At 62.8% G+C, this 56,511-nt stretch carries 55 protein-coding genes (2 of these 55 running past the window's edge); 19 read left to right on the top strand and 36 right to left on the bottom strand.

Going from position 1 to position 56,511, the window contains the following annotated elements:
• A protein-coding gene (locus ROSMUC_RS10410; RefSeq protein ID WP_037272687.1) for a Hint domain-containing protein crosses the window boundary here: on the top strand, positions 1 to 4,928 show its 3' portion. The gene continues 727 nt to the left of window position 1, outside the view; 4,928 of the gene's 5,655 nt are visible here — the last part of the coding sequence; its start codon lies off the left edge, out of view; the stop codon is at positions 4,926 to 4,928.
• Between the two features lie 6 nt (positions 4,929 to 4,934).
• Here the strand turns inward: ROSMUC_RS10410 and ROSMUC_RS10405 are convergent, their stop codons facing one another.
• The 3 genes from ROSMUC_RS10405 to ROSMUC_RS10395 all read right to left on the bottom strand — a co-directional run bounded on the left by ROSMUC_RS10405 (position 4,935) and on the right by ROSMUC_RS10395 (position 7,673).
• On the bottom strand, positions 4,935 to 5,711 hold the full coding sequence (locus tag ROSMUC_RS10405; RefSeq protein WP_037272685.1) for a gamma-glutamyl-gamma-aminobutyrate hydrolase family protein: 777 nt from the start codon (positions 5,709 to 5,711) through the stop codon (positions 4,935 to 4,937).
• A gap of 179 nt (positions 5,712 to 5,890) precedes the next feature.
• Positions 5,891 to 6,085: a DUF2256 domain-containing protein gene (locus tag ROSMUC_RS10400; RefSeq protein ID WP_037272683.1), complete on the bottom strand. Its 195-nt coding sequence runs from the start codon at positions 6,083 to 6,085 to the stop codon at positions 5,891 to 5,893.
• Position 6,086: 1 nt separating this feature from the next.
• Positions 6,087 to 7,673, bottom strand: coding sequence for an FAD-binding domain-containing protein (locus ROSMUC_RS10395; RefSeq protein ID WP_102105930.1), 1,587 nt, complete (start codon positions 7,671 to 7,673; stop codon positions 6,087 to 6,089).
• On the opposite strand from ROSMUC_RS10395, the gene pepN reads away from it, so the two are divergent.
• The gene (gene pepN / locus ROSMUC_RS10390) at positions 7,672 to 10,224 is read left to right on the top strand and encodes an aminopeptidase N (RefSeq protein ID WP_037272677.1); all 2,553 of its coding nucleotides are present in this window, start codon (positions 7,672 to 7,674) and stop codon (positions 10,222 to 10,224) included. The genes ROSMUC_RS10395 and pepN overlap by 2 nt on opposite strands.
• 72 nt (positions 10,225 to 10,296) lie before the next feature.
• On the opposite strand, the gene ROSMUC_RS10385 is transcribed toward pepN, so the two are convergent.
• Positions 10,297 to 10,959 (bottom strand): transglycosylase SLT domain-containing protein, encoded by a 663-nt coding sequence (locus tag ROSMUC_RS10385; RefSeq protein WP_037272674.1) that lies wholly within the window; start codon positions 10,957 to 10,959, stop codon positions 10,297 to 10,299.
• Between the two features lie 141 nt (positions 10,960 to 11,100).
• Between ROSMUC_RS10385 and ROSMUC_RS10380 the strand changes: the two genes are divergently transcribed.
• Complete coding sequence (locus ROSMUC_RS10380; protein WP_037272671.1) at positions 11,101 to 12,384, top strand: hypothetical protein; 1,284 nt, start codon at positions 11,101 to 11,103, stop codon at positions 12,382 to 12,384.
• 6 nt (positions 12,385 to 12,390) lie between these two features.
• Here ROSMUC_RS10380 and ROSMUC_RS10375 read toward each other — a convergent pair whose 3' ends face one another.
• The gene (locus ROSMUC_RS10375) at positions 12,391 to 12,759 is read right to left on the bottom strand and encodes a hypothetical protein (RefSeq protein ID WP_037272669.1); all 369 of its coding nucleotides are present in this window, start codon (positions 12,757 to 12,759) and stop codon (positions 12,391 to 12,393) included.
• Positions 12,760 to 12,805: 46 nt separating this feature from the next.
• A complete protein-coding gene (locus tag ROSMUC_RS10370) occupies positions 12,806 to 13,120 on the bottom strand; it encodes an ArsC/Spx/MgsR family protein (protein ID WP_037273000.1) in 315 nt (104 codons plus the stop codon).
• A 207-nt stretch (positions 13,121 to 13,327) separates the two neighbouring features.
• Here ROSMUC_RS10370 and ROSMUC_RS10365 point away from each other — a divergent pair, with 207 nt between their 5' ends.
• The gene (locus ROSMUC_RS10365; protein ID WP_008280689.1) at positions 13,328 to 13,534 is read left to right on the top strand and encodes a cold-shock protein; all 207 of its coding nucleotides are present in this window, start codon (positions 13,328 to 13,330) and stop codon (positions 13,532 to 13,534) included.
• Positions 13,535 to 13,646: 112 nt separating this feature from the next.
• Here the strand turns inward: ROSMUC_RS10365 and ROSMUC_RS10360 are convergent, their stop codons facing one another.
• The 11 genes from ROSMUC_RS10360 to ROSMUC_RS10310 form a co-directional block, all read right to left on the bottom strand.
• Positions 13,647 to 13,931 carry a hypothetical protein gene (locus ROSMUC_RS10360; RefSeq protein ID WP_052115311.1) on the bottom strand — a complete coding sequence of 95 codons (285 nt, stop codon included), beginning with the start codon at positions 13,929 to 13,931 and terminating at the stop codon, positions 13,647 to 13,649.
• Between the two features lie 109 nt (positions 13,932 to 14,040).
• Positions 14,041 to 14,547 carry a hypothetical protein gene (locus ROSMUC_RS10355; RefSeq protein ID WP_037272666.1) on the bottom strand — a complete coding sequence of 169 codons (507 nt, stop codon included), beginning with the start codon at positions 14,545 to 14,547 and terminating at the stop codon, positions 14,041 to 14,043.
• A gap of 70 nt (positions 14,548 to 14,617) precedes the next feature.
• Positions 14,618 to 15,487: a sulfotransferase domain-containing protein gene (locus ROSMUC_RS10350; RefSeq protein ID WP_037272663.1), complete on the bottom strand. Its 870-nt coding sequence runs from the start codon at positions 15,485 to 15,487 to the stop codon at positions 14,618 to 14,620.
• A complete protein-coding gene (locus tag ROSMUC_RS10345; RefSeq protein ID WP_037272660.1) occupies positions 15,484 to 16,314 on the bottom strand; it encodes a sulfotransferase domain-containing protein in 831 nt (276 codons plus the stop codon). Before ROSMUC_RS10345 ends, ROSMUC_RS10350 begins: the two co-directional genes overlap by 4 nt.
• A gap of 96 nt (positions 16,315 to 16,410) precedes the next feature.
• Positions 16,411 to 17,586, bottom strand: coding sequence for a porin (locus tag ROSMUC_RS10340; RefSeq protein ID WP_245875156.1), 1,176 nt, complete (start codon positions 17,584 to 17,586; stop codon positions 16,411 to 16,413).
• A gap of 189 nt (positions 17,587 to 17,775) precedes the next feature.
• Positions 17,776 to 18,162, bottom strand: coding sequence for a carboxymuconolactone decarboxylase family protein (locus ROSMUC_RS10335; protein ID WP_037272994.1), 387 nt, complete (start codon positions 18,160 to 18,162; stop codon positions 17,776 to 17,778).
• Positions 18,163 to 18,285: 123 nt separating this feature from the next.
• Positions 18,286 to 19,473, bottom strand: coding sequence for a porin (locus ROSMUC_RS10330; protein ID WP_037272658.1), 1,188 nt, complete (start codon positions 19,471 to 19,473; stop codon positions 18,286 to 18,288).
• A gap of 207 nt (positions 19,474 to 19,680) precedes the next feature.
• Positions 19,681 to 21,030, bottom strand: a complete 1,350-nt coding sequence (locus ROSMUC_RS10325; RefSeq protein WP_281256602.1) for an NAD(P)/FAD-dependent oxidoreductase — start codon at positions 21,028 to 21,030, stop codon at positions 19,681 to 19,683.
• 52 nt (positions 21,031 to 21,082) lie between these two features.
• Positions 21,083 to 21,868 (bottom strand): dimethylarginine dimethylaminohydrolase family protein, encoded by a 786-nt coding sequence (locus ROSMUC_RS10320; RefSeq protein ID WP_037272651.1) that lies wholly within the window; start codon positions 21,866 to 21,868, stop codon positions 21,083 to 21,085.
• Between the two features lie 24 nt (positions 21,869 to 21,892).
• Positions 21,893 to 23,080 carry a pyridoxal phosphate-dependent aminotransferase gene (locus tag ROSMUC_RS10315; RefSeq protein ID WP_037272649.1) on the bottom strand — a complete coding sequence of 396 codons (1,188 nt, stop codon included), beginning with the start codon at positions 23,078 to 23,080 and terminating at the stop codon, positions 21,893 to 21,895.
• Positions 23,077 to 23,718: a TetR/AcrR family transcriptional regulator gene (locus tag ROSMUC_RS10310; protein ID WP_037272992.1), complete on the bottom strand. Its 642-nt coding sequence runs from the start codon at positions 23,716 to 23,718 to the stop codon at positions 23,077 to 23,079. Before ROSMUC_RS10310 ends, ROSMUC_RS10315 begins: the two co-directional genes overlap by 4 nt.
• A 93-nt stretch (positions 23,719 to 23,811) precedes the next feature.
• Between ROSMUC_RS10310 and ROSMUC_RS10305 the strand changes: the two genes are divergently transcribed.
• The 5 genes from ROSMUC_RS10305 (at position 23,812) to ROSMUC_RS10285 (ending at position 27,932) form a co-directional block, all read left to right on the top strand.
• The gene (locus ROSMUC_RS10305) at positions 23,812 to 24,609 is read left to right on the top strand and encodes an ABC transporter ATP-binding protein (protein ID WP_037272646.1); all 798 of its coding nucleotides are present in this window, start codon (positions 23,812 to 23,814) and stop codon (positions 24,607 to 24,609) included.
• A gap of 38 nt (positions 24,610 to 24,647) precedes the next feature.
• Complete coding sequence (locus ROSMUC_RS10300; protein WP_037272643.1) at positions 24,648 to 25,409, top strand: transporter substrate-binding domain-containing protein; 762 nt, start codon at positions 24,648 to 24,650, stop codon at positions 25,407 to 25,409.
• Between the two features lie 5 nt (positions 25,410 to 25,414).
• Complete coding sequence (locus ROSMUC_RS10295) at positions 25,415 to 26,167, top strand: ABC transporter permease (protein WP_037272640.1); 753 nt, start codon at positions 25,415 to 25,417, stop codon at positions 26,165 to 26,167.
• On the top strand, positions 26,164 to 26,949 hold the full coding sequence (locus tag ROSMUC_RS10290; protein WP_037272638.1) for an ABC transporter permease: 786 nt from the start codon (positions 26,164 to 26,166) through the stop codon (positions 26,947 to 26,949). The genes ROSMUC_RS10295 and ROSMUC_RS10290 overlap by 4 nt, the downstream gene beginning before the upstream one ends.
• Before the next feature lie 119 nt (positions 26,950 to 27,068).
• Complete coding sequence (locus tag ROSMUC_RS10285; protein ID WP_037272636.1) at positions 27,069 to 27,932, top strand: DUF2189 domain-containing protein; 864 nt, start codon at positions 27,069 to 27,071, stop codon at positions 27,930 to 27,932.
• Here the strand turns inward: ROSMUC_RS10285 and ROSMUC_RS10280 are convergent.
• Positions 27,929 to 28,516, bottom strand: a complete 588-nt coding sequence (locus ROSMUC_RS10280; RefSeq protein WP_037272632.1) for a riboflavin synthase — start codon at positions 28,514 to 28,516, stop codon at positions 27,929 to 27,931. The genes ROSMUC_RS10285 and ROSMUC_RS10280 overlap by 4 nt on opposite strands.
• Positions 28,517 to 28,655: 139 nt before the next feature.
• Between ROSMUC_RS10280 and ROSMUC_RS10275 the strand changes: the two genes are divergently transcribed.
• From ROSMUC_RS10275 to ROSMUC_RS10265, 3 genes are all read left to right on the top strand, one after another.
• Entirely contained in the window at positions 28,656 to 29,948 is a 1,293-nt protein-coding gene (locus ROSMUC_RS10275) for a capsule biosynthesis protein (protein WP_037272629.1), read from the top strand.
• 97 nt (positions 29,949 to 30,045) lie between these two features.
• Complete coding sequence (locus ROSMUC_RS10270; protein WP_102105928.1) at positions 30,046 to 31,194, top strand: polysaccharide biosynthesis/export family protein; 1,149 nt, start codon at positions 30,046 to 30,048, stop codon at positions 31,192 to 31,194.
• Positions 31,191 to 33,212, top strand: a complete 2,022-nt coding sequence (locus tag ROSMUC_RS10265; RefSeq protein ID WP_037272627.1) for a capsular polysaccharide biosynthesis protein — start codon at positions 31,191 to 31,193, stop codon at positions 33,210 to 33,212. The genes ROSMUC_RS10270 and ROSMUC_RS10265 overlap by 4 nt, the downstream gene beginning before the upstream one ends.
• 17 nt (positions 33,213 to 33,229) lie before the next feature.
• Here the strand turns inward: ROSMUC_RS10265 and ROSMUC_RS10260 are convergent, their stop codons facing one another.
• From ROSMUC_RS10260 to ROSMUC_RS10245, 4 genes are read right to left on the bottom strand one after another with little or no spacing between them, the layout of a single operon-like run.
• The gene (locus ROSMUC_RS10260; protein WP_245875155.1) at positions 33,230 to 34,126 is read right to left on the bottom strand and encodes an OmpA family protein; all 897 of its coding nucleotides are present in this window, start codon (positions 34,124 to 34,126) and stop codon (positions 33,230 to 33,232) included.
• Between the two features lie 36 nt (positions 34,127 to 34,162).
• On the bottom strand, positions 34,163 to 34,735 hold the full coding sequence (locus ROSMUC_RS10255) for a peroxidase-related enzyme (protein ID WP_037272621.1): 573 nt from the start codon (positions 34,733 to 34,735) through the stop codon (positions 34,163 to 34,165).
• 3 nt (positions 34,736 to 34,738) lie between these two features.
• Positions 34,739 to 35,458 carry a GNAT family N-acetyltransferase gene (locus tag ROSMUC_RS10250; RefSeq protein WP_037272619.1) on the bottom strand — a complete coding sequence of 240 codons (720 nt, stop codon included), beginning with the start codon at positions 35,456 to 35,458 and terminating at the stop codon, positions 34,739 to 34,741.
• Positions 35,455 to 36,177 (bottom strand): competence/damage-inducible protein A, encoded by a 723-nt coding sequence (locus ROSMUC_RS10245; protein ID WP_037272617.1) that lies wholly within the window; start codon positions 36,175 to 36,177, stop codon positions 35,455 to 35,457. The genes ROSMUC_RS10250 and ROSMUC_RS10245 overlap by 4 nt, the downstream gene beginning before the upstream one ends.
• Before the next feature lie 45 nt (positions 36,178 to 36,222).
• Between ROSMUC_RS10245 and sfsA the strand changes: the two genes are divergently transcribed.
• Both sfsA and map read left to right on the top strand, forming a co-directional pair.
• The gene (gene sfsA, locus ROSMUC_RS10240; protein WP_037272614.1) at positions 36,223 to 36,954 is read left to right on the top strand and encodes a DNA/RNA nuclease SfsA; all 732 of its coding nucleotides are present in this window, start codon (positions 36,223 to 36,225) and stop codon (positions 36,952 to 36,954) included.
• Between the two features lie 40 nt (positions 36,955 to 36,994).
• A complete protein-coding gene (gene map, locus ROSMUC_RS10235) occupies positions 36,995 to 37,807 on the top strand; it encodes a type I methionyl aminopeptidase (RefSeq protein WP_037272611.1) in 813 nt (270 codons plus the stop codon).
• Positions 37,808 to 37,820: 13 nt separating this feature from the next.
• Here the strand turns inward: map and tsaA are convergent, their stop codons facing one another.
• The 10 genes from tsaA to ROSMUC_RS10185 form a co-directional block, all read right to left on the bottom strand.
• Positions 37,821 to 38,303, bottom strand: coding sequence for a tRNA (N6-threonylcarbamoyladenosine(37)-N6)-methyltransferase TrmO (gene tsaA, locus ROSMUC_RS10230; RefSeq protein ID WP_037272608.1), 483 nt, complete (start codon positions 38,301 to 38,303; stop codon positions 37,821 to 37,823).
• Positions 38,304 to 38,319: 16 nt separating this feature from the next.
• A complete protein-coding gene (locus tag ROSMUC_RS10225; RefSeq protein WP_037272605.1) occupies positions 38,320 to 38,673 on the bottom strand; it encodes an H-type lectin domain-containing protein in 354 nt (117 codons plus the stop codon).
• A 112-nt stretch (positions 38,674 to 38,785) separates the two neighbouring features.
• Positions 38,786 to 39,211, bottom strand: a complete 426-nt coding sequence (locus ROSMUC_RS10220) for a F0F1 ATP synthase subunit epsilon (protein WP_037272989.1) — start codon at positions 39,209 to 39,211, stop codon at positions 38,786 to 38,788.
• A 66-nt stretch (positions 39,212 to 39,277) separates the two neighbouring features.
• Positions 39,278 to 40,702: a F0F1 ATP synthase subunit beta gene (gene atpD, locus ROSMUC_RS10215; protein ID WP_037272602.1), complete on the bottom strand. Its 1,425-nt coding sequence runs from the start codon at positions 40,700 to 40,702 to the stop codon at positions 39,278 to 39,280.
• A gap of 18 nt (positions 40,703 to 40,720) precedes the next feature.
• The gene (locus ROSMUC_RS10210) at positions 40,721 to 41,599 is read right to left on the bottom strand and encodes a F0F1 ATP synthase subunit gamma (protein WP_037272599.1); all 879 of its coding nucleotides are present in this window, start codon (positions 41,597 to 41,599) and stop codon (positions 40,721 to 40,723) included.
• A 15-nt stretch (positions 41,600 to 41,614) separates the two neighbouring features.
• Complete coding sequence (gene atpA, locus ROSMUC_RS10205; RefSeq protein WP_037272596.1) at positions 41,615 to 43,153, bottom strand: F0F1 ATP synthase subunit alpha; 1,539 nt, start codon at positions 43,151 to 43,153, stop codon at positions 41,615 to 41,617.
• Positions 43,154 to 43,720, bottom strand: a complete 567-nt coding sequence (locus ROSMUC_RS10200) for a F0F1 ATP synthase subunit delta (RefSeq protein ID WP_075571725.1) — start codon at positions 43,718 to 43,720, stop codon at positions 43,154 to 43,156. It abuts the gene before it with no gap.
• Between the two features lie 369 nt (positions 43,721 to 44,089).
• Entirely contained in the window at positions 44,090 to 44,752 is a 663-nt protein-coding gene (locus ROSMUC_RS10195) for an NnrU family protein (protein WP_052115309.1), read from the bottom strand.
• Entirely contained in the window at positions 44,752 to 45,966 is a 1,215-nt protein-coding gene (locus ROSMUC_RS10190; RefSeq protein WP_037272588.1) for an NnrS family protein, read from the bottom strand. Before ROSMUC_RS10190 ends, ROSMUC_RS10195 begins: the two co-directional genes overlap by 1 nt.
• Positions 45,963 to 46,658 (bottom strand): 5-formyltetrahydrofolate cyclo-ligase, encoded by a 696-nt coding sequence (locus tag ROSMUC_RS10185; RefSeq protein WP_037272585.1) that lies wholly within the window; start codon positions 46,656 to 46,658, stop codon positions 45,963 to 45,965. Before ROSMUC_RS10185 ends, ROSMUC_RS10190 begins: the two co-directional genes overlap by 4 nt.
• Before the next feature lie 116 nt (positions 46,659 to 46,774).
• Here ROSMUC_RS10185 and ROSMUC_RS10180 point away from each other — a divergent pair, with 116 nt between their 5' ends.
• Positions 46,775 to 47,197, top strand: coding sequence for an Rrf2 family transcriptional regulator (locus ROSMUC_RS10180; RefSeq protein WP_037272582.1), 423 nt, complete (start codon positions 46,775 to 46,777; stop codon positions 47,195 to 47,197).
• A gap of 45 nt (positions 47,198 to 47,242) precedes the next feature.
• Here ROSMUC_RS10180 and ROSMUC_RS10175 read toward each other — a convergent pair whose 3' ends face one another.
• A complete protein-coding gene (locus ROSMUC_RS10175; protein WP_037272581.1) occupies positions 47,243 to 47,983 on the bottom strand; it encodes a class I SAM-dependent methyltransferase in 741 nt (246 codons plus the stop codon).
• Between the two features lie 63 nt (positions 47,984 to 48,046).
• Between ROSMUC_RS10175 and gloB the strand changes: the two genes are divergently transcribed.
• From gloB to ROSMUC_RS10160, 3 genes are all read left to right on the top strand, one after another.
• Positions 48,047 to 48,814, top strand: a complete 768-nt coding sequence (gene gloB / locus ROSMUC_RS10170; RefSeq protein ID WP_037272580.1) for a hydroxyacylglutathione hydrolase — start codon at positions 48,047 to 48,049, stop codon at positions 48,812 to 48,814.
• Between the two features lie 154 nt (positions 48,815 to 48,968).
• A complete protein-coding gene (clpA, locus tag ROSMUC_RS10165; protein WP_037272577.1) occupies positions 48,969 to 51,305 on the top strand; it encodes an ATP-dependent Clp protease ATP-binding subunit ClpA in 2,337 nt (778 codons plus the stop codon).
• Complete coding sequence (locus tag ROSMUC_RS10160) at positions 51,302 to 52,279, top strand: M23 family metallopeptidase (protein WP_037272575.1); 978 nt, start codon at positions 51,302 to 51,304, stop codon at positions 52,277 to 52,279. Before clpA ends, ROSMUC_RS10160 begins: the two co-directional genes overlap by 4 nt.
• Before the next feature lie 6 nt (positions 52,280 to 52,285).
• Here the strand turns inward: ROSMUC_RS10160 and ROSMUC_RS10155 are convergent, their stop codons facing one another.
• The 3 genes from ROSMUC_RS10155 to ROSMUC_RS10145 form a co-directional block, all read right to left on the bottom strand.
• Positions 52,286 to 54,046, bottom strand: a complete 1,761-nt coding sequence (locus tag ROSMUC_RS10155; protein WP_037272572.1) for a peptidoglycan -binding protein — start codon at positions 54,044 to 54,046, stop codon at positions 52,286 to 52,288.
• Positions 54,047 to 54,048: 2 nt separating this feature from the next.
• A complete protein-coding gene (locus ROSMUC_RS10150) occupies positions 54,049 to 55,275 on the bottom strand; it encodes a biopolymer transporter ExbB (protein WP_037272571.1) in 1,227 nt (408 codons plus the stop codon).
• A gap of 67 nt (positions 55,276 to 55,342) precedes the next feature.
• Entirely contained in the window at positions 55,343 to 55,867 is a 525-nt protein-coding gene (locus ROSMUC_RS10145; protein WP_037272570.1) for a gamma-glutamylcyclotransferase, read from the bottom strand.
• 72 nt (positions 55,868 to 55,939) lie between these two features.
• On the opposite strand from ROSMUC_RS10145, the gene ROSMUC_RS10140 reads away from it, so the two are divergent.
• On the top strand, positions 55,940 to 56,511 hold the 5' portion of the coding sequence (locus ROSMUC_RS10140) for a DUF2125 domain-containing protein (protein WP_245875154.1). The gene runs 430 nt beyond the window's last position; 572 of the gene's 1,002 nt are visible here — the first part of the coding sequence; the start codon lies at positions 55,940 to 55,942; its stop codon lies beyond the right edge, outside the window.

Below are 56,511 nucleotides of genomic sequence, written 5' to 3'. Positions count from 1 at the left end.
GTGGCACGGGCAACGATTCGCTCGATGGCGGCAATGGCAACGACACGCTGATCGGGGGGGCCGGGGCGGATACGCTGATTGGTGGTGCGGGGCTCGACATCGTCGATTACTCGGCCTCGGGCGAAGCGGTCAATGTCAATCTCTCGACCGGAACCACCTCGGGGGGGGACGCCGCCGGGGATGTGATCAGCAACGGTATCGACGGCTTTATCGGCTCAGCCTTTGACGACACGCTTGTGGGCTATGACGACATTTTCGACGGCGGCACCACCACCAACGTGATCGACGGCGGCGCGGGCAACGATTCCATCGACGGGCGCGACGGGGCCGACTCGCTGCTGGGCGGCAGCGGCGACGACACCATCCTCGGCGGTGGCGGAAACGACACGATCTTTTACGGCACCGGCAACGACTCGGTCGAAGGGGGCGCGGGCAACGACTTCATCGACGACGCCGGCGGCTTTGATGCGACCGCCGATGCCAGCACCGTTTCGGGCGGCGACGGCAATGACACGATCTTTGGCTCCTCGGCAGGTGACATCCTCAGCGGCGATGCGGGCAACGATTCCATCGGCGGCGAGAGCGGCAATGACCTGATCGACGGGGGCGCGGGGACCGACACCGTATTTGGCGAAGCGGGCAATGACACGATCATCAGTTCAGGTGGCAATGACAGTATTTTCGGCGGCGATGATGCTGACCTGATCGTTGCAACGGCGAATGATCCTTCCGGTGCCTACAATTTCTACGCCGATGGCGGCTCTGGCGGCACCGACAACGACACGCTCGACCTCTCGGGGCTGATCGCGGACGGCTGGACCGTCACCAGCATGACGCAAAACCCCGAGGCGAACGGCAATCCGGGGTTCAGCGGTCAGATTTCTCTCAGCCGCGGATTTGAATCGTTCAATATCAACTACGTCGACATCGAACGCTTCATCATCCCTGATTTCATCGTGGAAGGCACCGCCAGCGCCGATCTGATCGACGTCAACTATACCGGCGATCCCGATGGCGACAGGATCGACGCGCTTGACCATTCGGACGGCAGCAATGCGGATTCGGTGCTGGCCGGGGCTGGCGACGATACGATCCTCAGCGGAGCCGGCAACGACACCATCTTTGGCGGGACAGATGATGACCTGATCGCAGGCGGCACAGGGGCCGACCAGATGTTCGGCGAAGGCGGCGACGATACATTCCGGATCGAGGACGCCTTTGGCTCTGATACGATCACCGGTGGCGAAACCGGCGAAACCTCGGGCGATACGCTCGATCTGTCCGCGACAACCGGCCCGATCACCCTCGACCTGACCGCCACCAATGCCGAAACCGGCATCGTCAGCGATGGCACATCCACCGCCACTTTCTCCGAAATCGAGAATATCATCCTCGGCGCGGGCACCGACACGCTGGTCCTTGCCGATGGCTCCGGCCGCGATGCGGTCAGCGGCTTTGCCGCCCCCACCGACAATGGCAATGGCACCTACTCCAGCGGCGACCTGCTGGATGTCTCGGGCCTGACCTCGGATGGCACAACCCCTGTCACCACTGCGGATGTGACGGTCACCGACACCAATGGCGACGGCACGGGCGATGCGATCCTGACCTTCCCCGGCGGCGAGAGCCTGACACTTTGGGGCGTGTCACCGGCCCAGGTTTCCAATCCTGCCGCCCTCGTGGCCATGGGCATCCCCGATGGGCGCGATTTCGTGGTCGAAGGCACGGCAGGCGCCGATCTCATCAACCTAGGCTACACCGGCGACCCCGACGGCGACCTGGTAGACGCAAACGATGCCGCCAACGGGTCGAATGACGACGTGATCGACGCGGGTGCGGGCAATGACAGCATCGATTCGGGTCTCGGCAATGACCTCATCCTCGCAGGCGCGGGCGATGACGAGATTTTCCTCGATGGCAGCCTGCAAAACGACACGATCATCGGCGGCGAGACCGAAGAGACGGTCAGCGAAGGCGACCGCATCAACTTTTCCGCCATTTCCGACGGGCTGCTGATCAATTTCACCGCCGAGGGCACCGGCACGATCACCGACGGCACCGCCGTCACCGAATTCTCGGAAATCGAGCGTTTCCAGATGGGCACCGGGGCCGATACCGTCATCGGCTCGGACGGGGTCGAGGAAATCATCGGCAATTACGGCAATGACAGCATCCTCGCGGGTGGTGGCGACGATACGATCTTTTCCGGCTTTGACAGCGACTATGTCGATGGCGGGGACGGCAACGATTCGATCCTTTCCTCCTCGGGGTCCGATACGGTCGCGGGCGGCGCGGGCGACGACCAGATCGACCTTGGTCCAAGCGACGGCGAAACCGATCTTCTGATCCTCGCGGACGGGTCCGGCAATGATGTGGTCTCCAGCTTCGAGACCCCAACCGACAATGGCGACGGCACCTTTACCGGGCGCGACCAATTCGATGTGACCGGCCTTACCGACGCCAGCGGCAACCCGGTCTCGACCGAGGATGTCGTTGTGTCACAGGACGGGGTCGGCAACGCCGTCCTCACCTTCCCCGGCGGCGAGAGCGTGACACTCGTCGGCGTGCCGATCACGGCGGTCCAGAGCGTGGATCAGCTGATCGCCATGGGAATCCCTAGCTTCAAGGGCGATTTCATTGTCGAAGGCACCGGCGGCGCGGACCTGATCGACACCAGCTATACGGGCGATCCCCAAGGCGACAAGATCGACAACAACGACGCCGCCGACGGCGGCAACGATGACGTGGTCTTTGCCGGGCTGGGCGACGATACCGTGTTGGGCGGCGCCGGGAATGACGAAATTCACGGCGAGGCTGGCAATGACAGTCTCGACGGCGGCGCGGGCGATGACACGCTCTTTGGTGCCGACGGCAACGACACGCTCGCGGGCGGTGACGGCAATGACAGCATGGAGGGGTTCACCGGCTCCGACAGCCTCATTGGCGGCGCGGGTGACGACTATCTCGACGGCGGAACCGAGGCCGACACGCTGATCGGCGGCGATGGCAATGACACGCTGCTCGCGGGCAGCGACGTGGCCGATGATTATCTCGACGGCGGCGCAGGCAACGACAGCCTCAGCGCGGGCGGCGGCAATGACACGCTCCTGGGCGGCACCGGCGACGATGTGATCTTCGCCGCCGAAGGCGATGACCTTATCGTCATGGCCGATGATTTCGGCAATGACACCATCGACGGCTGGTCGAATGACGCAGGCGGCGACACGCTTGACGCAGGCGCAGTCACGCAGAACACCGTGCTCGACCTGACAGCGGGCGATCCGGGCAATCCCGAACAGGGCACGCTGTCGAACGGCACCCAGACGGCGCAATTCATCGAGATCGAGAATATCATCCTCGGCTCTGGCGACGACCTCGTGCTCGGCTCCAGCGGCAACGATAGCGTCAGCACCGGCGCGGGCGCCGATACCGTCGACGGCGGCGCGGGCGATGACAGCTTCGACATCGGCGCCGGCGATGGCGCGGTCGATACCGTCGTCTTTGCCGATGGCGACGGGGCAGATACCATCACCGGCTTTGCCGGTCCCATCGACAATGGCGACGGCACCTTTACCGGACAGGATCAGCTTGACCTGTCGGGTCTGACCGATGCCAATGGCGATCCGGTCAACGTGACCGATGTGACCGTCAGCGGCGATCTCGACGGCAACGCCGTTCTCAGCTTCCCGAATGGAGAGAGCCTCACGCTTGTGGGGGTCGATCCGGCCTCGATTTCCTCTCACAACGCGCTCGCGGCCATGGGCATCTTCCAGCCCGATTATGTGGTCGAAGGCACGGCGGGCGACGACACCATCGACAGCGCCTATACCGGCGACCCCGAAGGCGACCGGGTGGACAATGCCGACAGCCGCACCAATGGTGACGATGATGTCATCGACGCCGGTGCAGGCAATGACCTTGTCTCCGCTGGTCTTGGCGCTGATACGGTCATGGGCGGCGACGGCAATGACACGCTCTTCGGCCTCGACGGCGCCGACGTTCTCTATGGCGATGCGGGCAATGACAGCCTCGATGGCGGCATCGACGCCGATACGCTCTTTGGCGGCACCGGCGATGACACGATCAATGTCAGCCAGGGCGACAGCGTAGCAGGCGAGGAAGGCGATGATTTCTTCCGACTGACCGATCTGGGCGAGGCCGCAACCAATACCATCACCATCCTCGGTGGCGAGGGCGAAGAGACGCTGGGCGACACCCTCTGGCTGGGCGAGTTTGCCAATAAATCCGACATCACCTTCACCAACACAGATGACACGGCGGGCGGTCTCTCGGGCAGCGTCACCATGGCCGATGGCACGCTGGTCAACTTCTTCGAGATCGAGAACATCATCTGTTTCACCCCCGGCGCGCGTATTCTCACCCAATGGGGCGAACGCCCGGTCGAGAGCCTGCGCTTGGGCGATATGGTGGTGACACGCGATCACGGGCTGCAACCGATCCGTTGGATCGGCAAACGCACTGTTCCCGGTTTGGGCGATTTCGCCCCCGTTTCCATCGCCTCAAGCGTGATGGGCGGACAAGCGCCGCTCGTCGTGTCACCGCAGCACCGCCTGCTCTTCACCGGCTATCAGGCCGAGCTGCTCTTTGGCGAAAGCGAGGTGTTGATTGCCGCCAAGCATATGGTCAACGGCCGCGACGTGACCATCAGCCCGCGCGACGCCGTGACCTACATCCACATCATGTTCGACCGGCACGAGATCATCTATGCCGACGGAATCGGCACCGAGAGCTTTTATGCAGGTGACATGGCGCTTGGGGCCATCGACGCGGCAGCGCGCGAGGAACTCTTCACGATCTTCCCGGAACTGCGCACCGCACCCGGCCACCACCGCGACACCGCGCGCAGTTGTCTGCGCCGCCACGAGGCGCAACTCCTGTGTTCTCTCAACGAGAAAGAGGTGGCCTGACCGAGGTCAGGCCGAGCGGAGCAGCGGGGCCGCGCGCCCCGCGGCCCAGGCCCGCACCGCATCGCCAAAGGCGGCAAAGAGCGGACGGCTGACCGGGTCATGCGCGGCGTTATATTCCGGATGCCACTGCACCGAGAGCGTGAACCCCGGCGCGCCGTCGATATAGAGCGCCTCAGGCGTGCCATCCGTGGCCCATCCGTCGATCACGACACTGCGCCCAGCGCGCAGAATACCCTGCCCATGCAGCGTGTTGGTCATCACCTCTTCCGCCCCCATCAGCCGGTGAAACACGCCACCCGCCGTAAAGCGCACCTTGTGGCGCAGGGCGAATTGTTCTTCCATCGTGCCCTCGGGGGGCATGCGATGATTGTCCCGCCCCGGCAGGTCGCGGATTTCGGGGTGCAGCGTGCCGCCCATGGCGACATTCATCTCCTGAAAGCCCCGGCAAATGCCCAAAATCGGCTGCCCACGCTCGACACAGGCCCGCGCCAGCGGCAGGGTGATCGCATCGCGCGCGCGGTCGAACGCGCCATGCGCCTCGGTCGCCGCCTCGCCATATTCCTCGGGGTGCACATTAGGCCGTCCGCCGGTCAGCATAAAACCGTCGCAGGTGTCCAGCAATTCCGAAACCGACACATAGCGCGGATCGGCAGGGATGATCAGCGGCATACAGCCCGCGACATCGGCCACCGCCGAGGAATTGATGGTGCCCCCCGCATGGGTCGGGTAGCGGTTTTCGATCTGGTACTGGTTGGCAATCACACCAACAACCGGACGTTTCATTTTTGTCTTTCCGGGCTGCGCCTGACGTTTACATATTTGTCTTAAATATAACGCAGAATGGAATAACAAAACATCAATTCGCGCACATGTTTTCGTGCGATGATGCGAAATTGCCCGAATTTCTTGCGAGGTTCTTCACTTTTTGGCGCCACCCTGACGCCGTGGGCGGGGCGGCTTCGTCACCGGTCAAACGCATCCCGACCGGCCGGGCCATTCTCGTCCACACCAGCGGCCTTGCGGCTACGCCGACACCGCTCGCTGCAATGGCGCACCTCGTCCCAGACGCGCGCCCATTTGCGCCGCCATACCATCGGCCGCCCACAGGTGGCGCAGGTCTTGACCGGCAGATCGGATTTGCGGGGCGCGCGCGGCATATCAGAGGTCCAGACTCAATTGCGCCGAGACCGCCTTGGGCCTGGCCCGCCTTGGGCGTTTGCGGCTGGCATGGCGGCGCACGATCTGCGCCGTCCTTTCATCCCCACGATGCGCGCGCCGACAGGCCCAGACCGCCTCGCGCGCCGCTCGTGCCGCCGCGACCGGATCAACGATCGGTGCCGGATAGCCACGTCCCAACAGCCTATCGGCCTCCGGCCAGTCCCATGGGCGCTGCAAATACGCATCCGGCACCCCGTGCAATTCCGGCAACCAACGCCGCGTGAATTCCCCCGTCGGATCCTGATCCAGCCCCTGTTTCACCGGGTTGTAAATCCGGATCGTGTTCATCCCCGTGGTGCCCGATTGCATCTGCACCTGCGGCCAGTGAATCCCCGGCTCGTAATCGGTAAAGGCCCGCGCCAGCACCGGCCCGGTGCTGCGCCAATCCAGCCAGAGGTGATAGGACGCCACCGCCATCAGCATCGAGCGCATGCGGAAATTGAGCCATCCCGTCGCCAAGAGCGACCGCATGCAGGCATCGACAAAGGGCAATCCCGTTTCGCCCCGCGACCACGCCGCAAGCCGTGCCGCGTCCGCGTCGCGCGGGCGCAGCCCCTCATAGGCGGGATGCAGGCAGCGCCGCTCGATCTCCGGCTCATCCTCCAGCTTTTGCATGAAATGATCGCGCCAGGCCAAACGCGCCTGAAACGACCGCATGGCGCGTGCCCAATCCGGCCCGCGCCCGCCGGGCGCCGCCGCGCCCGCCTGCACCGCCTCGCGCAGCGACAGCGTGCCAAAGGCCAGATGCGGGCTGATCCGCGAACAGGCCCGCGCGCCGTCGAGGGGCGAAGACATGGCGCGCTGATAGCGCTCGCCGCGTGTCGTCAGGAACGACTCGAGCGCGCGCAGCGCCGCGCCACGCCCGCCCTTTTGCCGCAACGGGCAAAAATCGCTCAGCCCCAAACTCTCGTCGCTTGGCAGGTCATCAGTGGCCAGCACCAGCCCTCGCGCGCCCTCGGGCGGCCCCAGAACCGGCGTGCGCATGAACCCGTCGCGCGCGCCCTGCCAGACGTCGCGATTGCCCAGCCGCCGCACCACGCCCGATTGCGGCCTCTCGTGCCACCGCACCCCCTGCCCGCGCGCCCACGCTGCAACCCGCCGGTCGCGCGCATAACTCCAGAGATTGCCGGTTTCCTCATGGCTCACCAGATGCGCCACCTTGTGACGGGCGCGCAAATCCTCCAGAACCGCCACCGCATCCCCGACGCGCAGCACGAGTTCCAGACCCAGGCCTGCCAGATCCTCACGCAGGCTCTCCAGACAGTCGCGGACAAATGCATACTGCCGCCCCGAGGCATCCGGCTCGGCCCATAGATCCGGCTCCACGATATAGAGCGGGATGATCGGCCCCAACCGCGCGGCATGGTGCAGCGCCGGGTGATCCTGCACCCGCAAATCGCGCTTGAACCAGAGAATGACCGGGCGTTCCATAACCCCGGAAATAGAGGCGCACGCCCCAAAGGAAAGCCCATTGCAGCCCCCTTCCCCAACGCCTACCTTCGCGCCAAAGTCAAAGGAGAGCGCCATGAAAGATGCAGCCCCGCAGCCCGTTTATCTCGCAGATTACACGCCCCCCGCCTATCTCGTGGACGCGGTGCATCTGACCTTCCGGCTTGCGCCCAAATCCACCCGCGTTCTCAGCCGCATCGAATTCCGCCCCAACCCCGAGGCCGCATCGCGCGATTTTTTCCTGCATGGCGAGGCGCTTACGCTCATCTCGGCCCGTATCGACGGGGCCGAAATCACAGCCGAGGTGACGCCGCAGGGCCTCCGGGCCCAGGTCCCCGACGCGCCTTTCACGTTCGAGGCCGAAGTCGAGATTGATCCCGAAGGCAATACCGCCCTCGAAGGGCTCTATATGTCGAACGGCATGTATTGCACCCAATGCGAGGCCGAGGGCTTTCGCAAGATCACCTATTACCCCGACCGCCCCGATGTGATGGCCACCTTCACCGTGCGCATCGAGGGCGACATGCCGGTCCTGCTCTCCAACGGCAACCCCACGGGCAGCGGCGCGGGCTGGGCCGAGTGGCACGATCCCTGGCCGAAACCCGCCTATCTCTTTGCCCTCGTCGCGGGTGATCTGGTGGCGCATCCCGACACGTTCACCACCCGCTCGGGCCGTGAGGTCGCGCTCAACATCTGGGTGCGACCGGGGGATGAGGACAAATGCGCCTTTGGCATGGAGGCGCTCAAGAAATCCATGGCCTGGGACGAAGAGGTCTACGGGCGCGAATATGATCTCGATCTTTTCAATATCGTCGCCGTGGACGATTTCAACATGGGCGCGATGGAGAACAAAGGCTTGAACATTTTCAACTCTTCTTGCGTCTTATCCACAGCGGAGACCGCAACAGATGCCAATTTCGAACGTATCGAGGCGATTGTCGCGCATGAGTATTTCCACAACTGGACCGGCAACCGCATCACCTGCCGCGACTGGTTCCAGCTCTGCCTCAAGGAGGGGCTGACCGTCTATCGCGACAGCCAGTTCACCTCCGATCTGCGCTCCGCCCCGGTCAAGCGCATCTCGGATGTGATCGCCCTCCGTGCCCGCCAGTTCCGCGAGGATAACGGCCCGCTGGCGCATCCCGTCCGCCCCGAGAGCTTCATTGAAATCAACAACTTCTACACCGCTACGGTCTATGAAAAGGGGGCCGAGCTGATCGGCATGCTCAAGCGTCTGGTGGGCGATGCCGCCTATAAGCAGGCGCTCAATCTCTACTTCAACCGCCACGATGGGCAGGCCTGCACCATCGAGGATTGGCTCAAGGTTTTCGAGGATGTCACGGGCCGTGACCTCAGCCAGTTCAAACGCTGGTATTCCGACGCGGGCACGCCGCGCCTGCGCGTCACCGAAGAGTTCAACAATGGCCGCTATACGCTTCATTTCGAACAGAAAACCCCGCCCACACCCGGGCAGGAGAACAAACCGCCGCGCGTCATCCCGATTGCCGTGGGCCTGCTCAGCCCCAATGGCGACGAGGTGCTGCGAACCCGCGTGCTGGAAATGACCCAAGCACAGCAGAGCTTCAGCTTCGATGGGTTAGCATCGCGGCCCATCCCCTCGATCCTGCGCGATTTTTCCGCCCCCGTGATCCTCGAACGCGAGAGCAGCAATGCCGAGCGTGCTTTCCTGCTGGCGCATGACACCGACCCGTTCAACAAATGGGAGGCGGGGCGCGCACTGGCCCGTGCCGGCCTCATCGCGATGATCACCAAGGGCGCGGCACCCGATGCCGCCTATCTCGATGCGATCGCCCGCGTGGCGCGCGATGAAACGCTCGATCCCGCCTTTCGCGCGCTGGCGCTTGGCCTGCCTTCCGAGGATGATCTGGCGCAGGCACTCTTTGACGCGGGCCATACCCCCGACCCACAAGCAATATGGGAGGCGCTCGAAACCCTCCGCGACACCCGCGCAGAGGCGCTCGATAGCATCGCACAGGATCTCTACACCCGCCATCAGGTCACGGCCCCCTACCGCCCCGACCCCGATCAGGCGGGCGCGCGGGCGCTTGCCAATGCCGCATTGGCGATGCTCAGCCGTCGCGACGGCGGAACGCGCGCGCAGGCCCAATATGATTCTGCCGACAACATGACTCAGCAATTGACGGCCTGGTCCTGCCTCTTGCAGGCGGGCGTAGGCGAGGCCGCCACTCAGGCTTTCTATACCCAATGGCAACACGACCGGCTGGTGATCGACAAGTGGTTCAGCCTGCAGATCATGCACGCCGCGCCCGAACGGGCGGCTAAGGAGGCCGAGACATTGACACACCACCCCGATTTCACCCTGCGCAATCCCAACCGGTTCCGCGCCACGCTGGGCGCGCTCACCATGTCGCCCGCGGGCTTTCACCACGCGTCAGGGCGCGGCTATCGGCTGCTTGCGGATATGCTCATCCGGCTCGATCCGCTCAACCCGCAGACCACGGCGCGGATGTGCTCGGCCTTCGAGACATGGCGGCGTTACGATCCGGTGCGCCAAGGCATGATCGCGGCAGAACTGGACCGCATCCTTGCCACCCCGAACCTCAGCCGCGACACGACGGAAATGGTGGGCCGGATACGGGGGGCCTGAACGTGTTGCGCCCCATCGAAAACACTCCCGTCCCGGGCTCGCCCCGGGACCTCGCCTAGGTCGCGCAGCCCGCTACTCCGCCACTCGCGCGACCTGCACAGGGCGCGCCCTTGGCCGCACCGAGGACAGCGGCTTGCAATAGCTCTGCGCCCGCGTCCAGCGCTGCATGTCTTCCAGCTTGGCGGCACTCGACAAAGGCCCCCAATCGGCCGCCACCCCGCGCCGCCCCTCGGACACCACGCCGTCGCGCGGCACGGTATGGGCCATGATCCGGATCGCACAGGACAGATTGTCAGGCCCATGGCGCAAGGCCTCGCCGCTGCCCGCCCGGCATTTGTAGCCCCGCGCGGTGGCGGGTAGGATCTGCAATAGCCCGTGCCATTGCCCGCCGCCGCCGATAGCCCTCGGATTATAGGTGCTTTCATGCTTGGCCAGCGCCGACAGGAACCCAACCCAGAACGCGCGCCGTCGCGCCTCTCCTCCCGTGGCGTAAGAGGGGCACCAGCTCGCAATATCGCGCGGAACGCTCTGCACAAGCGGCGCGCCATGCGCCTTGAGCGCCGAGAGCGCGGCGCGCGTCCAGAGTGCGGATTCCGTGCGATGTTCCCACCGCGTGCGCGGAATATTGCCATCTCTGGCAGGGGGGCTAAGGCCAAAATCCCCGTTCTCCCCGTCCTGCGCCACCGCCGGAAGAGAAAAAAACAAAATAAAAACAATACCCAAAAATCTCCTCATCCGGCAATTCTGACGTAAGGCCCGGGGTATGGCAACGCCCCTGACGGTGCTGGGCATATTCCCTGCCTTCACCCAAGCATCGCCCTCTTTTGGTCGAAATCCGGCGGCACCTTGGGGGGCACCAGGATTGCCGGAGCCCCTATGCCGTTTGAACCGCTCGCCACACCCGAACCCACCGACCCGGCCGTGCGCAAGCGTCCGGCGCAGGCGACACGCCTTTGGCCCGATCTCTTGGGCCTCTTGCGGCGCAAGCCCGAAACGGATCTCGACAGCCTGTCCAAACGCATCCTGCTCCCCTCCCTGCCCGTCACGGACGAGGAAATGGCCCGCGCGATGCATCAGGACCGGGGTCAGAAACTTGCCCGCCAAGAGATGTGGGCTGAACTGGCGCAGGTGATCGAATACACCGATGCCGCACGGCTGCGCACACCGGGGGGCGAGAATGCGACCACCCTGCTGGCCGTGGGCGCGCGCGCCGATGTCGTGGCCGCCGCCGAAGACGCGCTGCATGACGGCGCAGAACCGGACCCCTCCGGCATCGACGCGCTGGAAGAGATGCAGGCGGAATACCCCGACAGCTACCCCTGCGCGCTGATCGTTGCATTGGCCCACATCGACATCGGCTGGGCGTGGCGTGCCACCGCCACCGACCGCACCCGCGCGGCGCATGAACTACGCTTTCTCGAACATTTCAAACGCGCCGAGGATATTCTTGCCCCCTTCGATGGCGTCGATCTTGATGCGCCGTCCTTGGCAGCCGCGCAATGCGCCCTCTTGGCGGCACGGCAACAGCCTCGGATGCGGGTGGCCGATGATTACGAACGGCTGATCGACCTTGATCCCGACAGCCCCCGACACATGCGCGCGCTCGGCGAGGCACTCTTGCCCGCGCGCTATGGCAGCTATGATATGCTCGATCTCGAGGCGCGCCGCACAGCCGCGCGTACCGGCGAAATCTGGGGGGCTGGCGCTTATGCTTGGGTCTATTTCGATGCGCTCGCCCTCGACCCCGGCGCAATAACGCGTTTGGATTCAGAGTTCTTCGTGGACGGGTTGCGCGATATCGTGTTCCGGCGCCGCGACCAGCATGTGATCAATCAGCTTTCGGCCTTTTGCGGCATCGTTATGGCCCCCAAGACCGGCAAAGACCGGCTTTCGTCGTCCCTCGACGCTGCCCGCCGCCGCATCCACGACTGTCTGGATTGGCTCTTGGAAAACCATTTGCAGGAACTCCACCCGCTCATCTGGTCGCAAACCCTGCTCAGTCCCGGCCTTACGCCCTCGCTGCCCTCGCGCCGCGCGCTGGTGGCCAAGGGGCGTCAAACCGCCCTGCGCGTCATCGCCCAACGCTTTGCCGAAGACATATCAGACGGCAGTTCCATCGCCTTTTCCAGCTCTGGCATGTATCGCCTGCCCGCGCTGTGACCGCCCTCAGAAATGCGCCTTTGGCTCGTCCGGCTTGCCCGCCGCGATGGCCAAAACCCCGGCCAGCCCGGTAAAGCCCAAGGGAAACATGGTAAAGACGTTGAAGCCAAAGGCATAGTACATCAGCCCCGCCGAGATCAGCAGCAAGACCCCGCCCCAGAGCGCGCGAATCTTGGCCATCGCTCCCCCGGCAATCGCCAGAAGCGGCGCGAGAAAGCTCGCGCTGCGGATCAACGCAGGGTCGCTCACCTGCATCAGCAGCCCGTCCACCTCACCCACCCGGTTGACCACCTCGGTATAGCCAAAGCTGAAAAACCCGACCAGCACCGCCAGACAGCCGCCGATCACTCCTAAAACCATTGCCGCGCTGCGCATTTGCCCGCCTCCTGAACCTCGGCCCGATATGGGGCCTCTTGCCCGCTTATCCAAGCAGCGCGTGTTGTGTGTCCTTGCCCCATCCCAGATAGAGCGTGCCACCCGCGTCAATCAGCGGGCGTTTCATCAGCGTCGGATGTGCCGCCAAGAGGGTCAGCGCCTCCTGCGCCCGCTCTTCCTCGCTCAGCCCGCGCCAGGTGGTAGACTGCCGATTCACCAGCGCTTCGCCAAACTGCGCCCACGCCGCCTGTGCCACTTCGCTAGGCAGCCCATCGGCCCGGACATCGTGAAACGTCACATTACCCAACGCTTTCAACGCCTTGCGGCAGGTGTCACAGGTCTTGATACCGTAAAGGATCATCGCATACTCCGTCATTTCTGCGCTTTTATCGGGCAAAATCCCGCGCGTCACGGAGTTTCGCTTGATTTTTACAATGGCAATGCAATCATGATTCCCGTCACGATGGGCATTCAGAATCCGCCTTTGCAACGCTTGGCCGGTCCCTGAGGGCTCGGCAGGACATGGCCCGGCATATTCCCGGGGAAGCGACGCAAAAGGAGAAGCGGCATGCCGACCGGCACCGTGAAATGGTTTAATACCACAAAAGGTTATGGATTCATCGCCCCTGACGGCGGCGGCAAGGATGTGTTCGTCCACATCTCTGCGGTCGAACGCTCAGGGCTCACAGGGCTCGCTGACAATCAAAAGGTCGGGTTCGAGCTACAGGAAGGGCGCGACGGCCGTCAAATGGCGTCGGATCTGCGTTTGCTCTGACGCGTCAGCTTCGGCGTTAGCCCCGCGGCGCAGATAGCCGCAGGCTGAACCAAGACCACAATCAACACAAAACAGGGCGCCACGCCGCGCCCTGTTCCAGAGATTTATCGCCTCAGTAACAGCCCTTCGCACCCTCAGGGCAGTTGAGATGAGAGGTGGCCGTATAGGACCGGTGCCGCACCTTGGTGACCGGATGGCGCATCGCCTGCTGATAGCTCTGCGTCTGATTGGGCTCACCACAGCAAATCACACCGCTGATCGTCACCGGTTGCAAACCGGCAGGGCAGTAATTGGCTTTGCTTTCATAGGCATAGACCTTGGCGCTTTGGGCCATGGCGGGCGCGCCCAGACAGGCGAGGGCAAGGGCGGAAATCACGGCGGATGCACGCAGGATCATGGGAAACCTCTTGGAAAAACAGTGAATATACGCGCCCGATGGTATGGGATAACCGCGCTCTGTCAATTTCTTTCCCGGCGGCACCCCGGCAAATCCACCGCTTTTCGCGCTAGTTTATCGCTTTTGGCGTCCCGGCGCCGGGGCCCGTCTGTCGGAAGGTCACGACAAAATGCCCCAGATCCCCCTCGACATGCACCACCTGACGCGGCAGGCGGATCACCGGCGCGGTCTCGGCGTAGCCTGCCTGCCAGGGCCGGTCGGTCAGCATACAGCCCGCCTCTTGGTCCCCATAGTCCAGCGCGGGCGGCACTTCACGCATAAAGACCAGACCGCGCGCCAACGCCCGATCCCCCAGATAGACCGCGCCAGAGCCCATCACATCCACCGCCTTGCCCTTGGTCAGCACCGATTGCTGATGGCTCTGCGCCCAGACCCCACAGAGCAGCACACGGCCCTGCGCCTCGCGAATATCAACCGCCACGCTCAGCCCGCCACCGGTATCATAGCTTCCGCCGGAGACCACCGGGTCCGCGCCCAACCGCGCCACAACCTGCGGCCCCGCAGCCGTGCAGCCTGCCACGACCAGCGCTGCCAGCATCATTCCCTTGCGTGTCATCTCCGGCCCTCCGATTGCGGTTTCATAACGCTCAGCATAGCCCTCCGGCCCGCGATTGCCAGCATGGCCCTCAGACCTGCGCGGCCACGGCCCCCGTATCCTTGAGCATCTCGGGGTACCACCGCTCAAGCGCCGGCAAAAACGCCGTGCGCAGCTTGGCCACCTGAGCTGGCGTCAGGTCCTCGCGCCATACCCCCGCCTGCCCCTTGGCAAAGAACGCGGTCATGCCCTTGGGCTTTTCGGCAAAACCCAGCGTCTCTTCCTGCCGCTTCATCGCCTCGAAACTCGTGGCCTTGATCGCCCGCGCCAGCTTGGGACCGTCCACCTTGACCTTGAGGAATTTCTCCAACAATCCGCGCATGGTGCGACCGGGATTGTGCAAGAGGTCCTCATAGCGCACCACATGGATGGGCAGGCCCGGCGCGTTGGTCCAGACCCGAATGTGATCATCCCAGCGGCCAAGCAGGTCGATGATACCGCTCGGCGTCCCGGTGATCGTGTCGGGGTTGCACATCCGCTCGATCGCCAAGTCCAGATCGCAATTCTGATGCCGGGCAAAGGACGGGGCCAGATCGAACGGATTGCGGATGATATAGATCGCGGCGGCGGTCAGTTCGGGCGGGATCACATCCTGATCGAAAATCCGCACCGTCTGGCAATGGGTCTTGACGAAATGATGATCCGGTTTCGAGCCCGCAATCAGCCGCAGCGCGCGCCCGCGCACCCGCATCCAATCCTCCAACCCCTGCCCCCGAAACGGGCCCCCATTGGCCGCATCAAAGAAATCCTGCCGCGTATCTCCGGTGGTAAACTGCCGCAAGTTATTGATATCCGGTGCCTTTCCCAAAGGCATGAAGTAATGCGCCAAGAGGCTGCGCATCCATGTATTGCCCGATTTGGGATAGCTTGCCAGCCAGATAATCCGCCGCAGATCGCTCATTCCAGATACCCGTATCGCTTCATCGTCTCGCCCATCTTGGATCGGATCATCTCCGCCAGCGCCGGGTCGAGATCGGTTTTCCACTGATCCTTCTGGCCCTTGCCAAAGAATTTCTCGCTCTGCTCTGGCCGCTCGATAAAGCCCTGTTCCTCTTCCTGACGCGACAATTCGTCAAAGCTGGAAAAGCGGATGGCCCTCTGCAAACGCGTCTTGTCCACCGGCACGCCAACCAAATCCAGCACCTTGGCGAAATGCGTCTCGGGATTGTCGAGCAAATCCTCATAGCGCACGATCAGCCGCTTCCACGGCGCATAGGCCATCCAACTCTTGACGTGCAAGTCCCAGGTGCTGAGGTATTGCGCGACCGATGTCTCGGTCGGCAGATTGCCATTGTCGGGATGGCAAATCTTCTGCGCCGCATCCTCTTGCGTGATGCCGTAATGGCGCGCGTAGGACAGCACCATATCAAGCGGGTTACGGATGATATAAATGGCCGAGCGCGTGTAGCGATCGGGGATCAGATCGATCCGCTCCGGGGCCACGCGCGCGTTATGGGTTTTGACGAAATTCACATCGGCGTTGTTGGCGACGATCCCGCGCAGCACACCCTCGCGCAGCCGCAGGCACAGCGACAGGTCCGTGGGGTCAATCTCGCGCCCTGCGACGCGGTTGTACATCTTGACCACGGCATCGCCTACGGCGAACCGATGCGCCTGATTGATCGGCACCGGTTCTTGGGCGTTCATCAGGTAATTGGCAAGGAAAAGCCGCGTCCACGTATTCCCGGACTTCGGATAAGAGGCCAGCCAGATGATGCTTCGCTTCATGCCCCGCGGGCCTCCACAGTTTGCTCACATGGGCGGAACACATAGAAAAGGCGGGGGGAAATGTCACCCCCCGCCCCTTGTCTTTTAACCGGTCTATTAGAACGACAGGTTGATCGAGGTGCCGATGACAGTGCCTTCGGTCTCGGTGTTGGCGTTTGCACCGAAGGTGCCGCCGAGGTTCGCGTTCACAGAACCTTCAACATAGGCAGCGTACACGGCCCAGGTCACGCCAGCGCCGAGCGAACGGCTGCCAACCAGCTGGTAGGCTTCGTATTCAGCGGTGTCGCCGGATGCGGCGCCAATGCCTTTGTACTCACCCTGGTAGGTGTCGAAACCAACCGACCACGGACCTGCGATGTCATAGGTCACGCCGAGGCTCCAGCCTTCGGAGTCAAACGCGCGAAGACCGCCGTTGTCGTTCTCGCCGTAGCCACCGCCGATGACCCAGCCGTTGAAGCCGATGCTTGCGCCAACGTTCCACACTTCGGGATCATCGGTGCCGACCAGGCCGGTGTTGTTCTCTGCAGTGCCCCAACGTGCGGACAGGTCGAGATCAACGCCATTGAACGACTGGCTGTATGCCAGGCCGATGTCGAAGATGTCGGTGACGCCAGCATTGCGGTTCACACCAAAGTTGTTACCAGCGTTTGCACCGGCACCTGCAACGTTCGACGACGCAGCGTAGGACACGCCGAGGGTCAGACCGTTGAAGGACGGGGTGTAATAGGTGATGCGCGGCACGTCGTTGTTGCCGAGAACTTCAGCATAGGACGAAATGCCCGAGTCACGGAACAGCCAGGGCAGGTTGCCGCCAGCGCCGTTCGAGATCGGAACGAAGCCCGAGATCGACGGAGAGTTGATGCCGATGCCGCCTTTGACCTGCGGAGCAGCGACAGTCATCTTGTAGCCAGCCGAGTTCTCGTTGCCGAGGTCGATGCGGCCCAGGGTGTCGCCCTTGATGGTCAGATAGGTTTCGTCGATACCGGTTGCGCCACCGCCGTTGTTGGTGCCTTCCATCTGGATGTCGACGCCGAAGGTCAGGCCGTTGTCCAGGGTAACCGACGGGGTGAAGTGGATTTCGGTGTTCGCGAACACGTCAACGCCATCGAAATCCGCGCCAGCATGGGCAGGGGTGTTCGAATCAACGGTGACATAGCCAACGTGCGAGTTGTAGAACCCGCCCCAATCCATGTTCCATTCCTGTGCCGATGCCGGTGCGGCAAATGCCACGCCAAGAGCAATCGCGCTGGTGCTCAGAAGTTGCTTTTTCAAGGGTGTCCCTCCTCAGAAGCAGGTTAATCAGATCCGCCGCACCAGTCATTGGAAACGGCTTGCGCTATGAAATGCGCCATTACCCCCCAAACTGTCAACGCGACCTCCCCGCTCTGACCGCATCGCGCCCGGAATGTGACGCAGAAACCACACCCCTTTCCCAGAGCCCTTTTAGACAAGGCGCATCGATCAACCTTGTTGCGCGTCCAGCACTTTTTTTGCCGCCCGGAAACATTCAAGAGCCTGCGGCACGCCACAATAAATTCCAACAACATGGATAATCGCGCGAATTTCCTCTGGCGTGACCCCGTTGTTGATGGCACCGCGGCAATGCAATTCCCATTCATGCATCTTGCCCAGCGCCCCCAGCATGGCCAGATTCATCATGCTGCGCGTCTTGGCCGGAATCACCTCATCGCCCCAGCCAAACCCCCAGCACCAGGCCGTCATCGCCTCTTGAAACGGGCGGGTAAACTCATCCGCTGCTTCCAGACTGCGCTCGACATACTCCGCCCCAAGCGTCGCCTTGCGCTGCTCCAACCCCTTGAGAAAGAGATTCTCGTCGAATGTGCTCATCACCTGTTCCTTTCGATGGCTGATCCATCCCATCATCGCAGGGCTGCGGGCAAGGACAAGCACCAGACATGCAAAACGCGCGGGGAATGACCCCCGCGCGCCGCACTCTTTTTCACAAATGGATCAGAAGGTCAGGTTGATCGACGTACCGATCAGCGTGCCCTCAACAGAGGTATTGGCCACCGGACCGCCGGCGATGGCTGCAAAGGTGCCGCCTGCGTCAGAGTTGACCGTGCCTTCCGCATAGACGGCATAAATCGACCAGCTCACGCCTTGGCCCAGCTCGCGGTTGCCGATGATCTGATAGGCTTCGAACTCGGCCTTGTCGCCCGAGGCAGCACCTGTGCCGCTGTACTCACCCTGATAGGTGTCGATCCCGAATTTCCACGGACCTTCGAGATCGTAGGTGATGCCAAACGCCCAGCCCTCTTCATCCGGCAGCAGGCCGCCGTTGTCATTCTCGGAATAGGAGCCGCCAAAGGCCCAGCCATTGAAGCCGACGGTTGCACCGACACCCCAAACTTCGGGATCATCCGTGCCCGCGATGCCGGTGTTGTTCTCGGCCGTGCCCCAACGCGCAGACGCGTCCAGATCGACGCCGCTGAACGACCCGCTATAGGCGACAGCAATATCGAAAATGTCCGTGACGCCCGCGTTGCGGTTGACACCAAAGTTGTTGCCCGCGTTGGCACCGGTGCCGACCACGTTGTCAGACGCTGCATAGGAGATACCCAGCGTCAGGCCGTTGAAGGACGGTGTATAGTAGCTGATCCGCGGCACGTCGTTGTTGCCCAGAACCTCGGTATAGGCCGAGATGGCCGACTGACGGAAGTTCCAAGGCAGGTTGCCGCCCGCGCTGACCGAAATCGGAATGAAACCCGAGATCGAGGGCGAGTTGATCCAGATGCTGCCATCGATCTGCGGTGCCGACACCATCATCTTGTAGCCAGCCGAGTTCTCGTTGCCGAGATCGATCTTGCCGAACGAGTCGCCCGAAATCGTCAGATAGCTTTCGTCGATGCCGGTCGCACCGCCACCGTTGTTGGTGCCTTCCATCTGCACGTTGACGCCAAAGGTCATGCCGTTGTCGAGCGTCACCGACGGGGTGAATTCGATCTCGGTTTCGCTATAGACGTCGATACCGTCAAAGTCGGCGCCGGTGTGCGGAATGGTATTCGAATCGACCTTGGCATAGGCCACGTGGCTCGAGAAATAGCCGCCCCATTTCATGTCCCATTCCTGGGCCGATGCGGGTGTGACCATGACAACACCAAGGGCAATCGCGCTGGTGCTTGTGAGTAGGTTTTTCAAGGAAGTCCCTCCAGAAAAATTCGGATCTGAACCGCCGCGTTTTGGTGCGATCGGCTGACCACGACAATGGCGGTCACAAAAGCTTCACAGTCAAAACACCGTTTCGTGCGCATCACGAAATCGCGGCGCCTGATGCAGCGCCGACACAGTGTCGCTATCCCGCCGATTGAATAGCCCGCAAAAGAGGCAAACCATGTCTCAGCCGCCCTACCGGCCGGCCCCCGCCTGCCACTCCTCGACCCGGTCCACGACCTGCCGATACCACAGATTCGCGGCCCGCAAAAAATGCGGCCGCTCGCCCGGATGCAGCCAGCTTCGGCTGAGCGGCGTGGCGCTATAGGCCGTCGCCCCCCGCGCATCGCCAATCGCTTGATAGGCGGCCTTGGAACCCAGCCAAGGCGCCATCACCGTGCCCGAGCCAGAGAATCCCATCGCGTAATGCACCCCCTCGTCATGCCCCACATGCGGCATGTGCGAGAAACTGTAGCCGGTGAACCCCCGCCACGAATGGCTGAGCTTGACGCCCTTCAAGTCCGGCCAGATCCCCACCATGACCTTGTAAAGCTGCGCCGCCGCCGCCTCTGGCCCCATCTCCGCCATCGACGCCCGCCCACCAAAGAGCACCCGGCGGCCATCCGGCGAAATGCGGAAGTAACTGTGCCGCGCCCGTGTCTCGACCATCATCCGCCGCCCCGGCGCGATATGGCCGATCAGGTTCGACGGCAATTCCTCGGTCGCGATGATATAGGACGGCAACGGAAACACCCGCGCCATGTGCCAGCGAAACGGGCGGCTGGTATAGCCATTGGTGGTCAGCACAACCTTGGCCGCGCGGATTACCCCCTTGGCGGTCTGCACCCGGTATCCCGCAACTTCGGCCTCGCGCGCCGTTACCGCTGCATGGGCCACCACCGGCACACCCCGCCCCCGCACCGCGCGCAAGAGGCCCTGATGGAACTTGGCCGGATGAATCGCGCCATGCTCGGAGAATAGCAGCCCGCCATGATATTTCTCGGTCGTGATCTCCTGCCCCAAGTCGGCACGCTCGATCAGGCGCACCTTGACCTCTGATTTCGCGCTCACGACCTCGGCCATCCGGCGCTGATTTGCGAAATGCTTGGGCGTATAGGCCAGCTGCACACGCCCCGTGTTCTGGAAATCGCAATCAATCCCCTCACGCGCGATCAGATCCTTGGCCCAGTCGAGCGCGGGCTTCGCCTCAGCGAAAAGCGCGTCCGCCGCCTTGGCCCCGAACTTCGCCTCCAACTCGGCCCAGCCCAGACGCGGATGCGCCCCGAACATGCCGCCATTCCGGGTCGAGGCCCCATGCCCCGGCTCCGCCGCATCGACCACGACCACCCGCGCGCCGCCCTCATGCGCCGCCAGCGCCGCCGAAAGCCCGGCATAGCCCGCCCCGATCACCAGCACATCACAGGTGTCGGGCAGGTCCTCGCCCGCCTCGGGCGCGCTCAGCGCCGACCACCAGTAAGGGGTGCCAAGATCGGCCTCCCGTGCCCATTCGATCCGCATGACACTATCCCGATCTCGCACCGTCATGGCGCGGCTGTGGACCTTACAAAATCCGCTTCATTTCGTAAGAAGTGTAAGATCAGAATCGCAGCGAAAGACAAGACATCCCGCCATCGAGCTTGGCACATTCGATGTTGTCGATCTGGACAACCTCATAACCATGCGCCGCCAGCATCTCGGCCGTGCGCGGGAACCCTGCGGCCATGATCACCAGATTATTGAAGCGAATACAGTTACTTGCCGCTTCCTCCCCGTCGGGCACAAGCAGCACCTCATAGCCTTCGAAACAGCCCGACACCGCCAGCCTGCGTGTGCTCAGGATGGTTTCAGGGGCCAAGAGGCCACAGTCGGTCTTGAAATGCAAAACCCCCTCCGGTGTTTCGACCAGTCTCAAAGCGTAGCCATATTTATTAACAATATCAGTTAGTTGCGCCACGCCTTCGCGATTGGTCCGGGCCGACAACCCCACCAGAATCTCGCGCCCCGTCACCAGAATATCGCCCCCCTCGATGGTCCCCGGCGCGGTGATTTCTGCGATCCTGTCGCCATAAAATCCCGCAATTGCCGGGCGCATCTCCGCCACTTCTCCCATCCGCGAAGGCGCGCCGGGGCGCATGGTAATGGCCAGCTCTGGCAGGCAAAGCATTGTATCTTCTACGAAAACTGCGTCAGGATAGGCTTCAAGCGCGGGCAATTCCACCACCTCCGCCCCGGTGCTGCGCAGGGTCGCCACATAGGCGGCATGGGCCTCCAGCATACGCGCCAGATCCGGTGTGCCAATATCCTCGGCCCGCAAGCCATCCACAATGCTCCGACCCGGTTTTCGGGTGATCGCCCGGCGGAATTCATAGCTGGAATTCATCATATAACCCTCTGATTACATTTGATTTCATGCGATCTTGACGCGCCGCGCATTGGCATGGGCCACGATCCTGTCAATGGCCTCGGCAAAGGGCGCATCCTCCACCGTCAGCGCCAACCGCACCCATGAGTCGAGCGTCTTGCCAAAGGACGCTCCCGGCATCACCGCCACGCCGGTTTTCTCCAAGAGATCAAAGGCATAGCTTTCCCCATCCAGCCCCGTCGCGGCAATGTCCACCATCGCGAACATCCCCGCCTCGGGGCGATGCACGCGCAGCGCCGTTTCCCGCTCCAACCGCGCCGCCAAGAGGTCTGCACGCGCGGCGAACCTCTGCCGCATGCCAGCCGCAACATCCGATCCCTCACGCACCGCCTGCTCCGTCATATCCGCGATAAACGGTTGATTTCCAAAGAGCATTGTCTCGGACAGCGCTAGCAAATGCGCGGTAAATTCGAGCGACCCAATACACCAACCACTGCGAAATCCCGGTGCGGCGTGGCTTTTGGAAATCGACGACACCGCAACCACCCGCTCCGCCAAATCCGGATCGGACAAAGGCGAGACAAACTCGGACCCCTCAAACACCAGATCTTCGTAGACCTCGTCCGAAATGATCCAGAGATCATGCTCAACCGCCAACCGCCCAAGTGCCGCAATATCGGCACGGGTCAGAATCGCCCCCGTGGGATTGTGCGGTGTGGTCAATAAAATCGCGCGTGTTCTCGGGGTTATCAGGGGGGCCACATCCGCCGCCGCCATGCGAAATCCGTTCTCGGGCCTCAGAGGTACCGGCACCATCGCAGCCCCCGTGGCGCGAATGACCCCCTCGTAGGTGGCATACATCGGATCGCCCACCAACACTTCGGCGCCCGTTTCCGCCACCGCCATCATCACCGCATAGAGCGCGGTTTGCGTGCCCGGAAAGCACATCACCTGATCGGGGTGAAACGCGCGGCCCCTGTTTTTGCTGTATTTTTCCGCAAGTGCCGCGCGCAATCCCGGCTCACCGCGCCCGTCCGAATAGCCCGTACGCCCCACCTTCATCGCGGCATAGGCAGCGTCCTTCAGGCGCTCGGGCGTGGGCACATCCGGCTCGCCAATGGTCAGACGGATCACGTCACGACCCGCGCGCGCCATCTCCTTGGCCCGCGCATGCACTTCCCACTTGGCCCCGCCAAGCCCGGCAAGCCTTTCATTTATCGAGGAAAATCTCATGTTTTCGCCGCCTCTTCCAAATCCAGTTGCAAAATCGCCCCCACCGCAGTCAGGGCAATTCCGGTCAGTTCGTCCGGCCCAAACGCCTCGGGCAGCGCGCCACCTTCCAGCCAGAGCCCGTCAATCACCGCGTTGCAGGCAATCGCCAGCCGCCGCGCCTGCCCCGCATCAGGGCCGCGCCCCGCCTCTTCCAGCGCCGCCACGATCAACCCCTCCAACCGGTCGCGGAAATCGTGATAGGTCTGCGCATGCACCGCGCGCATCCGCGCATCCTGCCGCACATGGTTGAGAAACCCGGCCCATAGCCCGACCGAGGCCGAATCCACCACCGGCGGCGTGACCGAGGCCACCACCAGCGCCGCCAACCGTTCGCGCGCCGTTTCCCGCTCCGCAACCCCGGCAAAGGTCTGTTCTGTCAGCCCCGCCATATGCGCGAGATAGGCCTCTTGCACCAGCTCATCCTTGGTGGAAAAGTAATGCCGGATAAGACCTTGGGTCACATCCGCCCGCTCTGCGATGGCGCGCACCGTGGCCCCGCGCACACCTTGTTCCGCGATCAGATCGAGCGTGGCCAGCACCAGCGCCTGACGGCGGGTGTCGGCCCCTTCGCGCCTGAATTTGCGGCGTTCTCCGGTCATGGTCGCCTGCATCCTCCGGCGCGAACAATTATACGCTTGCATAATTACGACTCTTCCGCCTTACTACAAGCCGAAAGTGCCCACGCCGGAGACATGCCCTTGACCGCAGCGCCCCGACCGTCCGACGCGCCCGTCCCGGTGCCTCCCGCGATCCTTGTCGAAGACCTGCACAAGTCATTCGGGCCGCTCGAAGTGCTCAAGGGCGTGTCGCTCACCGCACAAAAGGGCGATGTGGTCGCGATCATCGGCGGGTCAGGCTCGGGCAAGTCGACCATGCTGCGCTGTATCAATTTCCTTGAGACGCCCACATCGGGCCGGATCGTGGTCAATGGCGAGGAAATCGCCATGCGCGCCGACGGAAGCCCCGCCGACCGCCGCCAGATCGAGCGTATCCGCACGAGGCTTGGCATGGTGTTTCAGGCCTTCAACCTCTGGACCCATCGCACCTTGCTTGAGAATGTGATCGAAGTGCCGGTGCATGTCCTGAAAACCCCGAAAAATCAGGCGATTGAGCGGGCGCGCGCGCTGCTTGATCGCGTTGGCCTTGGCGACAAGGCCGATACCTTTCCCGCCTTTCTGTCCGGTGGCCAACAACAGCGCGCCGCCATTGCACGCGCCTTGGCCGTTGACCCCGCAGTGATGCTCTTTGACGAACCCACCAGCGCGCTTGACCCCGAGCTTGTCGGCGAGGTGCTCAGCGTGATCCGCGATCTTGCCGCCGAAGGGCGCACCATGCTGATCGTCACCCATGAGATGAAATTCGCCCGCGAGGTGGCCAGCCATGTGGTCTATCTCTACCAGGGCCGGATCGAGGAAGAAGGCCCCCCCGAGCGCGTCTTTGGCGCGCCGCAATCGGCCCGCCTCAAGCAATTCCTGCAAACCGTCGGATAAGGCGGGGCAGATCAAACCAACCAACAAGGGAGACTGACATGACACTGAAAACCATCCTCGCCGCCGCCACTTTGGCGGCCCTCGGCACCGGGCTTGCCGCGCAAGAGGTCAAGATCGGCATCGCCGCCGAACCCTATCCGCCCTTTGCCTCGCTCGACAGCTCGGGCACCTGGGTCGGCTGGGAGGTCGATGTGATCGACGCGGTGTGCAAGGCCGCAGAACTTAACTGCGTGATCACCCCGGTGGCATGGGACGGGATCATCCCCTCGCTCACCGGCGGCCAGATCGACGCCATCATGGCCTCCATGTCGATCACCGAAGAGCGGATGAAAACCATCGACTTTTCCGACCCTTACTACAACACACCAACCGTGGTCGTGGCTGACAAGGCGGTCGACATCGACGCCACCCCCGAAGGCCTGAAAGGCAAGATCATCGGCGTTCAGGCCTCGACCATTCATCAGGCCTATGCGCAGGAATACTTCAAGGACGCCGCCGAGATCCGCATCTATCAGACGCAGGACGAGGCCAATCAGGATCTGGTCGCAGGCCGGATCGACGCCACGCAGGCCGACAGCATCGCCATGGCGGATTTCGTGTCCACAGACGCGGGCGCCTGCTGCGAGATCAAGGGCAATGTCGCTGACGACCCGGCCATTCTCGGGCTTGGAGTTGGCGCAGGGGTGCGCAAGGGGGACGATGCCCTGCGCGAGGCGCTCAACAAGGGCATCGCCGCTATTCTGGCCGATGGCACCCATGCGGAGATCACCGCGCGCTACTTCAAAGCCAGCATCTACTAAGCCCGTTGGAGGCGCTGCTGGACACATTGGGGCTGGCGGAAGCCGCCAGCCTCTTGTCGCTAGAGCCTCCGGGCTGGGGGGCCAACCTCTTGCGCGGACTGGTGAATTCGCTCCAGATCGCGCTCGGGGCCTTTGGCTTTGGCCTTCTGATCGGGTTGGGTGGCGCCTATGGCAAGCTCTATGGCGGGCCGCTCCTGCGCGATCTTCTGGCGATCTACACCACCGTCATCCGCGCCGTGCCGGAACTGGTGCTGATCCTGATCCTCTATTACGTCGGCTCTGACCTGATCAATCAGGCCGCAACCGCCATGGGCTATGACCGGGTCGAGATCAGCGGCGTGGTTGCGGGCATCTGGGTCTTGGGCGTGGTGCAAGGGGCCTATGCGACCGAGGTCTTGCGCGGCGCCATTCAGGCGATCCCGCCCGGTCAACTCGAAGCCGCACGCGCCTTTGGCATGCCGCCGCTGATGACGCTGCGGCGGGTAACAATCCCCGCAATGATGGGCTTTGCCACGCCGGGGCTGGCAAACCTGTGGCTGATTGCCACCAAGGACACGGCCTTGTTGGCAATCGTAGGCTTTAGCGAGTTAACGCTGGAAACACGACAGGCGGCGGGCAGCACGCGGGCCTATTTCACCTTTTTCCTCGCGGCGGGCGGGCTTTACTTGCTCATCACGCTGTTTTCCGGGGTGATCTTTTCCCGGATCGAAAAATGGGCCCGGCGCGGTCAACCCTCCCTGCGTGAGGGCGGGCGATGAGCGATCTGCGCGCCCTCCTGATCCCGCGCCGCCTCTTCCTGATGGCGCTCTTTGCCGGTTTCGTGATCTGGTGCGCCCTGTCGCTGCGATGGGACTGGTTGCCGCAATATCTGCCGCTCGCGCTCGAAGGTCTGTGGCGCACGATCTGGATATTGGTGGTGACGGTGGTGCTAGGCTTTGCGCTCGCCGTTCCGCTTGGACTGGCACAGGCGGCAGGGCCCTGGTATCTGGCTGCCCCTGCCCGCGTCTTTTGCACCGTCATTCGCGGCACGCCGCTTCTTCTGCAAATCTGGCTGCTTTATTACGGCCTTGGCTCTCTTTTCCCGCAATACCCGTGGATACGCGGGTCAGAGCTGTGGCCCTATCTGCGTCAGGCCTGGCCCTATGCCGTTCTGGCGCTCACCCTGTCCTATGCGGGCTACGAGGGCGAGGTGATGCGCGGCGGCTTTGCTAGCGTGCAAAAAGGCCAGCTTGAGGCCGCGCGCGCCTTTGGCATGCCGCGTTTCACGATCTTTCGCCGGATATGGCTACCGCAGGCCATTCGCAATGTCCTGCCCACGCTGGGCGGCGAAACCATCCTGCAACTCAAGGCAACACCACTGGTCGCAACCATCACCGTGATCGAGATTTACGCGGTTTCGAGCCGCGTGCGCGCCGACACCTTCATCGTCTATGAACCGCTGTTGCTGCTGGCACTGGTCTACATGATCATCGCGGGCCTTATCGCACTGATGTTCCGCTGGGTCGAAAATCGCGTCCCCTCGCGCAGACGAGAGGGCTGAATCCCCGTCGCTCCATCGTGATGTGACGGCAGAGGCAATCCGTGGTATCCTTGTTCCACCACAACGTGACGGCGCAATGCCGGACCTTCGGCATCCGCGCCCCGGAAAGGGAGGCCAGAATGACCAAGACCATCGGCAATCCATTGACATGGCTGGCGGGCACCACCGCAAGCGCGGGACGTAGCGCGTCTGACGCCGCCGAGGCGCTCGGCAGCGAAATCACCACCCCACCCGAGGTGCGCACCCTCAGCCATGACGACCTTATGACCGCCCTGCACAAGGGGCTGGCGGATTTCGTGGCCCTGCGCAGCGACGTGTTCTTTCTCATCGCGATCTATCCGCTGATCGGCATCACGCTGGCCCTTACGGCGTTTCATTCGGCCAATCTGCACCTGCTCTTTCCGCTGGCGGCAGGGTTCACCCTGCTGGGTCCGGTGATCGGAACCGGGCTCTATGAAATGAGCCGTCAGCGCGAAACCGGGCAGGCAACGGGCTGGGGTACCGCCCTGCGCGCTCTGCGCGCACATGTTCTGGGGCCGGTGCTGGTACTGGGGGTCTATCTCATGGGGCTTTTCGTGGTCTGGATGTTCGCCGCGAAATATATCTACGACCTCACGCTTGGGCCGCTTCCGCCCAGCAGCCTGATGGGCTTTGCGCAGGATGTGCTGACCACCGGGGCGGGCTGGCAAATGATCATCTTGGGCATGGCCACGGGCTTTGTCTTTGCCGCCGCCGTTCTCGTGCTCAGCCTGATCTCATTCCCGATGCTGATCGACCGGCGCGTGGGCCTGCCTGTGGCGGTGATGACCTCGGTTGCCGTGGCGCGGCGCAATCCGCGCATTGTCGCCACATGGGGCCTGATCGTGGCGCTTGGCATGACCCTCGGGATGCTGCCAGCGTTCCTTGGGTTGGTGATCGTTCTGCCGGTGCTTGGGCACGCAACATGGCATCTCTACCGCGCCGCCGTGCCGGTCGAGACCTAACCCGCCTCGGCCAGCCGCGCCACATAGCGCGCCAGCGTGTCGATCTCGAGATTGACCATATCCCCCAGTGCCACATCGCCCCATGTGGTCACGGATTTGGTATGCGGGATAAAGTTGATCCCGAAGTCGCAGCCCTCGACCTCGTTGACGGTAAGCGAGGTGCCGTTGAGCGCCACCGATCCCTTGGGGGCGATGAACCGTGCGAGGGACGCGGGCGCGCGTAGCGTGACGCGGGTGCTGTCGCCCTCGTCGCGCAATCCCAAGACCTCGGCCAAGCCATCGACATGGCCCGACACGATATGCCCGCCCAATTCATCGCCGACCCGCAGCGCCCTTTCCAGATTGACGCGCCGCCCCTCAGCCCAACCCGACAGATTGGTCTTGGACAGGGTTTCGGCCGAAATATCCACGTCGAACCAGCCGGACCCGAGCGCCACAACCGTCAGGCACACGCCGTCACAGGCGATAGAGGCACCAATCTCGATCCGTGCGGTATCATAGCCAGTGCCAATCCGCGCGCGCAGATCGCCACGATGCTCGACCGCCTCTATGCGCCCCACATCGGTGATGATGCCCGTGAACATGTATCGCTCTCCTCTTGGTATCTCGTGACCCCTACCGCCCTCACCGCCGCCAGACAAGAGACCGCAGCCGACAGGGCTTATTTTCGCCCGATTTTTGCAGTAGAAAGCGTGATCGAGCGCAAAGGCAAGAGACACTGCCATGACTGGTCTGACCGGCGAGAACCGCGCGTTCCTGTTTCTTCAGGGGCCGCATGGGCCGTTCTTCTATCAACTCGGGCAGATGCTGCGCCGGGCAGGGGCGGATGTCTGGCGCGTAGGCTTCAATGCCGGGGATCAGGCGTTCTGGCGCCAGCGGAGCAGCTATCTGCCCTTTCTCGGTCAGGCCGAGGATTGGCCCGCGACCCTCAGCCAGATCCTCGATGACAAGCGCATCACCGATCTCGTGCTCTATGGCGATACCCGACCCATCCATGCGCAAGCGGTTGAGCTCGCCCGCGCGCGCGGCCTCACGATCCATGTCTTTGAAGAAGGTTACATGCGCCCCTATTGGGTGACGTATGAGCGCGGCGGCACCAATGGCAATTCCCGCCTGATGGAAATGAGCGTGCCCGAAATGCGGCAGGCTCTGGAAAACTCGGACATGGACACCGCCCTGCCCCCGGCCAGTTGGGGTGACATGCGCCAGCATGTTTTCTACGGCGCGCTTTATCATGGCTTTGTCCTCTTCCTGAACCGCCGCTACCGCCATTTCCGCCCCCATCGCGCGCTGACCGTCGGACAGGAGTTCAAGCTCTACCTGAAACGGCTGGTGCTAATGCCGGTTCAGGCCATCGAGCGGCGTCTGACCACATGGCGGGTGCGCACCGGCGGATTTCCCTATCACATCGCGCTCTTGCAATTGGAACACGACGCCTCGTTCCAGGCCCATTCGCCCTTTTCCACGATGACCGAATTTCTGGAAACCGTGATCGACGGATTTGCGCGCGGTGCGCCACCCCATCATCATCTGGTGATCAAGGCGCATCCGCTGGAGGATGGCCGCGCCCCCATCCGCAGCGAATTGCGCCGCCTTGTGCGCGCCCATGGCCTGCGCGGACGGGTGCACTACCTGCGCGGCGGCAAGCTTGCGAAACTGCTGGACGAGGCGCGCTCTGCCGTCACGGTCAATTCCACCGCGGCGCAACAGGTGCTCTGGCGCGGCATTCCGCTGCGCACCTTCGGTCAGGCGGTCTATGCCAAGCCGCAATTCGTCTCGACCAAACCCTTGTCCGATTTCTTTGCCGGGGCAGAGCGCCCCGACCGCCGCGCCTACACCGATTATCGCCGGTTTCTGCTGGAAACCAGCCAGATTGCAGGCGGCTTCTATTCCTCGTCCGGGCGGCGGCAACTCCTGCGGCAAGCGGTCGATATGATGCTTGCCGCCGAAGACCCCTATGACGCACTGCGCTCTGGCACCGCGGCCCCTCGGCAACAGTTGCGCCTCATCACATAGGCGCAGGCGATGGAAATGCTGGATTTTAACAATTTTCTCCGGTAGCGTGGCAAAAAAGACCCGAGGCAGAACAAGAACAGGTCGAGGAGACCGAGCAGTGACATCCCGACACACCCGATGGGCGCGCCCTGTCGCGCTTTTGCTTATTGCGTCCCTCGTGGCCGGATGCGGCCTGCCGCGCGTGGGCCCCAACAAGCGTGAACTCTACGCCGGATCGGTCCAGCGTCAGGGCGATGCCTTTGTCGTGACCGTCAATGACCGCGTTACCCGCGCGACCGCCGTGCAACCGGCACTCGGCTTTACCGACCAATTCCAGAACGCAGGCCTGCTTGGCTCTGACCTTATCAGCCCCGGCGATACCTTGGGCCTGACCATCTGGGAAAACGTCGATGACGGGCTTTTGGCTGGCGAGGCAACCAACCAGACCACCTTGGGCGAGGTTCAGGTGGACGGCTCCGGCTTTATCTTCGTGCCCTATGCAGGCCGGATCAAGGCCTCAGGCAACACCCCCGAAGGCGTCCGCCGCATCATTACCGAGAAACTCGAACAGCAAACCCCCGATCCCCAAGTCGAGGTGCGCCGTCTTGCGGGCAACGGCTCGACCGTGTCGATCAGCGGGGCGGTCAGCGGTCAGGGCGTCTATCCGATCGAGGCCCCCACCCGCACCCTCTCGGCGATGATCGCCTCTGCCGGTGGCATCGCGATCCCGCCAGAGGTGGCACAGATCACGGTCATTCGCGGCGATCAACGCTCCAAGGTCTGGTTTCAGGACCTCTTCAAATACCCGCAGTTCGACATCGCCCTGCGCGGTGGTGACCGTATTCTGGTCGAGGCCGATACCCGCGCCTATACCGCCCTTGGCGCGACCGGTGCTCAGTCGCGCGTAACCTTCGAGACGCAGACCCTCAGCGCGCTTGAGGCCATCGCACAGGTGGGCGGTCTCTCGACCGCCGCCGCCGATCCGACCGGCGTCTTTGTGCTGCGAAACGAACCGGCGGAAATCGCCAATCAGGTGCTGGGCCGTAACGACCTTCAGGGCGCGCAACGTCTGGTCTATGTGCTCGACCTCACCAAGCCCAACGGCATGTTCATGGCGCGAGATTTCTCGATCCGCGACGACGACACGATCTATGTGACCGAGGCGCCGTTCACGCAATGGTCCAAGGTCATCGGGGCCTTTACCGGCACGCTTGGCGCGGTCGGGTCGGTATCGACGGCGTCCTCGACGCTCTCGGGCGACTTTTGAGCCAGCCCTCTGACGGGCAACCCGCTGGCGAGGCCGAGGCCTCCCGGCGGGTTTTCTATTTCAACGGCGGGTTTCTGTGGCAAACCCGCGTGCGCCGTATCCTGAAACTGGCAGGCCATGACCTGACCCTTGGGCGGCCCGGCAGGGATGACCTCATCGCCGTCTGGGGCCGCAGCCCCTATGCTGCGCGCGGCGAGGCGGTGGCGGCCCGCACCGGTTCCGGGCTCTTGCGCATCGAGGATGCGTTTTTGCGCTCGCTCCATCCGGGACGCACCGGCGAGCCGCCTCTGGGGCTCGTGATCGACCGGCGCGGCATCTATTTCGATAGCCGCCACGCTTCCGATCTCGAACATCTGCTGGCCACGCATCCGCTGGATGATACCGCCCTTCTGGACCGGGCACGCAGCGGCATCGCGCGCCTGCAAGAGGCGCATCTGAGCAAATACAGCGCCTTTGATCCTGCTACCCCCTGTCCTGATCCGGGCTATGTTCTGGTGATCGACCAGACGCGCGGCGATGCCTCGGTCACCCATGGCGGGGCGGATGCCAACACCTTCCGCGAGATGCTCTATTGGGCACAAGAGGATCACCCCGGCGCGCCCATCGTGATCAAGACCCATCCCGAAACCACATCGGGCCAGCGCCCCGGCTATTTCAGCCCCAAGGACGAGAGCACGCGCATCCGCCTCCTCTCCGATCCAGTCAGCCCTTGGGCGCTGATGGACGGGGCCATCGCGGTCTATTGCGTGACCTCGCAGATAGGGTTCGAGGCCATTCTGGCCGGGCACCGCCCACAGGTCTTTGGCCAGCCCTTCTATGCGGGCTGGGGTCTGAGCGACGACCGCCACCCGCTGCCCCTCAGCCGCCGGGGCCGCAACCTCACCCGTGCGCAACTTTTCGCCGGGGCGCTGCTGCTCTATCCCACATGGTATGACCCCTGCCGCGACCGGCTCTGCGATCTGGATCAGGCGATTTCGACACTGGAGGCCGAAACGCGGGCCTGGCGCGAGGATCACACCGGCTGGCAGGCCCATGGCATGCGCCTGTGGAAACGCGCCCCGCTGCAACGCTTCTTCGGCACGCATCGGCGCATGGTTTTTGGCGGCACGCCCCAGCCCGACCGCCGCGCGATGGTCTGGGCCTCTCAGACCGACACAGCCCCGCAAAATGCTCTGCGCGTCGAAGATGGCTTCTTGCGCTCGCGCGGCCTCGGGGCCGATCTCATCCCGCCCCTGTCGCTGGTCTGTGACGATCTGGGCATCTATTATGACCCCACGCGCGAGAGCCGCTTGGAGCGCCTGATCGCCAGCCGCGCCCGCCTGCGCCCCGATCAAGAACGGCGCGCCGAGGCGCTGATCGCAGCGTTGATCCGGCATGGCCTGAGCAAATACAACCTTGGCCAGCCCGTGCCCGATCTGCCCGAAGGGCGGCGCATCCTCGTGCCGGGACAGGTCGAGGATGACGCCTCAATTCGCCTGGGGGCCGGGACCATCTGCACCAATCTCGCACTCCTGCAAGCAGCCCGCACAGCCAACCCGGATGCCGTGATCCTCTACAAACCGCATCCTGATGTCGAGGCCGGGCTACGCCCCGGCGCGGTGCCGCCCGAGGCCGCCCGCGACCTTGCGGATGTCATTCTGGACCGCACCGATCCGGCCCGTCTCTTGGATATGGTCCAAGAGGTCTGGACCATGACCTCGCTTCTGGGCTTCGAGGCGCTCTTGCGCGGGGTGCGTGTGACCACAACCGGCGCGCCATTCTACGCCGGTTGGGGTCTCACCCGTGATCTGGGCGACATCCCGGCGCGGCGCAACGCCCGACCCACACTGCGCGGTCTCGTCCATGCCACGCTGATTGATTATCCCCGCTACCGCGATCCCGTGACCGGGCGGCCCTGTGCGGTCGAGGTGGTGGTCGAGCGGCTGGCGCATGGTCCCTTGCCCCGGCCCGGCCCTGCCAACCGCCTCTTGGCCAAGCTGCAAGGCATGCTGGCCTCCTACGCCACATGGTGGCGCTGAGGCGGGACAAACAATCGCTATTTCGGGCTGGCATCCAATAGAACGACCTCGACCCGGCGATTGCGCTCGCGCCCCTCTGGGCTGGTGTTTGGGGCAATCGGGGCCAGATAGCCGATACCATGCGCCTCGACCTGCGTCGGGTCTACGCCATGTTTCTGGATCAGACGCGCCATCACTGCTTCTGCGCGGGCCCGCGAGAGGGCCGTATTCGTCTCCAACCCTCCGGTGCTGTCCGTATGCCCGACAAGCGCAACGCGCGTCTCTGGCGACGCCGCCAGAAACTGCGCCAAGACCACAAGGCTGCCATGCGGGCCCGGGCCAAGCGCGTTGTCGCCCGAGCCGAAATCAAGCCCCTCAAGCACCACATGCCCCATCTCTCGCAAGCGCAGCACCAGATCGGCTTGCGGCTCAACGTCGGCAGGCGTGGGGATCACGCTCTCCCCCTCTGCCAACGGCGTCACTTGCAGGATCTGAACATAGCCGGTCTGCCCACTCTGGCTGACAATCAGGGCTGCGTGATCCTGCGTCACCCCCACACCTCGTCGCGCGAGCAAATAACGATAGTCGAAGAGATCAAGAAACATATCCGGCGCAGGCAGCGTGGGCAGGGCAAATCGGAAATCAAACCCGCCACACTCCACAGCCGCACACTCAAACGCCACGTCCCAGCCAGCGGCCTCCAACTGTTCACGCAGTGGCGTCAAAAGTTGCAGCGTCGTGACCCCCTGCACCGGCATCCGCCAGGCGCGGCTCTCGATCCGTCCCTCAAGGCGCAGGCTGGGCAGGTTCTGACCCGCATGTGGCCCAATGGGCAGGCTCACCGTATCCGCCGCGCGGATCATCTCGCGCGTCTGGATGGCACTGGCGGGCAGGTTCAGATCGACCGCAGAGGCCGGCCCCCCTGCGAACAACATCCACAGCAAAAATGAAAACGCGCGCCGCATTCTGCCTTATCGCGCCTGCGCGTGATACTCGGGGTTGGGCTGCATGCCCGTGGCCGAGGCAACCCGATTGCTCATGTTGAAAAAGCCCGCAACATTGGCAATGTCCCAAATGTCGCGATCAGTGAACCCCACGTCGCGAAGTCCGGCACGGTCGGTTTCGGTGATCTCGGACGAGGCGCGCGTGATCTTCTCGGCAAAGCCCAGCATCGCGCTCTGCCGCGCATCCAGCCGCGCCACTCGCCAATTCATCACCATCGCCTCACCCAAGGCGGGATCACCCGACAGTTGCCGCACCGCCGCACCGTGCGCCACCTGACAATACCAGCAGCGATTGATCGCACTGACCACCACCGCGATCATCTCACGCTCCAGCTTGCTCAGGCCGCTCTCGGCCAGCATCAGGTTGTTGTAAAGCGTGGTAAAGGCGTTGAGCTTGTCGATATCGAACGCATAGGCCCGGAGAACATTGGGGATCATGCCCAGTTTCTCGGCGCAGATGTCAAAATACTTCTGCGTTGCCTCGGGCAGCGGGTCGAGCATCGGCAAATCAAGCGCTGTGGGCTGATCTGAATTGGTCATGTCTTACTCCTTCTGCCGGTAATGGTAATCGCCCACATGCGAAAATCCCATCGCGGAATAGAGCCCATTGGCCCCCTGATTGCCCTTGGTGCAAATCACAGCCAGAAATTCCGCGCCCTCGGATTGCGCCCAAAGAGCGGCCTGAAGCATCATCAGCCGCCCCATGCCTGCGCGGCGATGGTGGGCCTGCACCTCGAGCGCATGCACCATGGCGATCCCATCGTGAATGGCGGCAAAGCCGGTGGCGGCGGGCTGATCCTTGTGCCTGCCGAATAGCCCGGTCTTGGGGCCGGTCACACGCTCCATCACCGCGATCCGCGCCGCGCCAATTCCACCTTCGGCCCAGATTTCGCGCATGATTTCCAAGGGTTCCCAAACCGCAAAGGTGCTGACACGCGGCGGCCTGTCCACCGTCAAGGTCGCAACTGGCACCACATAGAGATTGACGGGATCAACCACCTCATAGCCCTCAGCGGCCAAGAGCGCATCCAGCGCGCCATCCCCCTCTCGCAATTGAAACAGCGGGGTTTGATCCAGCGCGCGCATGGCAGCTTCGGCCTTGGTCAATTCCTCGGGCGTGATCGGCCGCGCCGCCGTGGCCGCCGATACGCGCTTGCCGCCGCCCCGCCCCTCGCGGATCGTGACAGGGCCAAGCACCTCTGTCCGCGCGGGCGGCCATGTCGCCTCTGTCACCGCATAGAGGGTCTGCACATCTGGTTTCATGCCGGAAACATCCCCGCCAATTCGGCCATCGCCGCATCAAGCCGCGCGCCATCCTGCCCGCGCATCACGATCTGCGCGCCATAACACCCGTCGCGGATGAACGGATAGGACCCGATGCTCAAATCCGGATACCGTCCCGCCAGATCCGACAAGGGTCCGGCAATGTCGCCCTCGCCGCGCCGGATTTCCAGCGTCTGTGACAGAATCGGCGCGCCCCCCGTGAGCTTGGGCAGCACAGAGGCCAGCATCGCCTGAAAAATCGACGGCACCCCGGCCATGACATGCACATTCTCGATGGTAAAGCCCGGCGCGGCACTGATCGGATTGTCAATCAGCGTGGCCCCATCGGGAATACGCGCCATGCGCAGGCGCGCATCGTTCAACTCCTGCCCGCGCGCGTCGTAATGCGCAGCCAGAATGGCGCGCGCATCCTCGCGCACCGAAATCGGCCGATCAAAGGCCGCCGCCACATTCTCGGCGGTGATGTCATCATGGGTCGGGCCAATCCCGCCCGAGGTGAACACATGGTCATAGGCCGCACTCAGCGCCCGAACCGCCGCGACAATCGCGTCGGGGTCATCGCTGACTACGCGCACCTCCCTGAGGTCGATGCCCATCTTCGTCACCTCGCCCGCCAGATAATGCATGTTGGCATCACGCGTGCGCCCCGAGAGGATCTCATCTCCGATTACAAGCATGGCAGCGGTCGGGTTGGGCATGGCAGACTCCTTGATCCGGGGACAAACACGGTATAGGCGCAGGCCATGCGCTTTCAAACCCCTCTTGTGCAGGCTGTGTTGCTGCGCCGCTACAAACGCTTTCTCGCCGATATTCGCCTCATGGACGGGCGCGAGGTGACGGCGCATTGCGCCAATCCCGGCAGCATGCTGGGCCTGGCAGAGCCGGGCACGTCCATCTGGGTCGAACCCAATGACGATCCGCGCAAGAAACTCAAATTCGGCTGGCGGCTGGTCGAGAATGGCAATGGCGATTTCACTTGTGTGGATACCGCCATTGCCAATCGCGTGGTCAAAGAGGCGCTAGAGGCGGGGCAAATTCCAGAGTTGGCGGCCTATGATATGGTGCGGCCCGAACAATCCTACGGCGCGGGCAGCCGGGTGGATTTCCTGCTCTCGGGCACGGGCCTGCCCGATGCCTATGTCGAAGTGAAATCCGTGACGCTCTCGCGCAGCCCCGGTCTCGCGGAATTTCCCGACAGCGTCACGGCGCGCGGGGCGCGCCACCTGGGGGAATTGTCCGAAATGGTGCGTGCAGGGCACCGCGCCGTGCTTCTCTATCTGGTGCAACGCACTGATGCGCAGGCCGTGACCGTGGCAGAGGACATAGACCCCACCTATGCATCGGCATTGCTGCAGGCGCAGGCGGCGGGGGTCACGGTGCTGTCATATCGGGCCAATATCACGCCACAAGAGGTCACAATCGGCCACAGTCTGCCCCTTGCGGACGACCGCCCTCTGGTCCTTTTGCGCAAATAGCCCTAGATAAACGGAAAATGCATACCATACGAGGCCGGACGTGAACGAGACACACCGTGGACGATTGACGCGCGAAGGTATCCGCATCCATGAGGCTGCGGATTTTGCCGGCATGCACCGGGCCGGGGCGCTCGCCGCACAGATCCTTGACGAAATCGCAGAGCATGTCTTTGTCGGGCAAAGCACTGCCGCCATCGACAAGGTGATCGAGGACAGGGTCAACGCCTCCGGCGCGAAATCCGCCACCATCGGGTATAAGGGCTATCAGCACGCAAGCTGTATCAGCGTCAATCACGTGGTCTGCCACGGCATTCCCGGCGACAAGGTTCTCAAGGACGGTGACATTCTGAACGTCGATGTGACCGTCATCGTGGATGGCTGGTTCGGCGATACCAGCCGCATGTATGTGGCAGGCAAACTCAGCCGCAAAGCCGAGCGCCTCGTTCAGGTCACGCATGACGCGCTGATGAAGGGGATCGAGGCCGTGCGCCCCGGTAATACCTTTGGCGACATAGGCCATGCAATCCAGAGCTATGTGGAGGCGCATCGCATGTCGGTGGTGCGCGATTTCTGCGGTCACGGTCTGGGCCGCGTGTTCCACGCCCCGCCCAATGTGCTCCATTACGGGCGAGCGGGCAGCGGGCCGCGTCTGGAGGAAGGTATGTTCTTTACCATCGAACCGATGGTCAATCTCGGTCGTCCCGAAACCAAGGTCCTCGCCGATGACTGGACCGCCGTCACCCGTGACAAATCCCTCTCGGCACAGTTCGAACATTCCATCGGCGTGACCGCCACCGGCGCAGAGATTTTCACCCTCTCGCCTGCGGGCAAATTTCATCCCACCTGGGCCTGATCGGAAAATCGCCCTACCCCAGATCGGCCGCCTTGGGTGGGGCCTTGGGCGTGAACTCGCAACGGTCCGGCTTGATGTCCACCAAAGGCGTGCCATCGAGGCAATCCAACCCCCGCACGACCAAGGCCGCCCCGTCCAGCCCGATCAGCCGCACCTGCGATGTTCCGATCGGATTGGGTCGCTGCGGCGAGCGCAGGGCAAAGGTGCCGAAATACCGTGCCCCATCCCCCTTGGGATTCTGCCGCACCAGATCACGCCGTGACCGGTCCAACCAATAGAGGATTTCGAGATGCTGATAGGCCTCGATTCCCTCCAGCGCCGCGACCCAAGGCGCGAATACCACGATCCGGCACTCCGGCCCATCGAGCCGTCCCTGACGCGGGCAATCTTCCCGCCGGGTCCATGGCGTATGTATCCGACCGATGAACTGTAGCGCGGCGTCCTGCCCTTCGGGCAGCGCCGTCACCACCTCACCGGCGCGCAATCGCGTGTCCATCCCGGCCCTCCTCCCGTCAGTAGACGTCTTGCCAGTCATCCTCGTGGAACACTTCGCCAAGCGCCATCCAGCGCACCCGCACCCGAGCCACCCGCGTATCCGCCCAGGTGCGAAACACGATGTCAAACCCCTTCGTCGTGATCTTCTCCGCCGTGACATCGGCGCGGGCATTGGTGGCACTGTCCATATCCCAGAGCGACAGCGCCACATGCACCGCAGGCTCGGACTTGAACGGGCTGGAAAACGTGATCTTCTTGCGCCGCTCTCGCGCGCCTGACCCGGTCCACATCTCCCCCCCGTCGGCAAAATCCGAAAAGAGGACATCATCCCCCTGTTCGATCCCAATGGCCTGATTGATCAAGAATTTCATACGACGCCTTCCGACACTCTGGCGAGACTACACCGCTTTTCCGGCAAAATTGAGAGCGAAAAATGAAAAAAGGGCCGCGGAACGGCCCCTTTAATCACAAAATCGGCGCGCCTCAGTTGGCAGACAAACCGATATGATCACCAACGGCGACCATATCCGCCAAAAGCTTGGCCATCTCGTCGACCGGGCCGGGCTCATTGACGAATTTCTCTTGCGCATGCGCCAACTTGTCGGTCGCGGCATCCACCATCGCCTTATACGCCTCGCGGGTCATGTCCTCGCGGGCAACGGCCTGCTCGGCCAGAACCGACACGCTCTTGCCGCTGATCTCGGCGAAACCGCCGGTCACGACATATTCCTTCTCGCCCGACGGCCCCGAAACCCGCAGGATACCGGGACGCAGGGTGGTGATGAGCGGGGCGTGATCGGCCATGGCGGTCAGATCGCCCTCGGCTCCCGGAATGCTCACCTCATGGGCAGCGACCGAGGCCAAGAGCCGCTCGGGGCTCACCAGATCGAATTGCACTGTTTCAGCCATCTCGGCCTCCCTCATGGTGTCAGGCCTGCGCGGGGATCACCCGCGCAGAACCGTGACAGGCGTTGATCAGGCCGCGTCGGCAGCCATGCGTTCGGCTTTGGCAATCACATCCTCGATGCCACCGACCATGTAAAAGGCACCTTCGGGCAGGTGATCATACTCGCCTGCGACCACAGCCTTGAACGATTTGATCGTCTCTTCCAGCGGCACCTGAACCCCGTCAGAGCCGGTGAACACCTTGGCCACGTCGAACGGTTGGCTGAGGAAACGCTGGATTTTCCGGGCGCGTGCCACGGTCAGCTTGTCCTCTTCCGAGAGTTCGTCCATGCCCAGAATGGCGATGATGTCCTGCAAGCTCTTGTAGCGCTGCAAAATCCCCTGCACGTCACGCGCAACCTGATAATGCTCTTCGCCCACGATCTGCGGATCCATCAGACGCGAATTCGAATCGAGCGGGTCCACGGCGGGGTAAATCCCCAACTCCGAGATCGCCCGGCTAAGAACGGTCGTTGCGTCAAGGTGGGCAAAGGTCGTGGCAGGGGCCGGGTCGGTCAAGTCGTCCGCAGGCACGTAAACGGCCTGAATGGACGTGATCGAGCCTGCCTTGGTCGAGGTGATGCGCTCCTGCATGGCACCCATGTCGGTGGCCAGCGTCGGCTGATAACCCACGGCCGAAGGAATACGACCCAACAGCGCCGACACCTCGGACCCCGCCTGCGTGAAGCGGAAGATGTTGTCGACAAAGAACAGAACGTCCGACCCTGACTGATCGCGGAACTGCTCGGCCAGCGTCAGGCCGGTCAGCGCCACACGCGCACGCGCCCCCGGAGGCTCGTTCATCTGACCGTAAACAAGGGCCACTTGGCTCTCTTCCAGATTGTCGGGCTTGATCACGTTGGATTCGATCATCTCGTGATAGAGGTCGTTGCCCTCACGGGTCCGCTCACCCACACCGGCAAACACCGAATACCCCGAGTGCACCTTGGCGATGTTGTTGATCAGTTCCATGATGAGAACCGTCTTGCCCACACCGGCACCCCCAAAGAGACCGATCTTGCCGCCCTTGGCATAGGGGGCCAGCAGGTCCACAACCTTGATGCCGGTCACGAGGATCTCGGATGCGGTCGACTGCTCGGAAAACTCCGGCGCAGGCTGGTGGATGGACCGGTATTCCGTCGCCTTGATCGGCGCGCCCTCGTCAACCGGCTCGCCGATGACGTTCAGGATGCGACCCAGGGTGGCATTCCCCACCGGAACCGAAATCGGCGCGCCGGTATCACTCACGGCCTGACCGCGAACCAGACCCTCGGTTGCGTCCATTGCGATGGTCCGCACGGTGTTTTCGCCCAGATGCTGCGCCACTTCGAGGATCAGCTTCTTGCCGTTGTTGTCGGTCTGCAGCGCGTTCAGAATGGCTGGCAGATCGCCGTCAAATTGAACGTCCACAACGGCGCCAATGACCTGCGTCACCTTGCCTTTTGCATTTGCCATGTTTCGTCTCCGGTTCTCTTACAGCGCTTCCGCGCCGGAAATGATTTCAATTAGCTCGTTGGTGATCACGGCCTGACGCGAGCGGTTGTACTCGATTGTCAGCTTGTCGATCATCTCGCCTGCGTTGCGCGTTGCATTGTCCATCGCGGACATGCGCGCACCCTGCTCCGAGGCACCGTTTTCCAACAGCGCGGCAAAGATTGCGGTTGCAACGCCACGCGGCAACAGATCGGCCAAGATCGCCTGCTCTTCGGGCTCGTAATCATAGAAGCTGTCGGTATCGACCTTGCCAGCCGCGGTGTCCACGTCGAACGGGATCACTTGCTGCATGCTCGGAATTTGGCTGACCACGTTCTCGAACCGCGAGAAAAAGATCTTCGCGACATCAAACTCACCGCCATCGAACCGCTTGAGCACTTCGGCCGCAATCCCTTGGGCATCGGCATAACCAAGGCGCTTGACCTCGCTCATGTCGACATGACCCACGGAATACTGACCATAGTCGCGCTTCATCGCGTCGCGGCCCTTCTTGCCGACGGTCAGGATCTTGACCGTCTTGCCCTTGGCCAGCAACTCGGCGGCATGGGTCTTGGCCAGCTTCGCGATATTTGCGTTGAAGCCACCGCAAAGGCCCCGCTCGGCGGTCATCACCACCAAGAGATGCACCTTGTCCTCGCCCGTGCCCGCCAGCAGACGCGGCGCATTGGCCGCATCCCCGACAGAAGCCGCAAGCTTGCCCATCACGGCGTTGAAACGCTCGGTATAGGGGCGGGCCTGCTCGGCAGCATCCTGCGCGCGGCGAAGTTTCGCCGCCGCAACCATCTGCATGGCCTTGGTGATCTTGCGGGTCGATTTGACCGACGCGATCCTGTTTTTCAGGTCCTTGAGATTCGGCATTGCCTTATCTCCCCCTTATGCGAAGTCAGCGGCGAATTCGTCCAGCGCAGCTTTGATACGGTCCTCGGCCTCACCCTTGATCTTGGGGTCTTCCTTGGTGATGTATGCCAGCAGATCGGCATGTTTGCCGCGCAGGTGCTTGAGCAGACCCTGCTCATAGCGGCCCACTTGGTTCACCGCGATCTTGTCCAGATAACCCTTGGTGCCCGCATAGATCACGCAGACAATTTCCGCATTGGTCAGCGGCGAATACTGCGCCTGCTTCATCAACTCGGTCAAACGCGCACCACGGTTGAGCAACTGCTGTGTCGCCGCGTCAAGGTCAGACCCGAACTGGGCAAATGCCGCCATCTCGCGATACTGAGCCAGTTCCAGTTTGACGGGACCCGCGACCGATTTCATCGCATTGGTCTGAGCGGAAGAGCCCACACGCGACACCGACAGACCGGTGTTCACAGCCGGGCGGATACCTTGATAGAAGAGTTCCGTCTCAAGGAAGATCTGCCCGTCGGTGATCGAGATCACGTTGGTCGGAATAAACGCCGAAACGTCACCACCTTGGGTTTCAATGATCGGCAGCGCAGTGAGCGAGCCCGAACCATTGTCCTCGTTCAGCTTGGCCGACCGCTCCAGCAGGCGAGAGTGGAGATAGAAAACGTCACCCGGATAGGCTTCACGGCCGGGCGGACGGCGCAGCAGCAGCGACATCTGGCGATAGGCCACGGCCTGTTTCGAGAGGTCATCGTACACGATCAGCGCGTGACGGCCATTGTCGCGGAAATGCTCGGCCATGGCCGTCGCGGAATAGGGTGCCAGGAACTGCATCGGCGCGGGGTCCGACGCGGTGGCGGCCACAACGATCGAATACTTGATCGCGCCGCTTTCTTCCAGCTTCTTCACCAGCTGCGCCACGGTCGAGCGCTTCTGCCCCACGGCGACGTAAACGCAATAGAGCTTCTTGCTCTCGTCGTCGCCCGCGGCTTCGTTGTAGATCTTCTGGTTCAGGATCGCGTCCAGCGCCACGGCGGTCTTGCCGGTCTGACGGTCGCCGATGATCAGCTCGCGCTGACCACGGCCAATCGGGATCATGGCGTCCACGGATTTGAGACCGGTCGCCATCGGCTCATGCACCGATTTACGCGGGATGATGCCGGGGGCCTTCACATCGGCCAGACCGCGGGTCTTGGTCTTGATCGGGCCCTTGCCATCCAGCGGGTTGCCCAGACCGTCCACGACGCGGCCCAACAGCTCGTCGCCAATCGGCACGTCCACGATGGACTTGGTGCGCTTGACGGTGTCGCCTTCCTTGATGTCACGGTCAGAACCAAAGATCACGACACCGACGTTGTCGCTCTCAAGGTTCAGCGCCATGCCCATGATCGAGCCCGGAAACTCGACAAGCTCGCCAGCCTGAACATTGTCCAGCCCGTGAACCCGTGCGATCCCGTCACCCACCGAGAGAACCCGGCCGATCTCTGCAACTTCGGCGTCTTGGCCAAAGTTCTTGATCTGGTCCTTCAGGATCGCAGAAATCTCTGCTGCTTGGATACCCATTTATCCGACCTCTTTCATTGAATTCTGGAGGGAATCGAGCTTGGAGCGGATCGACGTGTCGATCATCTTCGAGCCCATCTTGACGACTAGACCGCCGATGAGGCTTTCATCAACGGTCGCATTGATCTTGACATCCTTGCCCACGCGCGCCTTGAGCGCCTTGGCCAGCTTGTCGGATTGCGCCTTGGTCAGCGCCTTGGCGCTGGTCACATCGGCACTGACTTCGCCCTTTTCTTCGGCGATCATGGCGTTGAGCTGCGCAATGAGCTGCGGCAGCACGAACAGGCGCCGCTTTTGCCCCATCAGAGCCAGGCCGTTTTGCAACTCCGGCAGCAGCTTCATCTTGGCGGCGACCGCAGACATGGCCGCCCCTTGCACATCGCGGCTCAGAACCGGAGAGGCGATCATCGCGCGCAGGTCTTCGCTCTCGCTCAGCGCCTGTGCCAGATCAGTGAGATTGCTTTCGAGTTTGGCCAAGCCTTTGGCCTCTCTCACAAGCTCGAATATCGCAGTGGCATAGCGCGCGGCAATGCCAGTAGAGATCGAAGCTGGTTCGGACACGTCCACCCTTCCGATAATCTGGCCCCGGTTGGTCAGCCGTGACGCAGGGTCACATCCGGGGGCGTTGGCATAGGGTGAGACTTGCGAACCACCCAAATTCGGCTGCGGTGTAGCAGAGCCTTCCCAAGCGGGCAAGCCGCTTGAAAACTATTGTATACTATTGAATACAGTTATATTTCAGTTACTTAACGCAAGTGCGACCTAATGCGCGCTTTTTAATGTTCAAAAAGTTTCACTTTTTACTACGAAATGGCGATTCCCCTCACGATCACCCTGCCCAAAGCTCCGGCGCACGTTAACGCTATCAGCGTTTTGCAAGGACGTCGCGCGATTTTTGCGGCATCGGCCAAAGACTGCCAAGGCTCCGAAACGACCCTACCCCAGTGGCGAGACACCAAAGAGCGAGGGATGCGCCGCAAGCAACCCCGCATAGAGCAAACTGCCAAGCAGCCCCCGCACGCATGCCATGCCCCAGCTTCGTGGCGCGATCCCCGCTTGCCGCCGCGCATGGTCCAGCCGCAGCCACTCTGCCCCCATTCCTCGCCGCTTGCGCCGGTCAACGATCCACATTCCCCCAAGGGCAAAGCCTGCGAAACTGCCAAAGAGGATCACATGCGCCAAATCCCCATTGGGAAGCATATGCGCCACAGCCCAGAGCGCCAGCGCCAGCAACAGAGGATGCCGCGTCAGCCGCACGATCCCCGGACGGCCCGGATCAAACCGTGCATTCTGCGCGCCGCCAAAGGAAAACGGATTGGGCCGCCCGATACTCAACCCCAGGATCACGCAGACCCCCAACATCACGGCCAGCGTGACATGCACCTGCCACGCCGCCCAGCCCCAAAGCGGCACATAGGGCGCACGCCCCGCCGCGCCGATCACCCATGCCAGAACCGCCAATGACAGGATCGAATAGCCAAGCGTGAATCCCCCTGCCCCTGCCCGCGACACAACCCGCGCCTTGATATTGGGGCGCAGCGGCACCGAATGGCTCAGGAAGAACACGGCAAAGGCCGCGATGAACTCGGCCCAGCCCATCAGGCCCCCGGTATCGTCTTTGCCGGTTTCAACCGCAGCATCAGCGGCCCATAGAGAACCGCAAACCCACCAAACGCACCGATCCATGCGATCCCCGCCAGTGCGTGCAACAGGACCGCCTCCGCAGGCCACAGCCCAGCCGCCAACCGCGCCAGCACAGAGACCACCAGCGCGAGGTAAAGCGCTACCGTGCCGCCCCCCGCAGTCAACGCGCGGCCCGTGTGACCCAAGGTCGCCCGCGTCATCACCGCCAGCGTCATCAACCCTACCGCGCCCGCCATCCACAAATGCTGCACCGCCGCCGCGCCGAACACGCCCGAACTCAGCGCCTCCAGCCCGATGCCCAACGCTCCAAGCGGCACGAACGCATACCCAAGGTGCAGCACCCAAACGAGCGGCTCCGCCCCCGTGCGCTCTCCCGCCCAGCGCGCCAGACGCGCGGCATGGACGACACCCACGACCACCAGCGCCCCACCCGTCGCCAATGCCTCTGGCCGGGTGACCCACATCCCGAGCGCCACCAGCAATACCAGGAGCGCCCCCTTGTCGAACCGCTGCATCGGCGGCACCGGCAACCGCCCCGCCCCCCGCCGCGCCAACCAGTTGCGCGTGAACGACGGCACGATCCGCCCGCCGATGACCGCGATCATCATCGCCACCGCCGCCAGTCCCAACCGCAGGCCATAGCCCTGCGCCGCAAAATCGCCCCGTGCTGCCTCCCAATGAAACAGCGCATTGCCCAGCGCAAAGACCGCCAGCATCGCCAACACGATCAGATTGCGCCAGTTCTTGCCCGCTACGATCTCGCGCAGGATCACCGCGCCCAGAACCACCGGCAACGCCAGATCCATCAGCGCCACCGCCAAGGGCGGCAACCCGGCCGAGACCATTACGGCCATCCGACCCAAGAGCCAGAGCGCCGCCAACCCAGCCAGCGGCCAGCCCACAATCGGCAGCCGCCCGGTCCAGTTCGGCACCGCCGTCAGCAGGAACCCGGCGATCACCGCCGCCAGATAACCAAAGAGGAACTCATGCGCGTGCCAACTGACCGGATCGAATGCCGTGGGCAGGCTCAGCGCGCCCGCCAGCATCGGCACCCAGAGCGCCATGATCCCCGCCGCCCAAATCCCTGCACACAGGAAAAAGGGCCGAAACCCGAAACTCAGGACCGCAGGCCCACGCCAAACCCGCATCTGCTCTGCCGTGCTCGTCATCTCTCGGTCCTTTCAGCCCTCAGGCCCGCGTCCGTCACGACCATGTCGAGCGGAATGTCATGCGGCTGCGGATAGATGGTCTCGATCCGCGCATCGCTCAGCGCGATACCGATACTCACTGGGCGCGGATCAAGCGCCGCCAACGTCCGGTCAAAATAGCCGCCGCCATAACCCAGCCGGTAACACTCCACCGTCCAGCCGATCATCGGCGCGAGGGTGATGTCAGGCGTCACCTGCTCCGCTTCGGGCGGCGGCACCGGGATATTCCAATCGCCCCGCACCATCTGCGTCTCGGGCGTCCAGCGGCGAAACACCAGCGGCGCGGCCTTGACCTCGACAATCGGCAACGCGATCAGCACCCCAACTGCATGCCATTCCGCCATCAGCCCGCGCAAATCCGGCTCACCCTTGATCGGCCAGTAGCAGGACAGCACCTTGCCCCGCGCCCCGTTGAATTTCTCTTTCACCACCGCGCGCAGGTGGTCCGAGATTGCCCGCCCAACCTCCTGCCGCGCCGCCACGCTCAACGCATCGCGCAACCCGCGCAACCGCGCACGCTCGGATTTACGCCACCGCGCGACATCGCGTGCCTGATCCGGATCAGTTGCAAGGGGATCAAAATAGGTCGGGTCCACCTCTGCCGCCAAACAAGGAGGAGAGGCATATGTCACCGGCTTCGAGGTATCGGACATGCTGCAGTCCTTTCCGTGATCCGGGACGGGCGCGCGGCGCCGATCCCGCTTTCCATTCCGGTCTAATCCTGCTAATAGGTATTGTAAATACCGATTTGACAGAGAGCCTAGCGACCATGCGCCTCACCTCCTTTACCGATTTCGGACTGCGGATGCTCATGCGCATGGCCAGCGCGCCCGAGCGCGCCTTTTCTACCGCCGAGTTGGCAGCCGAATTTGACCTCTCGCGCCACCATCTCGCCAAGATCATGCAGCGCCTGTCCCAGGCCGGTCTGATCGAAACCCGGCGCGGCGGCGGTGGCGGTGCGATCCTCGCCCGCCCTCCCACCGAAATTCGTCTTGGCGACATCGTTCGTCACCTCGAATCCGGTCAGGCGCTCGTCGCCTGTTTCGGATCAGAGGCGGGAGAGTGCTCTCTCGACGGGCGCTGCCGACTCAAGGCGCGGCTGAGGGCCGCAGAGCGCGCCTTTCTCGATGATCTCGACCGCAGCACCCTGGCCGACATCGCGCTCGACCGTCAGCCCTTGGCTACGGGGTAATAGACCTTACAGAATCGACCCCCAGTTTGTAAGCTTTGTAAGGTTTCAGACCGGCTTGGCCTCTGGCTGCGGACGCAGCACCGACAGCGGTTTGCGCACCTTGTCCCGCAGCCCCGGACCGCTCGGTGCCTGCACCCGCTTGGTGGCCTCAACCATCAGCACCCCGCCCGACACTACGACCGATAGCTTGGCTCCCATCCGCTCCCACATGCCCGCCGTCTTTCGCCAGAACGGACGCTCCGAAGGCGGCTGATAGAGCGTCGTGGCGTGATGCTCTGGCAAAAAGTTGTGTGATTTCAATTGGCTCTCCAATTGCGTTTGGCTGTAGGGACGTCCAAATCCAAACGGCGTGCGATCCGAGCGCGACCACAGGCCAGCCCGGTTCGGCACGATGAACAGCACCGATCCTCCCGGCCCAAGCACCCGCCAGCACTCCTCCAGCACCGCGCCAGGCTGCTCCGAAGTCTCCAGCCCATGCACCACCAAGAGTTTGTCGACATGCCCGGTTTCCAACGGCCAAAACGTCTCTTCACAGAGCACCGAGATATTCGGCATCCCCTGCGGCCACCCGATAACCCCTTGAGGTGCGGGCATTAATCCGATCACCCGGCGCGCATCAGCCAAGTAGGGCCGCAGGAATGGCACCGCGAATCCATAGCCGACCACCGTCTGTCCCTGCGCCTCGGGCCAGAACTCCGCCACTTGCGCGCGCAAGGTTTTCTGCACCGCGCGACCCAATGTGCTGCGGTAGTAAAAATTTCGCAGGTCTTGTACGTCTAGATGCATTGCAGCCCGGCCAAAGATCAGTCACTCTTGACCGTAACACTAACCGGCAATCGGGAAAATACCATGGTTTTGCAAATCCTTACTGTCCCCTGCCTGGCTGATAACTATGCCTATATCGCGCATGATCCGGCCACGGGAGTGACCGCAGTAATCGACGTGCCAGAGGCCGAGCCAATCCTGCAAGCCCTTGATAATCAAGGATGGGCCGCCTCTTTGGTGCTGCTCACCCATCACCACGCCGACCATGTTCAGGGCCTTGGCGCCCTGCTGGCGCGGCACCCCGCATCGGTGATCGGTGCCGCCACCGACGCCCACCGCCTGCCCCCCCTCGATCAGGCCGTGACCGAAGGCGACCGGATCGCGATCGGGTCGGAAGAGGGGCACGTCCTCGATGTGTCGGGTCATACGCTCGGCCACATAGCCTTTCATTTCCCCGAAAGCGCGGTGGTCTTTACCGCAGACAGCCTGATGGCAATGGGCTGTGGGCGAGTTTTCGAGGGCACAATGCCACAAATGTTTGAAAGTCTTGGAAAACTTGCGGCACTCCCACCCGAGACAATGGTCTGTTCCGGTCACGAATACACGCAAAGTAACGCGAAATTCGCACTGACCGTTGACCCGGACAACCCGGCCCTTATATCAAGGGTCAAAGAGATCAGCGCCGCCCGCGCCGCAGGTCGGCCCACTGTCCCCTCAACCCTGGCCGAGGAATTGGCCACCAACCCGTTTCTGCGCGCCGGTGACGTAGGCGTGCAGGCACATTTGGGCATGTCCGGTCGCGCTCCGGTTGATGTCTTCGCTGAAATCCGTACACGCAAGGACCGTTTCTAAGCGGGGCGTGATGAAAACAACGCTGGTTACACGAAATGTGACCCAGTTTGATGAAATAATCCTTGAAGACTGGCCACTATCGACCAAACTTTAAGGTTATGAGGCCAAGGTTAGTGGGCAGCCCGCCCCGGCCAAGATCAGAAGGAGCACGACCGTGCCTTCATTCTCGAACACGCTCGAACAGGCAATCCATGCGGCATTGGCTCTGGCCAATGCACGCCAGCACGAATTCGCGACCCTCGAACATCTTCTGCTCGCGCTCGTCGACGAACCCGACGCCGCGCGCGTGATGAAGGCATGTAGCGTAAACACCGAGGAATTGCGCACCACGTTGGTGGAATTCATCGACGATGATCTCGCCAATCTGGTGACGGACATCGAAGGATCAGAGGCGGTGCCCACCGCCGCCTTCCAGCGCGTGATCCAGCGCGCGGCGATCCATGTACAATCGTCAGGTCGGACCGAGGTCACGGGGGCCAATGTGCTCGTCGCGATCTTTGCCGAACGCGAGTCAAACGCCGCCTATTTCCTGCAAGAACAGGATATGACCCGGTATGATGCGGTAAACTTCATCGCTCATGGTGTGGCAAAAGACCCCGCGTATGGCGAATCCCGCCCGATCACGGGTGCCTCCAGCGAGGAAGGCGAAAACGCATCCAAATCCACGGAGAGCGATGCCGTAGAAGCCGGAGATTCCGCACTTGCCAAATACTGCGTCGATCTGAACGAAAAAGCGCGCAAGGGTGATATCGACCCGCTGATCGGTCGCGATGCCGAGGTCGAGCGCTGCATTCAGGTGCTCTGCCGCCGCCGCAAAAACAATCCGCTGCTTGTGGGCGACCCCGGCGTCGGCAAGACGGCCATCGCCGAAGGTCTGGCGCATAAGATCGTGCAGGGCGAAACCCCGCGCGTTCTGTCGCGCACCACGATCTACTCGCTCGACATGGGCGCGCTGCTTGCAGGCACCCGCTATCGCGGCGATTTCGAGGAGCGGCTCAAGGCGGTCGTGACCGAGCTTGAAAAACACCCCGATGCGGTGCTTTTCATCGACGAAATCCATACCGTGATCGGGGCTGGTGCCACCTCTGGCGGGGCAATGGATGCCTCCAACCTGCTCAAGCCCGCTTTGCAGGGCGGCAAGCTGCGCTGCATGGGCTCGACCACCTACAAGGAATTCCGCCAGCATTTCGAAAAGGATCGCGCCCTTGCCCGCCGGTTCCAGAAAATCGACGTGGCAGAACCGACGGTCGAAGATGCGGTCAAGATCCTCAAGGGGCTCAAACCCTATTTCGAGGATCATCACAGCGTCAAATACACCAACGAGGCGATCCGCTCTGCCGTGGATCTCTCGGCGCGCTACATCAATGATCGCAAGCTCCCGGACAAGGCCATCGACGTGATTGACGAGGCAGGGGCCGCACAGCATCTCTTGGCGGCCTCCAAGAGGCGCAAGAGCATCGGGGTCAAGGAGATCGAAGAGGTCGTGGCGAAAATCGCCCGCATTCCGCCAAAGAACGTGTCCAAGAACGATGCCGAGGTGCTCAAGGATCTCGAGGGCACGCTCAAACGTGTGGTCTTTGGTCAGGATGCCGCGATCGAGGCACTGAGTTCTGCCATCAAACTGGCCCGCGCGGGCCTGCGGGAACCGGAAAAGCCCATCGGCAACTACCTCTTTGCCGGTCCCACCGGCGTGGGTAAGACTGAGGTGGCCAAGCAATTGGCCGATACCCTTGGTGTGGAACTCCTGCGGTTCGATATGTCAGAATACATGGAGAAACACGCAGTTTCGCGACTTATTGGGGCACCTCCGGGCTATGTGGGCTTTGATCAGGGCGGCCTGTTGACCGACGGGGTGGATCAACATCCGCATTGCGTTCTCTTGCTCGACGAGATCGAAAAGGCGCATCCCGACGTGTTCAACATCCTGCTGCAGGTGATGGACCACGGTACGCTGACCGATCACAATGGTCGCAAGGTGGATTTCCGCAATGTCGTGCTGATCATGACCTCCAACGCAGGGGCGGCGGAGCAGGCCAAGTCGGCCATCGGCTTTGGCCGCGACCGGCGCGAGGGCGAGGATACCGCAGCCATTGAGCGGACGTTTACACCCGAGTTCCGCAACCGTCTGGATGCCGTGATCTCGTTCGGGGCGCTGCCAAAATCGGTCATTCTCAAGGTGGTCGAGAAGTTCGTGTTGCAACTCGAGGCCCAGTTGATGGATCGCGATGTGACCATCGAACTGACCCAAGCGGCTGCAGAATGGCTGGGCGACAAAGGCTATGACGATAAGATGGGCGCGCGCCCCTTGGCCCGTGTCATTCAGGAACACATCAAAAAGCCGCTGGCCGAGGAATTGCTCTTTGGCAAACTGCTCAAGGGTGGCGTTGTCACGGTGGGGGTCAAGGACAACAAGATCGACCTCGTCGTCGAGGGCCCCGTCACGCGCCGCCTGACCGGTAAGAAAAAGCCCCCCCTGCTGACCGCCGAATGACGGCACGGCTGGGGACAGCAGTTGCGATACTGACCATGGCGGTGGCAACCCATGCCGCCGCCGATTCTTTCAAGCTGATCCTCCCGTTGGACTGCGAACTCGGGCGGACCTGCTATATCGAGGATTACGTCGATACCGATCCCGGCCCCGGCCAACGCGACTATACCTGCGGCATCAAAAGCCGGGACGACCATCGCGGCATAGACTTCATGCTTCTGTCCTTCGAGGATATGGAGGCGGGCGTAAATGTGTTGGCTGCCGCCCCCGGCATTGTCGCCGCGACGCGGGATGGTATGGCCGATACCCCCGTCACCGCTGAAACGCGCGATGCCATCCGAGGGCAGGAGTGCGGCAACGCAGTCCGCGTCGATCACGGCGATGGCTGGCAAACGCTTTATTGCCACATGAGGCGCGGGTCCATCAGCGTAGGCAAAGGCGATAGTGTAGAGGCGGGCGATGTTCTGGGTCAGGTGGGTCTGAGCGGCCTTACCAATGCTCCGCACGTCCACCTGGGTGTTTTGCGGGATGGCAAGATCGTCGATCCCTTTACCCCTGACGCGGTCGACACCTGCGGTGCGCCCCTCGATCAGAGTTTGTGGCAAACCGCCCTGCCCTATGACCCCGCCGGGCTCTTTACCGCCGGGTTTTCCACCTCCGTACCAGAGTTTGAAGCAGTCCGCTCCGGTGCGGCCCGTGCCAACGACGCGCAGCCAGATCAGCCGCTCGTCCTCTATGGGCATGTCTTCTACGCTCAGCCCGGCGACCGCCTGAGCCTGAGCGCTCGCGGGCCTGAGGGTGAGATTTTCGTCCACGAAATCACGCTCGACGCTCCACAAGCACAGCTTTTTCGCGCCTTTGGCCGCAAGGCACCGCAGGGGGGCTGGCCATCAGGTGATTATCGCGGCTATGTGCGCCTGACGCGCGGCGAGACCGTTCTTGCGGTGCGGCACGCCGATATAACTGTCACGCCCTGAGCGATATTACCGCGTTGTCAGTTTCAACTCGATCCGCCGGTTTTGCGCGCGCGCTTCGGGCGTATCCGCAGGATTAACCGGCTGGAATTCGCCATAGCCATTTGCCGATAGCCGCTCTGCCGGGAAACCAAGGACCTCGGTGAGATACCGCACCACCGACAGCGCGCGCGCCTGGCTCAGTGCCCAATTATCGGCAAAACGCGCGCCCTCGATGATCGGCACGTTATCCGTATGCCCATCGACTTGAAGCACCCAGTTGATGCCCTCGGGGATGTCCCCGATTACATTCCGCAGGATGCCCGCCACCTTGGCAATCTCGCCCCGCCCCGCAGGTGACAATTCCGCCTCGCCGGGGGCAAATAGCACCTCGGACGAGAATACGAACCGATCGCCGACGATCTGCACCCCCTCTTGCTGACCCAAGACATCGCGCAGGCGGCCAAAGAATTCCGAGCGGTATTTTTCGAGGTTCTCTTTCTCCGCTTCCAGAAGACGCGCGCGCTCTTCTTCTGCGATGCGACGCCGCCGTTCTTCGGCAGCGACACGTGCAAGGGCGGTATTCAACTCATTCCCAAGCGACTGCAACTGCACCTCGGTTTCAGCCTCACGGGCCTTGGACTCGTCCAGCAGCGCCTGAAGCCCGGAGAGTTGCTGCCGCAAGGCAGCCACCTGTTGATTGAGCAGTGCCTGCTGTTTTTGCGCCTCCGTGGCCTGCGCCGCCTCGGTCGCGAGGCGCGCTCGCGCCTCTGCCAACAACGCCGCGCGCTGCTCCGCCTCCGTCATCTGTGTCTCAGCCGCCGCTTCGGCCGCGCGTTGCGCAGCAAGCGCAGCCACCAGTTGATCCCGCACCGCTTGTGCCTCTTGCGCAGTTTGCGCCGCGGTATCGCGCACCTCGGCCAACTCGCCCTGCAGCCGCTCGATATCGGCCTCTTGCGTTGCGGCCTCCTGTTCGGCATCCAAGAGCGCCTGCGCCAACTGGCTGTTCAAGTCCGACCGCGCCGTTTCCGCCGCCGCGAGAAGCGTCAGCGTTTCTTCGGCGCGCTTGCGTTGTTCTTCCAGTGCCAATGTCATGGCGGTCAGTTCGGTATCCGCTTCTGCCAGGCGCGCGCGCAGGGCTTCGGCGGCGGCGGCCTCCGTCAAACGGGCCTGTTCCTCGGCGCTTAGCTGCTGTTCAAGGGCCGCCTGTGCCTCAGCCGCGTCCGCGTTGCGCTGCCGCAGGTCCGCCGCAAGCGCCTCGAGAGCCTCGCGCCGTGCGGCAGCAAGACGCGCGGCCTCGGCCTGTGCGTCGACCTCGTCGCGCAAGCCTGCAAGCGCGAGTTGCAACTGCTCTTGATCGCTCAGCAATTCGGCGCGCGCAGCCTCGAGATCAGAGATGCGCCCCTGCGCAGCCTCGCGCTCAGCCAAGAGGCCGGCGACCTGTTCCTCAAAGCTGGCAATGCGCCCCTGCGCGATGCGTAGCGCTTCGGCCTGTGCGGCCTCTCGGGTTCGGGCGTCATCCAGCGTCGCGGTCAAGGTGCCGACCCGATCCTCGAGCCCCTCGCTGCGATCCTGTTCGAGCCCGAGTGCCAGCGACAATGCCGCCACTTCTGCCGAGAGAGCGTCAAGTTTCGTGGCCTGCCCGCTGATTTCCTCGCGCAGCACGAACTGCACCATCATGAAGATCGTGAGAACGAACATCAGCACCAGCAAAAGACCGGTCATCGCATCGACAAAGCCCGGCCAGATCGAGGCCTGAAACCGCGCGCCGCTGCGCCGCGAGAGGGCCATGGTCAGCCCTCCTCAGCCTGATCCGAATCTGAGCGCGGCACGATCGGGCGCACGGGGCGCGGCGTTGGCGAAGGGCGCGCCTGCCCCAGAACCCGCGTCAGGGCCGCCAGATCGGTGCGCAATTCGGTCATGGTCTCTTGCCGACCGGCACTGATTTCCTCGAGAATCCGCAGCATCTGCACGTCGATCGAGCGCAGGCGCATCCGGCTTTCTGCATCAATCCCCTCGTGGGGCGTGGCGTCGCGCGCCTCCAGCGAGGCGATCAACCGCTCTTGGCCCTCGGCCAAACGCAAGAGCGCCAGTTGCACCGGGTTCTGATCGCTCATCCGGTGTGTCAGCCGCTCGATTGAATCCGCCAAAACCCCAAGTTTCTGGTCGACCATCGCGCGGCTCATGTCCGACTGGCTGAGCATGGATTGGAGCGCGTCCATCTGTTCGGCCATGTGATCGAGCAGATGCGTTACCGCGCCCCCCTCGCCACCATCCCCGTCGCCGCTGGCGAACCCGACCCGCGTGATCGTGGACATCCATTCCTCGAGCTCGCGGTAGAAACGATTTTGCCCATGCCCCGCAAAAAGCTCGAGCAGCCCTACCACCAACGATCCGGCAAGCCCCAGAAGCGACGAGGAAAAGGCCACACCCATTCCACCCAATTGCGCCTCAAGCCCGCTCATAAGGCGGTTGAAAACGGCGATCCCCTCTTCGCCCTCTTGCGGCGCAAGGCTGCGGATCGTGTCCACGACTGCGGGCACCGTGGTGGCAAGGCCGTAAAACGTGCCCAACAGCCCGAGAAAGATCAAAAGGCTCACAATATAGCGGGTGATCTCACGCGCCTCGTCGATCCGTTGTGCAACCGAGTCGAGGATCGAGCGCGCCGAAGTTGACGCAATCTGCATCCGCTTGCCGCGCGAGCGCAGCAATGTGGCAAGTGGCGCCAGCATCGAGGGCGGTTGCGTCATCTCGTGGCCGGGCAGTTGTGCAGCAAACCCGTCGATCCAGCGGGCCGATCCGATCAGTTGCAGCACCTGCCAGAAGGTCGCAATCACCCCGAGGACGAAGACAAAGAAAATGAACCCGTTGAGCCAGAGATTGGCCTCGAACACAGGCAGCACCCGAGGGAGTGCCACAAAGGCACCGAGCGCGGTCAGCCCGATGACCACCAGCATCAAAAAGATCTGGCGGTAGGGATATGAAAACTGCGGCTCGACCTCACGGTCCGGCTGGTCCATCTGGACGCTCCCGACACTTGGATTTCTTGGGCCAACCCTACGCGGCTTGGACGCCCAAGCCAAGGATTTATCCACAGATATGGCGCACCCGCCGCACCAGCCAATCCAGCTCCTTGTCGTGGATGCCCAACTGTCGCAGGTGGTCAGCGGTGTTGTAGAGATATTCGGTGTTTGGCCCACGCCCGCCGACAGCGCGGGCGATGATACCCGCCTGTTCCTCGAGATCCAGACCGCCGCAATATTGCACGTGATCGGGGTCGATCACATAGGTCACGGCCTCGACCCGGCGACCGTCGGCCAGATCAATCTCCAGCATCCTCTCCAGATAGGCCGAGGAAATCAGCTCGCGCTCGCGCAGATAGGCCAGTACATCTTCGGCCTCTGCGGGGTCGGCCCGTAGCGCCACCCCCTGGCAGAGCGCACCGGGACTGGCATCCAATGCCAGAACCAGACCGGGAACCTCATCCGTGCCGCGATGGTGGATGCTACGCATGCAAAAGCTGCGGTGATAGTCGGGCAGTCGGGCAATCACCCGCTCGACCGCGTCAAAGCCCGGATTCCACACCAGCGACCCGTAGCCGAATACCCACATAGCCTTTGCCCCTGTTCCTCGCGCACCGCCCCCTATAAACAGCTCTCACTGGGCATGAAAGGGGCGCGCACCATGAGATTTCTGCTTGCCGTGATCTTGATCGCCGCATCGGGCTGGTCTGGCTACTGGTTCGTAGGGCAAAACGGGTTGAGCCGCGGCTTTGAGACATGGTTCGAGGCGCGGCGCGCCGAAGGCTGGGTGGCCGAGACTTCTGATATCACGGTGCAGGGCTTTCCCAACCGATTTGACACCGGATTTTCCGACCTTGTGCTCGCCGATCCTGCGACAGGCCTTGCTTGGGAGGCAGAGTTTTTCCAAATCCTCGCCCTCAGCTATCAGCCGAACCACGTCATCGCCGTCTGGCCGGATCAGCAGTTGATCGCCACACCACAAGAGAAATTCCGCATCGAGAGTCGCGACATGCGCGCCAGCCTGCGCATCGCCCCTGATACGCGGCTGGCCCCGGAACGCGCCACGCTGACAGCGGAATTCCTGCAAGTCTCGCCCGAGGCACGACCAGACGAGCCAACCGCCCTGACCAGCCTGACGCTGGCGGCTGAGAGGCAGATCGACGCCGAGTATCGTCTGGGCCTCTCCGCCGAGGGGCTGACGCTTGCCGCCCCCTGGCAGGCTCGGCTTGATCC

This window comes from Roseovarius mucosus DSM 17069 (assembly GCF_000768555.3).
Lineage (GTDB): Bacteria > Pseudomonadota > Alphaproteobacteria > Rhodobacterales > Rhodobacteraceae > Roseovarius > Roseovarius mucosus.
This window is presented reverse-complemented; position numbering and strand designations above follow the sequence as displayed.

Excerpts from the sequence above, each read along its gene's own strand:
- ROSMUC_RS10405 (WP_037272685.1), bottom strand. The coding sequence starts at position 5,711 with ATGAAACGTCCGGTTGTTGGTGTGATTGCCAACCAGTACCAGATCGAA.
- ROSMUC_RS10400 (WP_037272683.1), bottom strand. The coding sequence starts at position 6,085 with ATGCCGCGCGCGCCCCGCAAATCCGATCTGCCGGTCAAGACCTGCGCC.
- pepN (WP_037272677.1), top strand. The coding sequence starts at position 7,672 with ATGAAAGATGCAGCCCCGCAGCCCGTTTATCTCGCAGATTACACGCCC.
- ROSMUC_RS10395 (WP_102105930.1), bottom strand. The coding sequence starts at position 7,673 with ATGGCGCTCTCCTTTGACTTTGGCGCGAAGGTAGGCGTTGGGGAAGGG.
- ROSMUC_RS10385 (WP_037272674.1), bottom strand. The coding sequence starts at position 10,959 with ATGAGGAGATTTTTGGGTATTGTTTTTATTTTGTTTTTTTCTCTTCCG.
- ROSMUC_RS10380 (WP_037272671.1), top strand. The coding sequence starts at position 11,101 with ATGCCGTTTGAACCGCTCGCCACACCCGAACCCACCGACCCGGCCGTG.
- ROSMUC_RS10375 (WP_037272669.1), bottom strand. The coding sequence starts at position 12,759 with ATGCGCAGCGCGGCAATGGTTTTAGGAGTGATCGGCGGCTGTCTGGCG.
- ROSMUC_RS10370 (WP_037273000.1), bottom strand. The coding sequence starts at position 13,120 with ATGATCCTTTACGGTATCAAGACCTGTGACACCTGCCGCAAGGCGTTG.
- ROSMUC_RS10365 (WP_008280689.1), top strand. The coding sequence starts at position 13,328 with ATGCCGACCGGCACCGTGAAATGGTTTAATACCACAAAAGGTTATGGA.
- ROSMUC_RS10360 (WP_052115311.1), bottom strand. The coding sequence starts at position 13,931 with ATGATCCTGCGTGCATCCGCCGTGATTTCCGCCCTTGCCCTCGCCTGT.
- ROSMUC_RS10355 (WP_037272666.1), bottom strand. The coding sequence starts at position 14,547 with ATGACACGCAAGGGAATGATGCTGGCAGCGCTGGTCGTGGCAGGCTGC.
- ROSMUC_RS10350 (WP_037272663.1), bottom strand. The coding sequence starts at position 15,487 with ATGAGCGATCTGCGGCGGATTATCTGGCTGGCAAGCTATCCCAAATCG.
- ROSMUC_RS10345 (WP_037272660.1), bottom strand. The coding sequence starts at position 16,314 with ATGAAGCGAAGCATCATCTGGCTGGCCTCTTATCCGAAGTCCGGGAAT.
- ROSMUC_RS10335 (WP_037272994.1), bottom strand. The coding sequence starts at position 18,162 with ATGAGCACATTCGACGAGAATCTCTTTCTCAAGGGGTTGGAGCAGCGC.
- ROSMUC_RS10325 (WP_281256602.1), bottom strand. The coding sequence starts at position 21,030 with ATGACGGTGCGAGATCGGGATAGTGTCATGCGGATCGAATGGGCACGG.
- ROSMUC_RS10320 (WP_037272651.1), bottom strand. The coding sequence starts at position 21,868 with ATGATGAATTCCAGCTATGAATTCCGCCGGGCGATCACCCGAAAACCG.
- ROSMUC_RS10315 (WP_037272649.1), bottom strand. The coding sequence starts at position 23,080 with ATGAGATTTTCCTCGATAAATGAAAGGCTTGCCGGGCTTGGCGGGGCC.
- ROSMUC_RS10310 (WP_037272992.1), bottom strand. The coding sequence starts at position 23,718 with ATGACCGGAGAACGCCGCAAATTCAGGCGCGAAGGGGCCGACACCCGC.
- ROSMUC_RS10305 (WP_037272646.1), top strand. The coding sequence starts at position 23,812 with ATGCCCTTGACCGCAGCGCCCCGACCGTCCGACGCGCCCGTCCCGGTG.
- ROSMUC_RS10300 (WP_037272643.1), top strand. The coding sequence starts at position 24,648 with ATGACACTGAAAACCATCCTCGCCGCCGCCACTTTGGCGGCCCTCGGC.
- ROSMUC_RS10290 (WP_037272638.1), top strand. The coding sequence starts at position 26,164 with ATGAGCGATCTGCGCGCCCTCCTGATCCCGCGCCGCCTCTTCCTGATG.
- ROSMUC_RS10285 (WP_037272636.1), top strand. The coding sequence starts at position 27,069 with ATGACCAAGACCATCGGCAATCCATTGACATGGCTGGCGGGCACCACC.
- ROSMUC_RS10280 (WP_037272632.1), bottom strand. The coding sequence starts at position 28,516 with ATGTTCACGGGCATCATCACCGATGTGGGGCGCATAGAGGCGGTCGAG.
- ROSMUC_RS10275 (WP_037272629.1), top strand. The coding sequence starts at position 28,656 with ATGACTGGTCTGACCGGCGAGAACCGCGCGTTCCTGTTTCTTCAGGGG.
- ROSMUC_RS10260 (WP_245875155.1), bottom strand. The coding sequence starts at position 34,126 with ATGTTGTTCGCAGGGGGGCCGGCCTCTGCGGTCGATCTGAACCTGCCC.
- ROSMUC_RS10255 (WP_037272621.1), bottom strand. The coding sequence starts at position 34,735 with ATGACCAATTCAGATCAGCCCACAGCGCTTGATTTGCCGATGCTCGAC.
- ROSMUC_RS10250 (WP_037272619.1), bottom strand. The coding sequence starts at position 35,458 with ATGAAACCAGATGTGCAGACCCTCTATGCGGTGACAGAGGCGACATGG.
- ROSMUC_RS10245 (WP_037272617.1), bottom strand. The coding sequence starts at position 36,177 with ATGCCCAACCCGACCGCTGCCATGCTTGTAATCGGAGATGAGATCCTC.
- sfsA (WP_037272614.1), top strand. The coding sequence starts at position 36,223 with ATGCGCTTTCAAACCCCTCTTGTGCAGGCTGTGTTGCTGCGCCGCTAC.
- tsaA (WP_037272608.1), bottom strand. The coding sequence starts at position 38,303 with ATGGACACGCGATTGCGCGCCGGTGAGGTGGTGACGGCGCTGCCCGAA.
- ROSMUC_RS10225 (WP_037272605.1), bottom strand. The coding sequence starts at position 38,673 with ATGAAATTCTTGATCAATCAGGCCATTGGGATCGAACAGGGGGATGAT.
- ROSMUC_RS10220 (WP_037272989.1), bottom strand. The coding sequence starts at position 39,211 with ATGGCTGAAACAGTGCAATTCGATCTGGTGAGCCCCGAGCGGCTCTTG.
- atpD (WP_037272602.1), bottom strand. The coding sequence starts at position 40,702 with ATGGCAAATGCAAAAGGCAAGGTGACGCAGGTCATTGGCGCCGTTGTG.
- ROSMUC_RS10210 (WP_037272599.1), bottom strand. The coding sequence starts at position 41,599 with ATGCCGAATCTCAAGGACCTGAAAAACAGGATCGCGTCGGTCAAATCG.
- atpA (WP_037272596.1), bottom strand. The coding sequence starts at position 43,153 with ATGGGTATCCAAGCAGCAGAGATTTCTGCGATCCTGAAGGACCAGATC.
- ROSMUC_RS10195 (WP_052115309.1), bottom strand. The coding sequence starts at position 44,752 with ATGGGCTGGGCCGAGTTCATCGCGGCCTTTGCCGTGTTCTTCCTGAGC.
- ROSMUC_RS10190 (WP_037272588.1), bottom strand. The coding sequence starts at position 45,966 with ATGACGAGCACGGCAGAGCAGATGCGGGTTTGGCGTGGGCCTGCGGTC.
- ROSMUC_RS10185 (WP_037272585.1), bottom strand. The coding sequence starts at position 46,658 with ATGTCCGATACCTCGAAGCCGGTGACATATGCCTCTCCTCCTTGTTTG.
- ROSMUC_RS10180 (WP_037272582.1), top strand. The coding sequence starts at position 46,775 with ATGCGCCTCACCTCCTTTACCGATTTCGGACTGCGGATGCTCATGCGC.
- ROSMUC_RS10175 (WP_037272581.1), bottom strand. The coding sequence starts at position 47,983 with ATGCATCTAGACGTACAAGACCTGCGAAATTTTTACTACCGCAGCACA.
- gloB (WP_037272580.1), top strand. The coding sequence starts at position 48,047 with ATGGTTTTGCAAATCCTTACTGTCCCCTGCCTGGCTGATAACTATGCC.
- ROSMUC_RS10160 (WP_037272575.1), top strand. The coding sequence starts at position 51,302 with ATGACGGCACGGCTGGGGACAGCAGTTGCGATACTGACCATGGCGGTG.
- ROSMUC_RS10155 (WP_037272572.1), bottom strand. The coding sequence starts at position 54,046 with ATGGCCCTCTCGCGGCGCAGCGGCGCGCGGTTTCAGGCCTCGATCTGG.
- ROSMUC_RS10150 (WP_037272571.1), bottom strand. The coding sequence starts at position 55,275 with ATGGACCAGCCGGACCGTGAGGTCGAGCCGCAGTTTTCATATCCCTAC.
- ROSMUC_RS10145 (WP_037272570.1), bottom strand. The coding sequence starts at position 55,867 with ATGTGGGTATTCGGCTACGGGTCGCTGGTGTGGAATCCGGGCTTTGAC.